Origin of the sequence: Bradyrhizobium yuanmingense (genome assembly GCF_900094575.1) — a bacterium.
Taxonomy (GTDB): Bacteria; Pseudomonadota; Alphaproteobacteria; order Rhizobiales; family Xanthobacteraceae; genus Bradyrhizobium; species Bradyrhizobium yuanmingense.
Genome location: NZ_FMAE01000001.1, coordinates 401,121 through 458,189 on the forward strand (window position 1 = coordinate 401,121; position 57,069 = coordinate 458,189).

The 57,069-nt window shown below is 64.4% G+C and carries 49 protein-coding genes (1 of these 49 cut by a window edge); 21 read left to right on the forward strand and 28 right to left on the reverse strand.

Annotation, left to right across the window (positions count from 1 at the left end):
• The 4 genes in view from GA0061099_RS01755 to GA0061099_RS01770 are tightly spaced (at most 22 nt apart) and all read left to right on the forward strand, a layout consistent with a single transcriptional unit that may run on beyond the window.
• Window positions 1-1,104, forward strand: the 3' portion of a protein-coding gene (locus tag GA0061099_RS01755) for an ABC transporter ATP-binding protein (RefSeq protein ID WP_036025789.1). It extends 3 nt beyond the left edge of the window; 1,104 of the gene's 1,107 nt are visible here — the last part of the coding sequence; its start codon lies beyond the left edge, outside the window; the stop codon is at window positions 1,102-1,104.
• A 22-nt stretch (window positions 1,105-1,126) separates the two neighbouring features.
• On the forward strand, window positions 1,127-2,635 hold the full coding sequence (locus GA0061099_RS01760; protein ID WP_036025792.1) for an ABC transporter substrate-binding protein: 1,509 nt from the start codon (window positions 1,127-1,129) through the stop codon (window positions 2,633-2,635).
• 10 nt (window positions 2,636-2,645) lie between these two features.
• Window positions 2,646-3,587 (forward strand): ABC transporter permease, encoded by a 942-nt coding sequence (locus tag GA0061099_RS01765; RefSeq protein ID WP_025034874.1) that lies wholly within the window; start codon window positions 2,646-2,648, stop codon window positions 3,585-3,587.
• A gap of 2 nt (window positions 3,588-3,589) precedes the next feature.
• Window positions 3,590-4,474, forward strand: a complete 885-nt coding sequence (locus tag GA0061099_RS01770; protein ID WP_036025794.1) for an ABC transporter permease — start codon at window positions 3,590-3,592, stop codon at window positions 4,472-4,474.
• Between the two features lie 21 nt (window positions 4,475-4,495).
• Here the strand turns inward: GA0061099_RS01770 and cnbZ are convergent, their stop codons facing one another.
• The 9 genes from cnbZ to GA0061099_RS01815 form a co-directional block, all read right to left on the reverse strand.
• Window positions 4,496-5,242, reverse strand: a complete 747-nt coding sequence (gene cnbZ / locus GA0061099_RS01775) for a 2-amino-5-chloromuconate deaminase CnbZ (RefSeq protein ID WP_036025796.1) — start codon at window positions 5,240-5,242, stop codon at window positions 4,496-4,498.
• Window positions 5,243-5,251: 9 nt separating this feature from the next.
• Window positions 5,252-6,502 (reverse strand): adenylate/guanylate cyclase domain-containing protein, encoded by a 1,251-nt coding sequence (locus GA0061099_RS01780; protein ID WP_036004735.1) that lies wholly within the window; start codon window positions 6,500-6,502, stop codon window positions 5,252-5,254.
• Window positions 6,499-6,888: a response regulator gene (locus tag GA0061099_RS01785; RefSeq protein ID WP_025034870.1), complete on the reverse strand. Its 390-nt coding sequence runs from the start codon at window positions 6,886-6,888 to the stop codon at window positions 6,499-6,501. The genes GA0061099_RS01780 and GA0061099_RS01785 overlap by 4 nt, the downstream gene beginning before the upstream one ends.
• On the reverse strand, window positions 6,885-9,479 hold the full coding sequence (locus GA0061099_RS01790; RefSeq protein WP_036025799.1) for an ATP-binding protein: 2,595 nt from the start codon (window positions 9,477-9,479) through the stop codon (window positions 6,885-6,887). The genes GA0061099_RS01785 and GA0061099_RS01790 overlap by 4 nt, the downstream gene beginning before the upstream one ends.
• Window positions 9,480-9,609: 130 nt before the next feature.
• Window positions 9,610-12,705 (reverse strand): MexW/MexI family multidrug efflux RND transporter permease subunit, encoded by a 3,096-nt coding sequence (locus GA0061099_RS01795; RefSeq protein ID WP_036025801.1) that lies wholly within the window; start codon window positions 12,703-12,705, stop codon window positions 9,610-9,612.
• Window positions 12,706-12,774: 69 nt separating this feature from the next.
• Window positions 12,775-13,968 carry an efflux RND transporter periplasmic adaptor subunit gene (locus tag GA0061099_RS01800; RefSeq protein ID WP_036004727.1) on the reverse strand — a complete coding sequence of 398 codons (1,194 nt, stop codon included), beginning with the start codon at window positions 13,966-13,968 and terminating at the stop codon, window positions 12,775-12,777.
• A gap of 1 nt (window position 13,969) precedes the next feature.
• Window positions 13,970-14,671: a TetR/AcrR family transcriptional regulator gene (locus GA0061099_RS01805; RefSeq protein WP_063822469.1), complete on the reverse strand. Its 702-nt coding sequence runs from the start codon at window positions 14,669-14,671 to the stop codon at window positions 13,970-13,972.
• Window positions 14,672-14,806: 135 nt separating this feature from the next.
• Window positions 14,807-15,397 carry a thiamine pyrophosphate-dependent enzyme gene (locus GA0061099_RS01810; RefSeq protein ID WP_036025802.1) on the reverse strand — a complete coding sequence of 197 codons (591 nt, stop codon included), beginning with the start codon at window positions 15,395-15,397 and terminating at the stop codon, window positions 14,807-14,809.
• Window positions 15,394-15,936 carry a phosphonopyruvate decarboxylase gene (locus GA0061099_RS01815; RefSeq protein ID WP_036025804.1) on the reverse strand — a complete coding sequence of 181 codons (543 nt, stop codon included), beginning with the start codon at window positions 15,934-15,936 and terminating at the stop codon, window positions 15,394-15,396. The genes GA0061099_RS01810 and GA0061099_RS01815 overlap by 4 nt, the downstream gene beginning before the upstream one ends.
• A 105-nt stretch (window positions 15,937-16,041) precedes the next feature.
• Between GA0061099_RS01815 and GA0061099_RS01820 the strand changes: the two genes are divergently transcribed.
• On the forward strand, window positions 16,042-17,262 hold the full coding sequence (locus GA0061099_RS01820; RefSeq protein WP_036025806.1) for a cytochrome P450: 1,221 nt from the start codon (window positions 16,042-16,044) through the stop codon (window positions 17,260-17,262).
• A 231-nt stretch (window positions 17,263-17,493) separates the two neighbouring features.
• On the forward strand, window positions 17,494-18,708 hold the full coding sequence (rocD, locus tag GA0061099_RS01825) for an ornithine--oxo-acid transaminase (RefSeq protein WP_036025809.1): 1,215 nt from the start codon (window positions 17,494-17,496) through the stop codon (window positions 18,706-18,708).
• A 281-nt stretch (window positions 18,709-18,989) separates the two neighbouring features.
• Here the strand turns inward: rocD and GA0061099_RS41005 are convergent, their stop codons facing one another.
• Window positions 18,990-19,163 (reverse strand): hypothetical protein, encoded by a 174-nt coding sequence (locus GA0061099_RS41005; protein ID WP_158644867.1) that lies wholly within the window; start codon window positions 19,161-19,163, stop codon window positions 18,990-18,992.
• Window positions 19,164-19,330: 167 nt separating this feature from the next.
• On the opposite strand from GA0061099_RS41005, the gene GA0061099_RS01830 reads away from it, so the two are divergent.
• The 3 genes from GA0061099_RS01830 to GA0061099_RS01840 all read left to right on the forward strand — a co-directional run bounded on the left by GA0061099_RS01830 (window position 19,331) and on the right by GA0061099_RS01840 (window position 24,755).
• The gene (locus GA0061099_RS01830; RefSeq protein ID WP_244620973.1) at window positions 19,331-20,860 is read left to right on the forward strand and encodes a Spy/CpxP family protein refolding chaperone; all 1,530 of its coding nucleotides are present in this window, start codon (window positions 19,331-19,333) and stop codon (window positions 20,858-20,860) included.
• A gap of 99 nt (window positions 20,861-20,959) precedes the next feature.
• Window positions 20,960-21,346 (forward strand): YybH family protein, encoded by a 387-nt coding sequence (locus GA0061099_RS01835; protein WP_050995959.1) that lies wholly within the window; start codon window positions 20,960-20,962, stop codon window positions 21,344-21,346.
• A gap of 37 nt (window positions 21,347-21,383) precedes the next feature.
• Entirely contained in the window at window positions 21,384-24,755 is a 3,372-nt protein-coding gene (locus GA0061099_RS01840; RefSeq protein ID WP_036025820.1) for an AAA family ATPase, read from the forward strand.
• Window positions 24,756-24,955: 200 nt separating this feature from the next.
• On the opposite strand, the gene GA0061099_RS42960 is transcribed toward GA0061099_RS01840, so the two are convergent.
• From GA0061099_RS42960 to GA0061099_RS01890, 10 genes are all read right to left on the reverse strand, one after another.
• Window positions 24,956-25,297, reverse strand: a complete 342-nt coding sequence (locus GA0061099_RS42960; protein WP_338060660.1) for a hypothetical protein — start codon at window positions 25,295-25,297, stop codon at window positions 24,956-24,958.
• Window positions 25,298-25,313: 16 nt separating this feature from the next.
• Complete coding sequence (locus GA0061099_RS01850; protein ID WP_036025822.1) at window positions 25,314-26,177, reverse strand: sugar phosphate isomerase/epimerase family protein; 864 nt, start codon at window positions 26,175-26,177, stop codon at window positions 25,314-25,316.
• A complete protein-coding gene (locus GA0061099_RS01855) occupies window positions 26,177-27,367 on the reverse strand; it encodes a dihydrodipicolinate synthase family protein (protein ID WP_036025824.1) in 1,191 nt (396 codons plus the stop codon). Before GA0061099_RS01855 ends, GA0061099_RS01850 begins: the two co-directional genes overlap by 1 nt.
• Window positions 27,368-27,487: 120 nt before the next feature.
• A complete protein-coding gene (locus tag GA0061099_RS01860) occupies window positions 27,488-28,639 on the reverse strand; it encodes a Gfo/Idh/MocA family protein (protein ID WP_036025827.1) in 1,152 nt (383 codons plus the stop codon).
• Entirely contained in the window at window positions 28,636-30,030 is a 1,395-nt protein-coding gene (locus GA0061099_RS01865) for an enolase-like domain-containing protein (protein ID WP_036025830.1), read from the reverse strand. The genes GA0061099_RS01860 and GA0061099_RS01865 overlap by 4 nt, the downstream gene beginning before the upstream one ends.
• 4 nt (window positions 30,031-30,034) lie before the next feature.
• A complete protein-coding gene (locus GA0061099_RS01870) occupies window positions 30,035-30,865 on the reverse strand; it encodes an ABC transporter ATP-binding protein (protein ID WP_162130845.1) in 831 nt (276 codons plus the stop codon).
• 14 nt (window positions 30,866-30,879) lie between these two features.
• Window positions 30,880-31,872 (reverse strand): ABC transporter substrate-binding protein, encoded by a 993-nt coding sequence (locus tag GA0061099_RS01875; protein ID WP_036025832.1) that lies wholly within the window; start codon window positions 31,870-31,872, stop codon window positions 30,880-30,882.
• Window positions 31,873-31,929: 57 nt separating this feature from the next.
• A complete protein-coding gene (locus GA0061099_RS01880; protein ID WP_036025834.1) occupies window positions 31,930-32,739 on the reverse strand; it encodes an ABC transporter permease in 810 nt (269 codons plus the stop codon).
• Between the two features lie 321 nt (window positions 32,740-33,060).
• A complete protein-coding gene (locus GA0061099_RS01885) occupies window positions 33,061-33,768 on the reverse strand; it encodes a TetR/AcrR family transcriptional regulator (RefSeq protein WP_193375190.1) in 708 nt (235 codons plus the stop codon).
• Window positions 33,769-33,942: 174 nt separating this feature from the next.
• Entirely contained in the window at window positions 33,943-34,791 is an 849-nt protein-coding gene (locus GA0061099_RS01890; protein ID WP_036025836.1) for a VOC family protein, read from the reverse strand.
• 212 nt (window positions 34,792-35,003) lie between these two features.
• Between GA0061099_RS01890 and GA0061099_RS01895 the strand changes: the two genes are divergently transcribed.
• Both GA0061099_RS01895 and GA0061099_RS01900 read left to right on the forward strand, forming a co-directional pair.
• Entirely contained in the window at window positions 35,004-35,897 is an 894-nt protein-coding gene (locus GA0061099_RS01895; protein ID WP_036025837.1) for a sugar kinase, read from the forward strand.
• A 6-nt stretch (window positions 35,898-35,903) separates the two neighbouring features.
• Window positions 35,904-36,812: a ribokinase gene (locus GA0061099_RS01900; protein ID WP_036025838.1), complete on the forward strand. Its 909-nt coding sequence runs from the start codon at window positions 35,904-35,906 to the stop codon at window positions 36,810-36,812.
• Between the two features lie 161 nt (window positions 36,813-36,973).
• Here the strand turns inward: GA0061099_RS01900 and GA0061099_RS01905 are convergent, their stop codons facing one another.
• Window positions 36,974-38,191: an NAD(P)/FAD-dependent oxidoreductase gene (locus GA0061099_RS01905; protein ID WP_036004678.1), complete on the reverse strand. Its 1,218-nt coding sequence runs from the start codon at window positions 38,189-38,191 to the stop codon at window positions 36,974-36,976.
• A gap of 226 nt (window positions 38,192-38,417) precedes the next feature.
• Here GA0061099_RS01905 and GA0061099_RS01910 point away from each other — a divergent pair, with 226 nt between their 5' ends.
• Window positions 38,418-39,212, forward strand: a complete 795-nt coding sequence (locus GA0061099_RS01910) for an enoyl-CoA hydratase/isomerase family protein (RefSeq protein WP_036025840.1) — start codon at window positions 38,418-38,420, stop codon at window positions 39,210-39,212.
• 12 nt (window positions 39,213-39,224) lie between these two features.
• Here the strand turns inward: GA0061099_RS01910 and GA0061099_RS01915 are convergent, their stop codons facing one another.
• Entirely contained in the window at window positions 39,225-40,937 is a 1,713-nt protein-coding gene (locus GA0061099_RS01915) for an IlvD/Edd family dehydratase (protein WP_036025842.1), read from the reverse strand.
• A gap of 221 nt (window positions 40,938-41,158) precedes the next feature.
• Between GA0061099_RS01915 and GA0061099_RS01920 the strand changes: the two genes are divergently transcribed.
• The gene (locus GA0061099_RS01920; RefSeq protein ID WP_036025844.1) at window positions 41,159-42,085 is read left to right on the forward strand and encodes a hypothetical protein; all 927 of its coding nucleotides are present in this window, start codon (window positions 41,159-41,161) and stop codon (window positions 42,083-42,085) included.
• A 450-nt stretch (window positions 42,086-42,535) separates the two neighbouring features.
• On the forward strand, window positions 42,536-43,432 hold the full coding sequence (locus GA0061099_RS01925; RefSeq protein ID WP_244620972.1) for a transporter: 897 nt from the start codon (window positions 42,536-42,538) through the stop codon (window positions 43,430-43,432).
• Window positions 43,433-43,447: 15 nt separating this feature from the next.
• Here the strand turns inward: GA0061099_RS01925 and GA0061099_RS01930 are convergent, their stop codons facing one another.
• Window positions 43,448-44,380: a LysR family transcriptional regulator gene (locus GA0061099_RS01930; protein ID WP_036025848.1), complete on the reverse strand. Its 933-nt coding sequence runs from the start codon at window positions 44,378-44,380 to the stop codon at window positions 43,448-43,450.
• 105 nt (window positions 44,381-44,485) lie between these two features.
• Between GA0061099_RS01930 and GA0061099_RS01935 the strand changes: the two genes are divergently transcribed.
• The 4 genes from GA0061099_RS01935 (at window position 44,486) to GA0061099_RS01950 (ending at window position 46,932) form a co-directional block, all read left to right on the forward strand.
• The gene (locus GA0061099_RS01935; protein WP_036025849.1) at window positions 44,486-45,298 is read left to right on the forward strand and encodes an SDR family NAD(P)-dependent oxidoreductase; all 813 of its coding nucleotides are present in this window, start codon (window positions 44,486-44,488) and stop codon (window positions 45,296-45,298) included.
• 30 nt (window positions 45,299-45,328) lie between these two features.
• A complete protein-coding gene (locus GA0061099_RS01940) occupies window positions 45,329-45,862 on the forward strand; it encodes a YkgB family protein (protein WP_036025850.1) in 534 nt (177 codons plus the stop codon).
• A 162-nt stretch (window positions 45,863-46,024) separates the two neighbouring features.
• A complete protein-coding gene (locus tag GA0061099_RS01945; RefSeq protein ID WP_036025851.1) occupies window positions 46,025-46,477 on the forward strand; it encodes a carboxymuconolactone decarboxylase family protein in 453 nt (150 codons plus the stop codon).
• Window positions 46,478-46,521: 44 nt separating this feature from the next.
• Window positions 46,522-46,932: a cupin domain-containing protein gene (locus GA0061099_RS01950; protein ID WP_036025852.1), complete on the forward strand. Its 411-nt coding sequence runs from the start codon at window positions 46,522-46,524 to the stop codon at window positions 46,930-46,932.
• Window positions 46,933-46,939: 7 nt separating this feature from the next.
• Here GA0061099_RS01950 and GA0061099_RS01955 read toward each other — a convergent pair whose 3' ends face one another.
• Complete coding sequence (locus GA0061099_RS01955) at window positions 46,940-47,764, reverse strand: NAD-dependent epimerase/dehydratase family protein (protein WP_036025853.1); 825 nt, start codon at window positions 47,762-47,764, stop codon at window positions 46,940-46,942.
• 90 nt (window positions 47,765-47,854) lie between these two features.
• On the opposite strand from GA0061099_RS01955, the gene GA0061099_RS01960 reads away from it, so the two are divergent.
• The gene (locus GA0061099_RS01960) at window positions 47,855-48,832 is read left to right on the forward strand and encodes an SMP-30/gluconolactonase/LRE family protein (protein WP_036025854.1); all 978 of its coding nucleotides are present in this window, start codon (window positions 47,855-47,857) and stop codon (window positions 48,830-48,832) included.
• Between the two features lie 320 nt (window positions 48,833-49,152).
• On the opposite strand, the gene GA0061099_RS01965 is transcribed toward GA0061099_RS01960, so the two are convergent.
• Together GA0061099_RS01965 and GA0061099_RS01970 are read right to left on the reverse strand one after the other, a co-directional pair.
• Window positions 49,153-50,583, reverse strand: coding sequence for an aldehyde dehydrogenase family protein (locus GA0061099_RS01965; RefSeq protein WP_036025855.1), 1,431 nt, complete (start codon window positions 50,581-50,583; stop codon window positions 49,153-49,155).
• A gap of 249 nt (window positions 50,584-50,832) precedes the next feature.
• A complete protein-coding gene (locus tag GA0061099_RS01970; protein ID WP_036025856.1) occupies window positions 50,833-53,196 on the reverse strand; it encodes a transketolase in 2,364 nt (787 codons plus the stop codon).
• A gap of 131 nt (window positions 53,197-53,327) precedes the next feature.
• On the opposite strand from GA0061099_RS01970, the gene GA0061099_RS01975 reads away from it, so the two are divergent.
• A complete protein-coding gene (locus tag GA0061099_RS01975; RefSeq protein WP_027571162.1) occupies window positions 53,328-53,789 on the forward strand; it encodes an Lrp/AsnC family transcriptional regulator in 462 nt (153 codons plus the stop codon).
• A gap of 91 nt (window positions 53,790-53,880) precedes the next feature.
• Window positions 53,881-54,801 (forward strand): polyphosphate kinase 2, encoded by a 921-nt coding sequence (gene ppk2, locus GA0061099_RS01980; protein ID WP_036025906.1) that lies wholly within the window; start codon window positions 53,881-53,883, stop codon window positions 54,799-54,801.
• Window positions 54,802-54,806: 5 nt separating this feature from the next.
• Here the strand turns inward: ppk2 and GA0061099_RS01985 are convergent, their stop codons facing one another.
• Together GA0061099_RS01985 and GA0061099_RS01990 are read right to left on the reverse strand one after the other, a co-directional pair.
• Window positions 54,807-55,886, reverse strand: coding sequence for a zinc-binding dehydrogenase (locus GA0061099_RS01985; protein WP_036025860.1), 1,080 nt, complete (start codon window positions 55,884-55,886; stop codon window positions 54,807-54,809).
• A gap of 56 nt (window positions 55,887-55,942) precedes the next feature.
• On the reverse strand, window positions 55,943-56,884 hold the full coding sequence (locus tag GA0061099_RS01990; RefSeq protein ID WP_057027221.1) for a DMT family transporter: 942 nt from the start codon (window positions 56,882-56,884) through the stop codon (window positions 55,943-55,945).
• Window positions 56,885-57,069 lie beyond the last annotated feature (185 nt).

The following is a 57,069-nucleotide window of genomic DNA, read 5'->3' on the forward strand; positions in this document are numbered from 1 at the left end:
GCGCTGCTCGAGGTTGAAGGCCTGGTCAAGCATTTTGTCGCCCAGCGCTCGCTGCTCGGCCGCGCGCTGGCGCACGTCAAGGCGGTCGATGGCGTGTCCTTCTCGCTGGAGGCCGGCAAGACGCTGGCCTTGGTCGGCGAATCCGGTTGCGGCAAGTCCACCGTCAGCCGCCTGGTGCTGCGGCTGATCGAGCCGGACGCTGGTATGATCCGCTTCGACGGCCGCAACCTGCTCGCGCTCGACGCCGGGACCTTGCGCGCCTTCCGCCGCGAGGCGCAAATCATCTTCCAGGATCCCTACGCCTCGCTCAATCCGCGCATGACGGTCGGCCAGATTCTGACCGAGCCGCTGGCGTTGCACGATCTGGTGCCGCCGGTGCGGCGGGCCGAGCGCGTTGCCGAACTGCTGCGGCTGGTCGGGCTGGAGCCGCGCCTCGCCCGCCGCTATCCGCATGAATTCTCCGGCGGCCAGCGCCAACGCATCGCGATCGCCCGCGCGCTCGCGGTCGAGCCGAAGCTCATCATCTGCGACGAGCCGGTCTCGGCGCTCGACGTCTCGATCCGCTCCCAGATCCTGAACCTGCTGCGCGAGCTCCAGGACCGGCTCGGCCTCGCCTACATCTTCGTCTCGCACGACCTCGCCGTGGTCAAGCACATCGCCGACCACGTCGCGGTGATGAATCTCGGCCAGATCGTCGAGACGGCGGAAGCCGACGCGCTGTTCGCCGCGCCGCGCCACCCCTACAGCCGCGCACTGCTGTCGGCGATCCCGCTGCCACAGCCGAAGGCGAAACGGACGACGGTGCTGCTGGAGGGCGAAATCCCGAGCGCCCTCAATCCGCCCGCCGGCTGCCGCTTTCACACCCGCTGCCCGTTCGTGATCGAGCGCTGCCGCAATGAGGCGCCTGCGCTTCTGGCCGACCACACGGGCCATGCCACCGCCTGTCACCGCACCGCGGAGCTGCCGTCTGCCGACGCCATTCTGCCCGCGGCCGGTGGGTTTTCGCCGGTGCTTGCAAAACTGGTCGCGGCCTTCAGCCAAAAGACGGAAGGCAGCAGCCCCGCCGGGGTTGGTATACAGTACGCCGCGTCCGCAACGAAATAGCCGAAGCAATGGGGATTGACCGATGAAGATGTTTCGCTTGGCCGCAACAGCCGCCGCTGTGCTGGTGTCGATCGGGGCCGCGCAGGCCCAGACCACGTTGCGCATCGGCCTCGCGGAAGACCCCGATATCCTCGACCCCACGATGGCGCGCACCTATGTCGGCCGCATCGTGTTCTCCTCCTTCTGCGACAAGCTGTTCGACATCGACGAGAAGCTCAACATCGTGCCGCAGCTGGCGCTCTCGAGCGAAACCGCCGACGACGGCAAGGCGCTGGTCATCAAGCTGCGGCCCGGCGTGAAATTCCACGACGGTGAGCCGTTCGATGCCGAGGCCGCAAAATTCTCGCTGGAGCGGCATCTGACGTTCCCCGGCTCGTTCCGCAAGCCGGAGCTCGCCTCGGTCGATCACGTCGAAATCGTCGATCCCCTCACGGTCAAGCTGGTGTTGAAGTCGCCGTTCTCGCCCCTGCTCGCTCAGCTCACCGACCGCGCCGGAATGATGATGTCGCCGAAGGCCGCCAAGGAGGCCGGCGACAAGTTCGGCCTTCGCCCGGTCTGCGCCGGCCCCTACAAGTTCGTCGAGCGCGTGCAGCAGGACCGCATCGTGTTCGAGAAATTCGCCGACTACTGGAACAAGGACAACGTCTTCATCGACAAGATCGTGTTCCAGCCGATCGTCGATGCGACCGTGCGGCTCGCAAACCTGAAATCCGGCGGCCTCGACCTGATCGAGCGCGTGCTCGCCACCGATCTCAAGGAGGTGCGCGCCGACTCGCGGCTGAAGGTCGCGACCGCCATCGAACTCGGCTATCAGGGCATCACGCTGAACATCGGCAAGGACAAGGCCAAGGGCCCGCTCAGCCAATCCGCCAAGGTGCGGCAGGCACTCGATCTTGCCATCGACCGCGAGGCGATCAACCAGGTCGTGTTCAACGGCGAGTTTCAGGTCGGCAATCAATGGGTCAATCCGAATCATCCCTATTATCAGAAATCGCTTCCGATCCGTCCCCGCAACGTCGAGAAGGCCAAGGCGCTGCTGAAGGAGGCCGGCGTGACGCCGCCGGTCAGCGTCGACTTCCTGGTGCCCAAGGGCGCGGAAACCGAAACACCGGCGCAGGTGATCCAGTCGATGGCAGCGGAAGCTGGGTTCGACATGAAGATACGCCTCACCGAATTCGCAACCGGGTTGAAGCAGGCGGAGACGGGCGACTATCAGGCCTACATGCTCGCCTGGAGCGGCCGCGTCGATCCCGACGGCAACACTTTCGTGTTCCTGCACAACGGCGCACCCCAGAACTATGGCGGGTGGAACAATCCACAGGCCGACAAGGCGCTGGAGGAGGCGCGGCTCGTCACCGATCCCGCCAAGCGCAAGGCGAGCTACGAGGTCCTGGCCAAGCTGGTCCAGGAGGAAGAGCCGCTGCTCTACCTCTATCACCGCCGCATCATCATCGCGCACACGACCAAGCTCGAAGGCTATAGGCAAATGCCGGACGGCCTCGTCCGCGTTGTCGGCCTCAAGCTGAAGTGACGCTGCGAGGATGCTGAACTTCCTCGCCCGCCGACTTGTGCAGATCGTGCCGACGCTGTTCTTCGTCTCGGTGCTGATCTTCTCGCTGCAGCAATTGCTGCCGGGTGACCCCGCGCTGGTGATGGCGGGCGAGGAGCGCGATCCCGCCGTGATCGAGCAGATCCGCCGCCAGTACCGGCTCGATCAGCCCGTCCCGGTGCAGTACGCCTACTGGATCAAGGGCGTGCTCTCTGGCGATTTCGGCGAGTCGCTGCGCAACAAGATGCCGGTGCGCGAGTTGATCGCGCAGAAGCTGCCGGTGACGCTGCAGCTCGGCTCGATGGCGATCCTGATCGCGCTGCTGATCGGCATTCCCGCCGGCATCGTCGCGGCCGTGAAGAAGGGTTCCGCGTGGGACTACGGCGCGAACCTGTTTGCGCTGTGGGGCATCTCGACGCCGAACTTCTGGCTCGGGATCATGCTGATCTTCCTGTTTTCGATCGAGCTTGGATGGCTGCCGGCTTCCGGCTACGTGCCGCTCACCGAGAACTGGCGCGCGAGCCTGGCCGTCACCATCATGCCGGCCTTCGTGCTCGGCAATGCGATCGCCGCGATCCTGATGCGGCATACGCGAAGCGCCATGCTTCAGGTGCTGGAAAGCGACTACGTGCGCACCGCGCGCGCCAAAGGGCTGTTGGAGCGCACGGTGATCCTCAAGCATGCCATGCGCAATGCGCTGACCCCCGTCATCACGCTCGGCGCGCTCGAGCTCGGTACGCTGCTCTCAGGCGCGGTCCTGACCGAGCAGATCTTCTCCATTCCCGGCTTCGGCAAGCTGATCGTGGATGCCGTATTCAACCGCGATTATGCCGTGGTTCAGGGCGTCGTCCTGGTCACGGCCACGGTCTACATCACGCTGAATCTGGTGGCCGACATCGCCTACATCCTCGTCAATCCGCGGCTTCGGGGCTGATCATGACCGACGCCGCACTGCCGAGTCCTCTCACGCGAGCCGACGAGCTGGATAGCCCGGCTCGCCGCGCGCGTCGGCGGCTGTTCAAGCGCAAGGCAGCGGTGTTCGGGCTCGTCGTGCTCACGATATTCATCACCCTTGCCGTGCTCGCTCCGCTCATCGTGCCCTATGATCCCATCGCGACGAGCTGGAGCCTTGTGCGCAAACCGCCGACCTCGGCCCACTGGTTCGGCACCGACGAGCTCGGCCGCGACATCCTCAGCCGCGTCGTCTACGGCGCGCGCGCCTCGCTGCTCGCAGGCCTAATCTCGGTCGCGATCGCGCTCGGCATCGGCGTGCCGCTCGGTCTCCTCGCCGGCTACCGCGGCGGCTTCACCGACGCGCTGATCAGCCGCATCACCGATGCGATGCTGGCCTGCCCGTTCCTGATCCTGGCGATCGCGCTCGCCGCGTTCCTCGGCCCGAGCCTCGGCAATGCCATGATTGCGATCGGCATCTCGGCGACGCCGATCTTCATCCGCCTGACCCGCGGCCAGGTGCTCGTCGTCAAAGCCGAAGACTATGTCGAGGCCGCACGCGCACTCGGCAGTCCGCCGTGGCGGATCGCGCTCTCGCACATCCTGCCGAACATCCTCCCCTCGCTTCTGGTGCAGGCGACGCTCTCGATCGCTGCGGCCATCATCGCCGAGGCCGCCCTCTCCTTCCTCGGCCTCGGCCAGCAGCCGCCGGCGCCGTCCTGGGGCAGCATGCTCAACGCGGCACAACGCTTCCTGACCCAGGCGCCCTGGATGGCAATCTGGCCAGGCCTTGCGATCTTCCTCGTCGTGCTGTCGCTGAACCTGCTCGGCGACGGGCTGCGCGACGCACTCGACCCAAGGCAGCGCTGATTATTCCTCTTGGTGAGGACCTCAAATCACCACTTCCCGCAGCACGCGGCGGCAATCCATCTCGAATTCCAGATCGACCACCGGCGGACGGGCGAAATGCCAGGTCAGCCCGGAGCGGAGCGCGCCACGGCGGACCAACTCGTCCACCAGCGCATGGTGAAAGTCGTGCACGGAATAGGCCTGCACCCCGGTTGTATCCTTCCAGCCGAAGCCGAAGGCTGCCATCCGGTTTTCCATCTGCGACGTGGTGGTGAAGCGCACCTTCTCGCGCAGCCCCTCCGGGCTGAGGTCGCGGTAGCGCACCGTGCGCTCGACATAGGTGCCGCTGCCCTCGCGCGCCTCGGCGCCGCCGGCGATGACGAAGCTCGGCAAATTTGACCGCGTCGGACGCGTGAAGGAGAACGCATAGAACGAGGGTTCGGACGGCGGATCGATCTCGGGGCAGACATTGCTGCGCGCCACCGGATTGGTGCTGCCGTCGAAGATGCCCCATTCGGACAGCGTCTTCACATAGTGCAGATTGAACGCGCGAAAGCCTTCTTCGCTGAAGGCCGCTGGCGAGCGCAGCTCGCAGGCGCAGAACGCCGTCAGCGGGCGGCCCGCCTCCTGGATGAACTTTGCCGCCAGCGCAAATCCTTCGGCGAGCGGCACCAGGCGGTCGAACCGGACCCGCTCGATCTCGTAGCCCTCATCCGCGGCAGCACCGGCGGAATATTGGAAGACGGACGGGATGAAACGATAGTTGCCGGCCGAGAATTCGCGCGTCATGACGGACTCCTATTCCAGTTGCATGCGAGTGCCCTTGGCGCCGTTGAGCAGGCGCTTCAGGTGAAATCCGGCCAGCGGATCGTCGGCGTGCATGCCGACCAGCGCGGCGAAGGACGGCATGGCCGCGGCATCGCCGGCCTCCATTTTGGCAAACGCTTCGGCATATTGCGCCGTCGCTGGCGCCTCGAACCTCGCCTGCGGCAGCGGCTCGAATGCGCGCAGCGGCTCGCTGCGTCCGCGCAGCATCAGGTCGCCCACGGGACGGCCACGAAAGTTTTCGGCCCCATTCGCAACGCTGGCACTAACGCAAATGCGCGTTCCCAGGTGCTTGTTCGCCGCCTCAAGCCGGGCCGCAATATTGATGGTGTCGCCATAGGCCGTGTAGTCGAAGAAGCGGTTGCCGCCGAAATTGCCAACCAGCGCCGGACCGGCATGAGCGCCGATGCGGGTAGCTCCGAAATTCACGCCTCTTGCCTTCCAGCGCGCCGAAAAGTCCTCCGCCCAGGCGTCGAGAGCATGGGCACAGGCGACCGCGCGCGTTGCATAGTCCGGCTGGTCGCCGGGGGCGTTGAACAGCACCTGGATCGCATCGCCGATGATCTTGGCGACCGTCCCCTCATGGGCGAAGACGATCTCGGTCATGCCGCCGACATATTCGTTGAGGAGCTCGCCCAGGGTCTGCGGAGGCGCGGTCTCGACCAGCGAGGTGAAGCCTGTAATATCGGTGAACAGGGTGGCGACATCGCGCCACTGCACCTCAATGCCGTCGCCATCGACGTTCGCGGCCAGCCGCCTTGCAATCTCCGGCGAGAAGAAGCGCGACAGCGAGGCATGGGCGCGCTCGGCTTCCATCTGGCGCCGCCGCACCTCGCGCAGCATCTCCACATGGCGGACGGTCTTCTCGATCGTAGCTTCGAGGTCGGCGAAGTCGATCGGCTTGGTCAGGAAGTCGAACGCACCGCGGTTCATGGCGGTGCGGATGTTGCTCATGTCGCCGTAGGCCGAGACGATGATGGTCGACTTCTTCTCCTGGGCCTCCTGGAGCTTCGCGAGTAGCGACAGGCCGTCCATTCGCGGCATGTTGATATCGGAGACCACCATGTCGACATGCGGATTCTGCTCCAGCGCTTCCAGCGCCTCCAGGCCGTCGCGCGCGAAGATCAGCGCGAGCTGCCCATCGCGGATCTGCCTGCGGAATTTCTGCAGGATCAGCGCCTCGAGATCCGGCTCGTCGTCGACGAAGAGGATGGTCGCAGTCATGCGGCTTGCTCGAGCCTCGTGTCGATCTCCTGCCGCAGCAGCGCAAAGTCGATCGGCTTGGTGAGGAGCCCGACGGCGCCCCGTTCGATCGCCTTGCGGCGCGTCTCCGCATCGCCATAGGCCGTGATCATGATGACGGGAACATCGGGATGCGCGGCACGCACCTTCGGCAGCATGTCGAGCCCGCTCATGCCGGGCATGTTGATGTCCGACAGGATCAGGATCAGCGAGGGATCACGGACTTCGGCGGCGCGCTCGAGCGCCTCGGGGGCCGAGAGGGCAAACTCCATCTGAAACCGGCCGGCGCGCAGGTCGCGCCGGAACTGCTGCCGAAACAGTGCCTCGACGTCGGGCTCGTCATCGACGACCAGGATGTAAACGTTCAAGACTTTCCTCCGGAAGTGTCGCCCGCTGCCATCGTCCGCGGCAGCGTGATGATGAACTCGGTGAATACACCTTGTGTGGTGTCCACGTCGATCGTGCCGCCGTGTTGTTTCACCACGATGTCGTGGCTCATTGAAAGGCCGAGTCCCGTGCCCTCGCCGGCCGGCTTGGTGGTGAAGAAGGGATTGAACATCTTTTCCTTCACCTCGGCTGGAATCCCGGTGCCGTTGTCGCGAATCCGGATCTGGACCCTGTCGCCGAGATTCTTCGTTGCCGCGCGCAAAGTGGGCTCGAATGCATCGCCCTCGCTCTCCTTGCGCTTGGCCGCGGCATAGAAGCCGTTCGAGATCAGGTTCAGCAAGACGCGCGTGATCTCCTGCGGATACACCTCGATCATGCCGGCATCCGGGTCGAAATCGCGCTGGAGCGTGACGTTGAAGGCGGGCCTTTCGGCGCGCGCGCCGTGATAGGCGAGATTGAGGCTCTCCTCGACCACCGCATTGATGTCGACGGCGCGATGCTCGCCGGAACCCTGACGCGAATGCAGCAGCATGTTCCTGACGATGGAATCGGCGCGCTTGCCGTGCTGCACCACCTTCTCGAGATTGGCCCTGAGCATGCCGGTCAGCTCGTCGACCTCCTTCTTCGTCTTGCCGTCGAGCGCGGCCGATTGCAGGATCTCGTTGAGCTCGTCGATCAGCTCGGTCGAGACCGCGGAGAAGTTGTTGACGAAGTTGAGCGGATTCTTGATCTCGTGGGCGATGCCGGCGGTGAGCTGGCCGAGGGAAGCGAGCTTTTCGGTCTGGATCAGGCGGTCCTGCGCGGTGCGCAACTCATCGAGCGACTGCGACAGCTCAGTGGTGCGCTCCCGAAGCTGCTTCAGCAGACGCGTATTCTCAATTGCGATGACGGCCTGCTTGGTAAAGTTCTGGACGAGAGCGACCTGCTTATCCGTGAAGCTGCGAATCTCTTGTCGGAAAATGGTGATCGCGCCAATCAGATCGTCCTCTTTCAGCATTGGAACGACGAGGAGCGTCCGGGCCCCGGCAATATCTGCCATTCCAACGACATTGGGAACGCCGGCCTTGTAGGTCGGACTCTCTCTCAAATCACGGATCTGCGCCGGCTGATGCGTCGAAACGACTGCAGCCAGAATCGATCCTGGGTGTGGAAGGATCGGCGTCCGCTTGCGGTAGGCGGAGAATTCGGGCGGAATGTTGTAGTCCGTGGCGATATTGAATTTACTGCCGTCCCACAGATTCATCGTACCGAATTGAGCCCCGCAAACCCGCGTAGCATTCTCCAGCATCTTGCGGAACACCGGCTCCAATTCGCCGGGGGAGGAGCTGATGACTTCCAGCACTTCCGACGTCGCGGTCTGCTGTTCGAGCGCCTCCCGCAACTCGGCCGTGCGCTGCTCCACCTTCTTTTCGAGGTCGGCATAGGATTCCTGCAGGCGCGCGCCCATGTCGTTGAACTGGTCGGCGAGTCCTTCGAGCTCGTCGCCGGTCTTGATCGAGATGCGCTGGGAGAAATCACCACCGCCCATTCGTTCCGCGCCGCTCCGCAGCGCCTGGATCGGCCCGACCATGCGGCGCGCCAGGAAGATCCCGGCCAGCACCGCGAAGATGGATGCCGCGAGCAGCACGATTGCAAGGCGCTGCAGCGAAGCATAAAGCGCGGCATAGGCTTCCTCGACCGGCAGCTCGACGAACATGGTCCAGCGCAGCGGCTCGATCGGGGCCGATGCGGTCAGCACCTTCTGCCCCTGGATGTTGTGGGCCTCGGAAAGCACGTCTGGCATGGCGCCGCCGGCTTGCACGGCGCGTACCTGCGCAAGGCCGGACATGTCGGTGTTGCGCAGCACGAGACTGATGTCGGGATGCGCGATCAAGCGGCCCTCCGGGCCGACCACGTAGGCGTTGCCGTGCTCGCCGACCTTGATCTGGGACACGACGTCCCAGATCAGCTTGAGATTGACCTCGGCGATGCTGACGCCGGCATCCTTGCGTGCGCCCGCCAGCGCCAGCGTCATGTAGGGCTCGGACTCCCGGCGAAAATAGACCGGCCCGTAATAGACCTTGCGCGCGACCGCTTCGGTGAACTTCGGATCGCTCGACAGGTCGATCCCGCTGTCGAGCACGTCCATCGCCAGCCGCGAGACCCGCAGCCGCTCCTTGCCAGTCGAATCCACCTGGGCCAGCTCGGTGATCGCAGGGACCTGGCGCAACAGGCGCAGCGCGTCGAACCGGCGCTGCTCGATCGAGCCGCCCGACCAGGGCAGCTGCGTGGTCCAGCCGAGCTGGCTCTCGATCTCCTTGACGAACCGGCCGATCTTGGCAGCGGCCGCCTCGGCCTGCTCGTGCTGGACCCGGATCAGAGAGGCCTTGTGCTCGCGATAGTAGAAGTAGACCTCGAACAGGCCATTGGCGAGCAGCGCAATGGCGACGACCGCCACGAAAAGCGCGACGTATTTGGCGAAGAGCCGGGTCCGGATTCCGCGCCCCGCAGTGTCGCCGGAGGCGACCTCGCCTGGGGCCGCGCTCGGCAATGTCCCGGCTCGAGGTGTATCGGGGTGGAGGGACAGGCTCATTCCACGGAACCTAGCAAGAAGACCGGACCTTGTCTCTCGCAAGCGCGGCAAGGAGCTCGCCCGAGACCCAACGAAAAGGGCGGCAGCGGATCACCGCTGCCGCCCTTTCGGGACTAGCCTGCCGGCGGCCTCAGGTCGGCCGTAGCGCCTTTGAATCGAGGTCCAGCTCGCCGATCTGCTTGTTCCGCTCCGAATCGGCCGCCGCGCGATGGTCGGTCGCCAGCACCACATAGACTGCCGGCAGCACGAACAGCGTGAACAGCGTGCCGATCGACATGCCGGCGACGACAACGAGACCGATCGAGAAGCGGCTGGCCGCGCCCGCGCCGGTCGCGGTCAGGAGCGGGATCAGGCCGGTCACCATCGCGGCCGTGGTCATCAGGATCGGCCGCAGACGGATGCGGGCCGACATCTCGATGGCCGAGCGGCGGTCGAGCCGCTCGTTAACCTGGAGCTCGTTGGCGAACTCCACCATCAGGATGCCGTGCTTGGTGATCAGGCCGACCAGGGTGAGCAGACCGACCTGGGTGTAGATGTTTATGGTCGCCATGCCGAAGAACAGCGGGATCAGCGCACCGACGATTGCCATCGGCACCGAGATCATGATGACCAGCGGGTCGCGCAAGCTCTCGAACTGGGCCGCCAGCACCAGGAAGATGATGATCAGCGCGAAGCCGAAGGTGATGGCAAGCTGATTGCCTTCCTGCACGTATTGCCGGGAGTCAGCCAGATAGTCGTGGCTGAAGCCTTGCGGCAGCTTCTTGGCCTCGCCTTCGAGGAAGTCGACCGCAGCGCCGACGGTCACGCCGGGCATCGGCACGGCGGAGAACGTCGCCGAATTGAGCTGGTTGTAGTGCGTCAGCGAATTCGGATCGGTCTTGGTCCTGATCGAGACCACGGTCGACAACGGAAGCTGCTGCCCGGTGTTGGTCGTCACATAGTAGCCACCGAGCGATTCCGGGGACAGCCGCTTGCCGCGCGGCACCTGCGGAATCACCTGATAGGAGCGGCCCTCGAGGTTGAACCGGTTGATGTAATTGCCGCCGAGCAGCACCGCGAGCGTCGAGCCGAGGTTCTGCATGTTGACGCCGAGGTCCTGAGCCTTGGTGCGGTCGATCGTCACCTCGACGTTCGGCTGGTTGTAGGCGAGGTCGCTATCGGAGACGATGAACATGCCGCTCTTGCGTGCAGCCTCCTTCAGCTTCTCCATCTGCTCATAGACGGTCTGGAAGCTGGCCGTGGAATTGATCACCATCTGGATCGGCAGACCGCCGGGTCCGCCCGGCAATGGCGGCAGGTTGAACGCGAACGCCTGCACGCCCTCGATCTTGGAGAGCTCGGCCTGCACCAGCGGCTTCAAGGCGATCGACGAGCGTGTGCGCTCGTCCCAGGGCTTCAAGAGCATGCCGGCAATGCCGCCTTGCGGGCCGTTGATGCCGTTCAGCACGAAACGCAGATCGGTCTCGGGGAATTTCTGGAATTCCTTGTCGAGCTTCTCGCCGTAGAAATCGACATAGTCGATGTTGGCGTATTTCGGCGCCTTGGTCACCGCGAACACGATGCCCTGATCTTCCTCGGGCGCCAGCTCCTTCGAAGTGTTCATGTAGAGGAAGCCGACGAGTCCCAGGATCGTCACGGCGAACAGGCCGGTGATGGCCTTGTAGTCGAGCGAGCGGTCGAGCTTGCGGCCATACCACCGCGTCATGGCGCCGAACACCCGGTTCACCAACTTGGCGAAGCGGCCCTCTTCGGTGTTCTTCAGCAGCACCGAGCACATCATGGGCGACAGCGTCAGCGCGATCACGCCTGATACAATGACCGAGCCTGCGAGGGTAAACGCAAATTCGCGGAACAGCGACCCGGTGAGGCCACCGAGGAACCCGATCGGCGCGTACACGGCGGCGAGCGTGATGGTCATGGAGATGACCGGCCCGACGATTTCGCGCGCGCCTTGTAGCGAGGCCTGGACCGGCGTCTTGCCCTCCTCCAGATGGCGATGGATGTTCTCCACCACGACGATGGCATCGTCGACGACGAGGCCGATCGCCAGGACCATCGCGAGCAGGGTCAGCAGGTTGAAGCTGAAGCCCAGCGCCAGCATCATCGTGCAGACGCCGATCATCGACAACGGAATGGTGACGACGGGAATGATGACGGAGCGCAGCGAGGCCAGGAACAGGAAAATGACCACGATCACGATGATGACGGCTTCGCCCAATGTATTCCGCACCTCGTCGATCGAAGATTGGATGAACTTGGTCGAGTCGTAGGCGACCTTCATCTTCATCGAGGGCGGGAGGTTGCGTTCGAGCTCGGGGAACAGCGCGCGCACACCCTTGACCAGCGTCAGCGGATTACCCTGTGGCGTCGCCTGCACGCCAATGAAGATCGCGCGCTCGCCGTTAAAGGCGACGCTGGCATCCGTGCTCTGGGCTGCAAGCTCGACGGTGGCGATGTCCTCCATCCGCACGAAGCCGCCGTCCTTGGCCTTGACGATCATCTTCTTGAACTGATCGACGTTGGTCAGGCCCGTGTTGGTCGAGACGTTCGAGACGATCAGATAGCCCTTGGTCTGGCCGGCCGCGGACTGGAAGTTGTTGGCCTGGATCGCCGCCGCAACGTCAGCCGGCGATACGTTGCGGCCCGCCATCTTCACGGGATCGAGCCACAGCCGCATCGCAAAGGTCTGGCCGCCCAAAATGTCGGCCGAGGCGACGCCGTCGACGGTCGACAGCACCGGCTGGACCACACGCGTCAGATAGTCGGAGATGGCCGAGCCGGACAGCTCGTCCGAGGAGAAGCCGAGATACATCACGGCCGTGGTTTGGCCCGTGGTCTTGGTGACGATCGGGTCGTTGGATTCCTTCGGAATCAGGTACTTCACTGAATTGGTCTTCGCCAACACCTCGGTGAGCGCCTGGTTCGGATCGAAATTCAGCTTGATGTAGACCTGGATCGTCGAGGTGCCGAGCACCGAGGACGAGGTGATGTAGTCGACGCCTTCGGCGGACGCGACCGCCTGCTCGATCGGCGTGGTGATGAAGCCCTGGATCAGGTCTGCGGACGCGCCGGGATAGACGGTCGTGATGTTGATGACCGTGTTCGACAGCTTCGGATATTGCCGGATCGGCAGCACCATTGCCGCGCGCAGGCCGATCAGCAGGATCAGCAGGCTGACGACGACCGACAGGACCGGTCGTTTGATGAAAATGTCGGTAAAGGCCATCGCGGGCGATCTCGATTTCTTTTTTTCAAGACGCGTGATCCGGCCGGGCCGGATCACGCGAGGATATTGTCAGTAGCGCGGCGGCTGCGCCGGGATCTGCGGGGCCGGATCGGTCGAGATCGATACCGGCGCGCCTGATTGCAGCTTGAGCTGGCCGAGAGCGACGACCTTGTCGCCTACCTTCAGGCCCTTGACGATTTCGACGCGACCCTCGACCCGGTTGCCGGTCTGCACGAAGGTGCGCACCGCCGACAGGCTGGTCTTGCCGTCTTCTTCCTTCTTCTCGGTGATCACGAACACCGAGTCGCCGTACAGCGTGTAATCGACTGCCGTTTCAGGCACCGTGATCACGGCCGGCTTTTCCGGCAGCACCACGGTCGTGGTGACAAACATGCCGGGCTTCAGGATCTTCTCCGGATTGGCAATCGTGGCCTGCACGCGGATGTTGCGAGTATCGGTCGAGATCTGGGGCTCGATCGTGGTGATCTTGCCCTCGAAGGTGCGGCCCGGATAGGCGTCGACCTTCAACCGCACGACCTGGCCGACCTTGAGGCTGCCGGAATCCTTTTCCGTCACCGTGAAGTTGGCCCACAGCTCGGACAGATCGGTCAGCGACACGATCGCCGTGCCGGCGGTCAGATACTGGCCGACCTCGACCTTGCGCATGCCGAGATCGCCGGCGAACGGCGCGCGCACCAGCTTCTGCGAGATCAACGCCTCGGTCTTGGCGATGCCCGCCTGGGCCTGGTCATAGGCAGCCTGCGCGGTATCGACGGTCGCCTGCGGACCGAACTGGCGCGAGGCCAGCTGCTTGGCGCGTTCAAGCGACAGCTGCGCGACGGTCGCTTGCGCCTTGTAATTGGCGAGATCGCCCTGCTCGGGCGCGTCGAACAGTTGCACCAGCGGCGTGCCGGCCTCGACGCGCGTGCCCGGCTCGAACTTGATCGCGGTGACACGGCCGTTGACGTCGGCGCTGACGTCGACCTGATGCACGGCGACGAGGCTGCCGACCGCGGTGAGCAGGTTCGGCACCACCTCGGACTTCGCCTCGGCCGCGCTGACAGCGGTCGGCGGCGGCTTGTTGTTGGCGAAGAATTGCTTGATCATCTGGCCGCGGAAGTAATTGAACCAGACGAGCCCTCCGACGAGCACGGCCAGAAGCGTGCCAACGATGATGAACCAGCGCACTGGCCGGACCGGACGCTTGGGAGCCTTGTTGTCGATCGGTTGCCCCGAAATCTTGTTTTCGGCCACGATGTTCATGTCATGCACTTTCTGCAATCGCCGCCCGGTTCGCATCCGCGGCCTGATTGCGGCCCAGATGCGAAGCAATTGCGGCGTCGTTAAGTCCGATACCCCTCAGGAGAAACTCACAGAGCTGCCGCTCCAGGTCGGTCGCCCTGCCGTAAGCAAGACAGGGCGTGGCCGGCAGCCTGGTCAGCGCCGCGGTCATCACCGCATGATGCGCGAACCAGAACAGGTTGAGCGGATCGCCAGCGCAGGGCCGCGCGTCACCGCTCGCAACCGCACGCTCGAGCGAGGCGACGAAGACAGCGCCGATCAGCGTCTCGATCTTGGCATACAGCAATCGGGCGAATTCGCCGTCATCCAAATGGCTCGTGGCCATTAGCCGCAGGCGCTGGGCCTCTTCCTGATCGGGACCGTCGGCGATCTGGAGGAAGTGTTCGACCATGCCGCGGATCACCTCGACCAGCGTAGCCGTCGACGGCTCGCGCTCGAGCAGCTCCATCAGAGCGGGATCCGCCTCGCATTCGTCGCTGAGGATCTCGGCGTAGAGCGCCGCCTTGGACGGGAAATGCTTGAACAGCAGCGCTTCAGAAATGGCAGCGGCGGCCGCCACGCTCTTGGTCGTGGTGCCGTTATAGCCGTGTCGGGCAAAGCAGCGCTTTGCGGCGCCGAGGATCAATTGACGCCTCAGGTCGCTCGTCATACGCAATGAGCTCATGCTGGGTGAGTAAGCACTCACCCACGCAGGAGTCAAGCACTATGTTGCATCGCAACCTGCGTGCGACCTGGAATCAATGGAAATTGGTCGAGCCTGCACGGCCCGCGTGCAGGCGTTCGGGGATGGACGGACCGCCTAGATCGGCTGGAAGCCGAGGTCAGCACGGATCCGGTTGACGATGTAGGTCCCGTCCCGCGTCGGCAGAATCCGCTCAAGGCCGGCGCTGTCGATCTTCACATTGGCAAAGCGCGGACCCGCGGAGAGGTCGTGGACGGCTTTGGCGAAGGCTTCGACTTCGGCCATGGTCGTGGCGGCCCGGCTGTCGATAATGCCGCAAGCCCTGGCGATGCCGACGAGGTCGGCGGCGGCGGAGGTGTGGCTGGTCTGGCCGCCGGTCTCGCCATAGGCCTCGTTGTCGAGCACTGCGATCGAGAGGTTGGCCGGCTTCTGCAGGCCGATGGTGGCAAGGCTGCCCATGCCCATCAGCATCTCGCCGTCGCCGGTGATGACCAATACCGGCAGCTTCGGCTGCGCCAGCGCCAGACCCAGCCCGATCATCGCGGCGCCGCCCATGCCGCCCCAGAGGTAGAAGTTGCGGGCGTGGTCGCCGGCGGCGCACATGTCGTTGGTGGAAGCGCCAAGGCCGCCGATCGCGACGACGTTCTTGCGGTTCGCCAGCAACGTGGACACCACCTGCCGGCGGTCGAGGAGATTGGCCTTGCTCATTTGGTGAAAACCTTGGCGCCGATCAGGCGCTGCGACAGAAGGACGGCGGTTGGCGTCAGCGCGTTGTAGGCCTGCGCCGCGGCCGCTTCCAAGACGGCAGGCACCTCGGCAGCGTGCGAGGCGCGCAGCACCTTGACGCCGGAGAGCTCGAACACGCCTTGCGTGGTCGAGCCCATCGGCACCTGCCACGGATTGAACTCGCCCCACTCGCCGCGCATCGTCACGAGCGTGAGGAACGGAAAGCGCAGGATCGGGATCAGCGACAGCATGTTGATGCAATTGCCGACGCCGCTCGACTGCATCAGCAGCACGCCGCGCTGTCCGCCGGCCCAGGCGCCGGCGAGCAGCGCCACGCCCTCCTCCTCCGTCGTCAGCGCAATGCCGCGCATGGTGGAGGAGTCCAGCACGCGCTGGATCAGCTTGGAGTGACCGGCGTCCGGAACATAAGGCACCTGCCGAACGTCGAAGCGCTGCAAGGTCGCGAAAATATCGTCGGGCCAGTTCGGCGCCGTGTCGGCAGCGTCAGCGCGTGCGTGCATTTTCCTGTCCGGTCGGCTAGCAGTGTGCGAAGACTGTAGACGCATGCATGCGCCGACCAGAACAACAAAAACGGCATATCGGCTTTAACCGGCGAGTATAACGGGATGACCGCAGATGCGAAGGCGCTGGCGGCAAGCTTCGACCTCGAGAAGCTGACGCCGGAGTTCTACGACAACCCCTATCCGACCTATCGTGCACTGCGGGAGAACGAGCCGGTCAAGCGCCTGCGGAGCGGCACCGTGTTCCTGACCCGCTACGATGATCTCGTCACCACCTACAAGAACACCAAGTCGTTCAGCTCGGACAAGAAGCGCGAGTTCGCGCCGAAATACGGCGACACCCTGCTCTACGAGCACCACACCACGAGCCTCGTGTTCAACGATCCGCCGTCCCATACCCGCGTCCGCCGCCTGATCATGGGCGCGCTGTCGCCGCGCGCGATCGCCAGCATGGAGGGGGACCTGATCAAGCTGGTCGACGGCCTGCTCAATGCCATCGAAACCAAGGGCGCTTGCGAACTGATCGAGGATTTTGCCGCTTCGATTCCCATCGAGGTGATCGGCAACCTGCTCGACGTGCCTCACGAGGAGCGCGGGCCGCTGCGCGACCGGTCGCTGGCGATCCTGGGTGCTCTCGAACCCGTAGTGTCGCCCGAAGTAGCTGCGCGCGGCAACAAGGCGGTGGCGGACTTCCTCGCTTATCTGCAGACGCTGGTGTCGCGGCGGCGCGCGAAGCCGGGCAATCCCGAGCGCGACGTGCTGACGCGTTTGATCCAGGGGGAAGAGAACGGCGAGCGGCTGACCGAGAAGGAGCTGCTGCACAATTGCATCTTCCTGCTCAATGCCGGCCACGAGACCACCACCAACCTGATCGGCAACGGCCTCGTGGCGCTCGACCGCCATCCCGACCAGAAGCAGCGCCTGATCGAGAACCCGGACATGATCAAGACTGCGGTCGAGGAGATGTTGCGCTACGAGAGCTCCAACCAGCTCGGCAACCGCATGACCACCGAGAAGGTCGAGCTCGGCGGCGTCATGCTCGATGCCGGCACGTCGGTGACGCTGTGCATCGGGGCTGCCAATCGCGACCCCGCGCAGTTTCCCGACCCCGAACGTTTCGATATCGCGCGCACGCCGAACCGGCACCTCGCCTTCGCCACAGGCGCGCATCAATGCGCAGGCATGGCCCTGGCGCGGCTGGAGGGGGCGATTGCGATCTCGCGCTTCCTGGCGCGCTTTCCGAACTATGCCGTCAGCGGTCAGCCGGTGCGCGGCGGACGGGTGCGGTTCCGCGGCTTTTTGAGCGTGCCCTGCGCGCTTGGCTGAGGGGCCGGCAACCAAACTGCGAAAACAACCCCATGCACAGTAGAGCCTGGGTCGCGGAACGGTGCCCTGTGGCCCGGCAGAACCACCTGACATTTCGGGACTATCAGGCCGCGCCGCGCCATCGGCGCATCAAGGCTTCCGAGCTGACAAACCGATACCCACATTCATTTGGGCGCGACCCGCTGGTGCAGTCGATTGACGCCCCCGCGCGCAGCAATGGAGTGACGGCAGATGAGCTCGTCGGTCATTGATTTCATCGCAACAGAAGCGCGCTTCGGGGCCCGTAATTACGAGCCGATCGGGGTCGTCCTGTCGCGCGGCGAAGGTGTCTGGGTCTGGGACACCGAAGGCAACCGGTACCTTGATTGTCTGTCCGCCTATTCGGCGGTCAGCCAGGGCCACTGCCACCCCAAGATCCTGGCGGCGATGGTCGAACAGGCGCACAGGCTGACGCTCACCTCGAGGGCCTTCCACAACGACCAGCTCGCCTTGTTCTACGAGGAGATCGCCGCGCTCACCGGTTCCCACAAGGTACTGCCGATGAACAGCGGCGCCGAGGCGGTCGAAAGCGCGATCAAGTCGGTCCGCAAATGGGGCTACGAGGTGAAAGGCGTGCCGGACGGCCAGGCCGAGATCATCGTCTGTGCCAACAATTTCCACGGACGCACGCTGGGCGTCGTCGGCTTTTCAACCGACCCCGAGACACGCGGACACTTCGGGCCGTTCGCGCCGGGCTTCAAGGTCATCCCGTTCGGCGACGCCCCGGCGCTTGCGGAAGCAATCACCCCAAACACGGTCGCCTTTCTGGTCGAGCCGATCCAGGGCGAAGCCGGTGTCGTCATTCCTCCGGCCGGCTATTTCACTGAGGTCCGGGAGCTCTGCACCGCCAACAACGTGATGCTGGTGCTCGACGAGATCCAGACCGGGCTCGGTCGCACCGGCAAGCTGCTCGCCGAACAGCACGAGGGAATTGAGGCGGACGTGACGCTGCTCGGCAAGGCCCTGTCCGGCGGCTTCTATCCGGTCTCGGCCGTGCTCTCGAACAACGACGTGCTCGGGACATTGCGACCCGGGCAGCATGGCTCCACCTTCGGCGGCAACCCGCTTGCCTGCGCCGTGGCCCGCGCGGCGATGCGCGTGCTGGTCGAGGAAGGCATGATCGAGAACGCGGCGAGGCAAGGCGCGCGCTTTCTGGAGGGCTTGAAGGACATTCGCGCCAATACGATCCGCGAGGTGCGCGGGCGCGGCCTGATGCTGGCGGTCGAGCTGCATCCCGAGGCCGGGCGCGCACGCCGCTATTGCGAGGCGCTCCAGGCCAAGGGCATCCTCGCCAAGGATACCCATGAGCATACGATCCGCATCGCCCCGCCGCTGGTGATCACAAGCGACCAGGTCGACTGGGCGCTGGAGCGGTTCGCCGCGATCCTGACGCAGGATTTCTCTTGAGACTGGCTGCGTCGGAAGATCGCAATTCCGGCTGTGACCAAGGACGAACGATTCCACAGTCTGTGCGTTGAAAGTCGTGGGCGATTACGAGTTGAGAGCTAGGATCATGCTTCCGCGTGGCGTTTGCCTGACGGCTGTTTTGGTTAGCGTCTCGATGCTGACGACGAGCGCGTCGGCTCAGGGACCTCACGGACACGGACGGGGTGGAGGACCACCAGGACCAGCCGCAGCGCCGCCATCAGCACCACCGGCCATGGCACGCCCGGCAGCACCACCACCGGCTATGGCTCGTCCAGCCGCACCGCCAGCAGCACCGCCAGCCATGGCACGTCCGGCCGCTCCGCCAGCCATGGCACGTCCGGCGGCTCCGCCAGCCATGGGGCGTCCCGCCGCGCCGCCAGCCATGCCGCAGCGACCGGCGATGGCGCCACGTCCGGCGCCCCACATCGCCTCACCGCCACCGCGTCCGACCCCACAAATCAGTGCCCCCCGAGCCGCCCCGCAGGTGGCAGCGCCCCGGCGCGAAATCCATCGCCCGCCGGCAGCGCCGCAACGTCCGGCCATGGCGCCGCGGCCGACGCCGCAGATCGCCGCCCCTTCGCGCCCAAGTGCACCCCCGGCCGTGAGCGAGCGTTCGGGACCGCCGCGTGAGATGCTTTCGCGCCAATCCGCGGAACGCCAAGACCGCATCGACCGCTTGCAGCAGCGCGTGCAGCAATTGCAATCGCAGAAGCCGGAAGGCGCAAGGGCGCAGCAACAGCAGCAACGGTTGCTGCAGTCGCAGAGCCGACTTCTGGAGCGCGAGCAACGCGTGCAACAGCGTTCGCAGCAGGTGGAGCAACGGCAGCGCGACATGCTGTCGCGCCAAACAACGGAGCGCCAGGCCCGTATCGAACGTCTGCAGCAGCGGGTGCAGCAATTGCAGTCGCAAAAGCCGGAAGGCGTGCAAGCGCAACGGGCGCAGCAGCGAATGCTCCAGGCGCAAAGCCGCTTGCTTGGCCGAGAGCAGCGCGCGCAGCAAATTGACCTGGCGCGCCAGCAGCGGCTTGGGCTGCAGGCTCCGGCGGAGCGCGCTCCGGCACTTGCAGCCGCTGCGCAGGCCGCCGAGCGCGGACGGTTTGCGGAACGCTTCCGCGAGCAGTCCACTGCGCTGACCCAAGCGGCTCTCGTCACGCGCCAAAGCGGCTGGGCACCCCGGCAGGCCTGGCGTCACCGTCATCCCGCGGTGTTCGTGGCTTGGCTTGGGCCCGTGTTCTGGCCTTACGCCTATTCCGACATCTTCAACTACACATTCTGGTCGTATGGCTACGAGCCCGGATATTGGGCGTACGCCTATGACGACTTCGTCGACACCGTGTTCTGGGGCGGTGACGGCCCCTACTCCGCTTATGCCAGCACCAACTCGTATGACTACCCTCAAGCCGGCGGCGGCTACCGCGCGCGCCAGCGTGCCAGCGTGAGCCCGCAGACGCTTCAGCAATTGTGTGCCACGCCGGACAAGGGCGTGACCGCCTGGCCGCTTGCCGATATCGCACAGGCGGTGCGGCCGACGCCGGAGCAACGCGCATTGCTGGACGAGCTCAAGACCGCGGCGGCCAACGCTGCCGGTGTGTTCAAGGATTCCTGCGCGGAGACTTATGCACTGACTCCCCCTGGCCGCTTGCGCGCGATGATGAACCGCATCAGCGCGACGCTTGAAGCCGTCAAGATCGTTCGACCGGCACTGGAGAATTTCTACAACTCGCTCAGTGACGAGCAGCAGGCCCGCTTCAACGCGCTTGGCCCCAATGTCGGCGAGCGCTCGCCGCAGCAGCAGGAGGCGAGTAGCGAGGGCTGTGGCGATCCGAAGTCCGGGCTGACGCAGTTGCCGATCCAGAGGATCGAGGCTGTGCTCCACCCAGCCGGCAAGCAGAAGGAGGCGCTCGACCGCCTCAGCGAAGCGACGGCGAAGGGCGTTGAGGGCCTACAGGCGGCCTGTCCGAACGATGCGCCGCTGACACCTGTCGGACGGCTGGAGACGATGCAGCATCGGCTCGAGGCCATGCTGACGGCCGCCAAGCTGGTCGAACCCGCCCTGGACGAGTTCTATGCCACGCTGAGCAGCGAGCAGAAGGCGCGCTTCAACAGGCTGCAACAGTTCGCAGCCCAATGAGGGCGTCGCGTTCCCTCGTTGCAATTTGCAGCGGTCGAACGACGTCAGGTGACGTAATCGTTCTCCAACGAAAGCAAGCCCGCGATTGAGGGAGGGATCATGACAGCATTAGCTTCCTCCATAAAACACGACATTGCTGCGGCGTACGCCGCGTGGGATTCAGCATTCAACAAAGCAGATGCCAGGGCGATCGCGGCGACTTACGTGCCAGACGCCAAATTGTTGCCGCCGACGCATCAAGTGATATCCGGTCCGACAGAGATCGAGAGCTTCTTTGCTGGGCTGTTTTCAAGCGGATTCACCGATCACAGGTTGGTCGTCATTGACACCGGTGGAGATGAGAAGATCGTCTACGGCACGGCCCATTGGAGCGCCAACGGTAAGACACCGGATGGCACCCGCCAACCTGCAGGCGGCATCGCAACCCACGTGTTTGAGCGACAGGAAGATGGTTCGCTGAAGCTGAAGTTGCATACTTTCAATTGAGCTGACCGTCGCCTGATCCGGCACGAGGAGGCTTCTCGTGGATATCGCGCAATGGCTTCGCGGTCTCGGGCTGGAGCGCTACATAAAGACCTTTTGTGACGCTGAAATCACGTCCGAAATTTTGCCAGAACTGACCGAAGCCGACCTGCGGGAGCTTGGCTTGCCACTCGGCCCACGCAAGGCTGTGCTAAAGGCAATCCATGCACTCGCTGCGCCGATCACCCCGGTGGCTGTCAACGCCAATGGACCTGCCGACTACGCGAAGCCATCGATCCCTTCGGACGCGGAGCGTCGACAGCTCACGGTCATGTTCGTCGACCTGGTCGGCTCGACGGCACTTGCTTCAGGGCGGGATCCCGAGGAGTTGCGTGACCTCTTGCAGGCCTACCATAACACCGTGGTGGGCGAGATCGACCGATTCGAAGGCCACATAGCCAAATTCCTCGGCGATGGCGTTCTCGCTTATTTTGGCTGGCCGCGGGCGCACGAAGATGAGGCGGAGCGCGCCGTTCGCGCCGGGCTTCGAGTGACCAAGGCGGTCGCATCCCTTACCGAACCGGGTGGTGCAGCGCTCGCCGCTCGCGTCGGCATCGCAACCGGTCTGGTCGTGGTCGGCGAGCTGATTGGCGAGGGAGAGGCTCGCGAGCGCGCAGTCATCGGCGAAACACCAAACCTAGCCGCCCGACTGCAAGATCTGGCCAAGCCAAGTGATGTGGTGATTGCGGAATCGACCCGCCGCCTACTCGGCGAAGCTTTCACGTACCGCGACCTCGGCACGGTGCCTCTCAAAGGTTTCCCGGAACTGGTGCAGGCGTGGCTTGTCATTGGTGAAGGCGCGGCAGAGAGCAGGTTCGAGGCTCGGCATGGCTTGGCAACGACCGCACTGGTCGGACGGAATGAAGAACTTGCATTGCTCCTGGATCGCTGGGAGCGGGCGAAAGAGCGGGAAGGACAGATCGTCCTGCTCGGCGGCGAAGCCGGCATTGGCAAGTCGCGGCTCGTGCGAGCCTTACGCGACCAGGTCGCCCGTGTGCCGCACACGCCGCTGAGTCATTTCTGTTCACCATTTCATACCAACACCGCTCTATATCCCGTCGTTGGCCTCCTTGAACGGGCAGCGGCAATACGGCGGGAGGACGCTTCCGACGAACAGCTCGATAAACTCGAGGCCATGCTCGCGCTTGGTGCGGACGATGTGCATGAGAGCGCGCCGGTTCTCGCGGATCTCTTGGCAATCCCGACCGGGGAGAGATACCCGCCTCTTGCACTCAGTCCGCACCAGAAGAAGGAGCGAACCTTCCAGGCCCTTCTGGAACAGATACAAGGCTTAGCGGCAAGACAGCCAGTGCTTGCCGTCTACGAGGACGTCCATTGGGCGGACCCTACCATGCTCGAATTTCTCGATCGGCTCGTCGACGAGGTGCAGCGACTTCCAATTTTGATGATCGTTACCTTCCGGCCCGAGTTCATTCCGCGCTGGACGGGTCATGGACATGTGACAGCGCTCTTTCTAAGCCGGCTGGGACGTAGGCAAGGGGCGGCAGTCGTTGACCGGATCACGGGCGGCAAAACACTCCCTCAGGAGGTGCTTGAGCAGATTCTGGCCAAGACCGACGGCGTGCCGTTGTTCGTCGAGGAGCTCACCAAAGCCGTCGTCGAATCCGGGCTGCTCAAAGACCACGGCAGCCGTTATGAGCTGATCGGCCCATTACCGCCGCTGGCGATCCCGACGACGCTGCAGGACTCCTTGATGGCCCGGCTTGATCGATTGGCGCCGGTCAAGGAAGTTGCCCAGATTGCAGCTTGCATCGGACGCGAATTCGGACACGATCTTCTGCGCCTTGTAACGGCGCTCGACGAGCACGCGCTCCAGCATGCTCTCAATGACCTATTGGCCGCGGAACTGATATTCCGTCGTGGCGTACCTCCGAATGTTGGCTACAGCTTCAAACATGCGCTGGTGCAGGACATCGCGCACGAGAGTCTTCTAAAGAGCAAGCGGCAGCAGATCCATGCCCGCATAGCTGCAGCTCTCGAACAACATTACCCTGCCCGTGCGGAGGCGGAGCCGGAGACGATCGCTCTGCATCTCACCGAGGGTGGACTGGCAGGAAAGGCGGTGGATTATTGGCTGCGGGCCGGCCGCATTGCGGCTGGGCGTTCCGCAAATCTCGAAGCGATCACTCATCTCACAAGGGGGCTGGAGGCACTCAGGTCCAATCCACAAGGGCCGGAGCGCGATCGCCAGGAGCTCGCTCTGCAAACAGCAATCGGAGGTCCACTGATTGCCATTCACGGATACACGGCTCCGCAGCTTGGCACAGCCTTCAGCAGGGCTCATGCGCTCTGCTATGAACTCGACGACACGGGCGCCTTGTTTTCCACCCTTAGCGGCAAATTCATTTTCCACTTCGTGCGCGGCGACTTTGCTGCCATGCAGAGCCTCGTTGCCGAGGCGCAGCGCGCCGCCGAGCGCACCAGTGACACAGCGCTGGAACTAGCTGTGCATCGTCTGGCCGCGCTCACCGCAATGCATGCCGGTGAGTTTCTGACCGCACGCTCGGAGTTCGAAACGATCTTGAGTCGCTATCAGCCGGAGGCGCATCGGCCGCCACCTGTGCACTACGTACATGACCCAAAGGCCTCGGCGCTACCCTACTTGGCGATTGTGCTTTGGGTTCTGGGTTACCCCGAACAGGCTCAGCGGACTAGCCGTGCCGCATCCCAATACGCCATGGAGTTGAATCAGACGAACCTTACCGCGCATGTGCAGGTCTATGGCGGGGCGGCTCTTGCGGAGCTCATGGGAAACGTGGCGGCCGTCAAAGCGCACGCCGAGTCCATCATCGATCTCGCCGATCAGAACAGCTTGAACTATTGGCGCGAGAGCGGCCTCATCCTGCGGGGCTGGGCCATGGCCCAAGAGGGCAACGTGGAGGGCGGCCTGGCGCTCATGCGCCTCAGTCTGAACGAGCGGAACAGGCTCGGAGCCAGTTGGTACCAGGTTCGGTACTTATGGATGCTCGCGGCCACCTACCTCCACTCAGGTGACCACGACAACGGCGTCGCTGCCCTTGCCGAAGCAAAGGTCCTTTCCGCGCGCAGCGACGAGCATATGTGGGAGGCAGAACTTGCATGCATCGATGGCGAGCTGCACCGGATTCGTGGTGCTCCAGCTGACGAGGTCGAGGGGTATTTGCAAACTGCACTCAAGGTCGCCCAAAGCCAGAGCGCAAAGTCCTTTGAATTACGTGCCGCAATGAGTTTGGCTCGGCTTTGGCGCGACCAGGGTAGGATAGCCGACGCGCGGTGCCTTCTTGGCTCGGTTTACGGCTGGTTTACGGAAGGCTTCGAAACGCCGGACCTTCGTTCCGCCAAGGCGCTCATGGTGGAGCTTTCCCGCTCATGATCGCGCGCTTTTCAAGCTTCAGACGTTGCCGTACAGCGAGCGCACGGGTGATACGGCAACCCTCTACTTGCGTTATTGGATCTGAACACGAGGCAATTCCGCTGTGGGTCACAAGCAGTGCTGCTCTGGACGATCAGCCCGACCCTTCCTTTTATGAGTACAGGCCTTTCTGTCCTCACGCGGCGGAAATCGTCTTCCGCTCAGCACTTCGCATCTGCGATCGCTTGAGGCTGCTCTACCTCATTCAAGACGATGGCGTTGCATTGTTGAAAATGGGAAGATAGCTCGAGGTCAGCCAGATGATCCCAGTATTCTGCTTCTGCGAGCAGCTTCCATTTGTTCATGCTGTTGTACGCGGCCTGTTGACGGCACAGTGAGCTCATCGCACGCAAGCGTCGCACTTTCTCCACCGCGAACCTCCCTCCGCGCCTGCTTGGTCGCAAGCGCATTTGTGTCGGCAGAGCTTCGCAGATCGAATTGACGAGTGATAGTCCGGGATTCGACGGTAAAATCGATGATAGCGCAATCGTCTGACTTTTCACGAGACACTCGAGGCAACTACACCACCGTCCGATGTCGCTGGATGCAGGTCTTCAGCACCTCGTCCATCGGCTTGCCCCACCATTCGTTGGAGAAGATCTCGATCTCGGAATAGCCGGCAAAGCCCTGCGCTTCGACCGCTGCACGCACCGATTTGATGTCGATGACGCCGTCGCCCATCATGCCGCGGTCGTTGAGGATGTCCCTGGTCGGCACCAGCCAGTCGCAGACATGGAACGCCAGCAGGCGGTCCCGGCCGGCGCGTGCGATCTGGTCCATCAGCTCCGGGTCCCACCAGATGTGATAGACGTCGAGCGCGACGCCGAGCATGCCGGTGCGGCCGGGGTCGAGCCGGTCGCAGATGTCGAGCGCCTGTTTGGTCGTGTTCACGCAGGCGCGGTCGGCCGCATAGGCCGGATGCAGCGGCTCGATCGCCAGCGGCAGCTTTGCCTGTTTGGCGTAGTCGAGCATCTCGGCAAGCGCTTCCTCGACCTGTCCACGGGCCGCCGCGATGTCCTTCGAGGCCTCGCTTCCCGGCCGCGAATATTGCGGCAGGCCCCCGACGACGAGGACGATGCAGGGCGCGCCCAGCGCCTTGGCTTCGTCGACGCAGCGGCGGTTGTCGTCGCGCACCTCGCCCCGGCGCGAGGCGTCCGAGGTGAACATGCCGCCGCGGCAATAGCCTGAGAGATCAAGGCCAGCCTCGCGCACCGCGCGCGCGACGCGGTCGAGACCGACGTTCGCGACCTGGTCGCGCCAGGGATCGATGGCTCGGATGCCGTGCTTCGCGCAGGCCTCGATGATGGCGACGAGGTCACCCTGCTTGCGGACGGTCGCCGTGTTCAGCGACAGCCAGCGGTGGTCGGACGAAAAATCGCGCATCAGGATTCGATACCGTGGGTGGCGAGCACGGTTTTCATCCGTTGCGTCGCGAGTTCAGGGTTGGCGAGCAGGCCGGCCTTGTCAGCGAGACGGAACAGTTCGGCCAAATGCAGCGTGGACCGCGTGCTCTCCTGTCCGCCGACCATGGTGAAGTGATCCTGGTGTCCGTTGAGATAGGCCATGAACACGACGCCGGTCTTGTAGAACCGCGTCGGCGCCTTGAAGATGTGACGCGACAGCGGGACCGTCGGGCCAAGCACGTCGTGGAAGCCGGCCTCGTCGCCTGCCGCCAGCCGCGACAGCGCGTAGGACGCCGCCGGCGCGATGGCATCGAAGATGCCGAGCAACGCGTGTGAAAAACCTTCGCTATCGCCGGCGATCAGCTCCGCGTAGTTGAAATCGTCGCCGGTATACATCTTGATCCGCTTGTCCAGACGCCGGCGCATGTCGATCTCGCGCTGCTTGTCGAGCAGCGAGACCTTGACGCCGTCGACCTTGGCGGCATTGCCGTTGATGATGGCGACGGCAATGTCCATGGCCTTGTCGAGATCCCTCGTGCCCCAATAGCCCGCCAGCGCCGGATCGAACATGTCGCCGAGCCAGTGGATGATAACGGGCTCGCGGACTTGCGAGAGCACGCGGTCATAGACTTTGGCGTAATCGTCGGCATTGCGACCGAGTTTTGTCAGGGCCCGCGAGGCCATCAGGATGATGCGGCCGCCGACTTTCTCCACCGCCGAGATCTGCTCTTCATAGGCGCGGATCACGTCGTCGAGGCTCCCAGCGTCCTCGACCGCGAGATGATCGGTGCCTGCACCGGAGAACACCAGCGCATTGCGCCGCTTGGCGGCGGCGACCGAGCGCGTGATCAGCTCCAGCGAGGTCGGCCAGTCCAGCCCCATGCCGCGCTGCGCGGTGTCCATGGCTTCGGCAACGCCGAGGCCGAGGTCCCAGACGTGCTCGCGGAAGGCGATGGTCTTGTCCCAGTCGACGGCGGCCGACAGCCAGGGATCGTTGTCGGCAAAGGGATCGGCGACCGTGTGCACGGCCGAGAAGGCGATGCGGTTCAGCGGCCCCTCGAGCTTTGCGGGGAACGTGCGCGAGGCCGCGAGCCGATAGGTCTCGATCGAGCGATCGGCTTTGGGCAGCTTCAGCGACAGGGATGACATTGGTTGGACGGGCTTGTTCATTTTGGTCCTCTCTCCGTCATTGCGAGGAGCGAAGCGACGAAGCAATCCAGGGTCTTTCCGCGGAGGCAGTCTGGATTGCTTCGCTTCGCTCCCAATGACGAAATCATGAGCATCGGAATGTCACACTTTGATGGGCGCGACGTCGATCCAGCGGCGCTCCTTCCAGCTCTTCAGCGCGCATTCGGCGAGCTGAACGCCCTTGGCGCCTTCGAGCAGCGTGAACTTGTAGGGCGCATCCTCGTAGACGTGGCGGATGAACATTTCCCACTGCTCTTTGAAGCCGTTGTCGTAGGTGACGTTATCCGGGAGCTTCTGCCAGTCGCCGTAGAAGTCGTGCAGCCGCTTCTCGTCGGGATTCCACACCGGGCGCGGTGTCGCCTGCCGCGCCTGGATCATGCAATCGGTGAGGCCCGCGACCGCCGAGCCGAGCGTGCCGTCGACCTGGAAGGTGACGAGGTCGTCGCGATAGACCCGCGTCACCCAGGACATGTTGATGTGGGCGATGATGCCGCCTTCGAGCTGGAACGTGGCGTAGGCGGAATCGTCAGCAGTCGCCTTGTACTTCTTGCCCTGCTCGTCGAAACGCTCGGGGATGTCGGTGTTGCCGATGCAGCTCACGCTCTGGACGTTGCCGAAGAGGTTGTCGAGCACGTAGCGCCAGTGGCAGACCATGTCGAGGATGATGCCGCCGCCATCCTCGTCGCGATAGTTCCAGGAGGGCCGCTGCGCCTCCTGCCAGCCGCCTTCGAACACCCAATAGCCGAACTCGCCGCGCACCGAGAGGATGCGGCCGAAGAAGCCGGAATCGCGCAGGAAAGCGATCTTCTTCAGCCCCGGCAGAAACAGCTTATCCTGCACCGTGCCGTGCTTGACGCCCTTGGCATTGGCGAGCTTCACGACCTCGATCGCTTCCTCGAAATTCGTCGCAATCGGCTTCTCGCAATAGACGTGCTTGCCGGCGTTGATGGCCTGGGTCAGCAGGCCGGGACGGGCCTGCGTCGTCGCGGCGTCGAAGAACATGGTGTCGTTCTTGTCGGCGAGCGCGGCATCGAGATCGGTGGTCCAGCGCGTGATGTTGTAGCGTTTGGCCAGCGCCTCGACCTTGTCGGCGCTGCGGCCGACCAGGATCGGGTCGGGCATGACACGGTCACCGTTCTTCAGGCGCACGCCGCCCTGGTCGCGGATCGCGACGATCGAGCGGATCAGATGCTGGTTGAGCCCCATCCGGCCGGTGACGCCGTTCATGATGAGGCCGAGGCGTTGGGTGGTCATGCCAATTGCTCCTGAGATCTTGGCTGGGCGAGCGGGCGCAATGCCGACCAGTCCGGATGGACCGACGAGGCGAAGCCCACGCAATGAAGCGATCCCGTCAGGAGATCGCCGTCGTGAATGGAGAGGCGGATACCCCGCCCGGCATCGGCATAGAGATCGGGATGCGCGGCGGCGAAGGCCTGAGCTTCTGCTATGGGCGTTTCACCAAAGCCATCGACGTAGTGGTGGCCGTTGCGCTCGGCGTGGGTGACGCCGATGAAGGCACCGAGCGCAAGATCCTGCTGCACGGCAAGGCCGGCCTGGCAGGTGAGGTCCTCACCAGTGATGAAGAAGGCTTCGCCTTGCGCGCTCCATTTCGCCGCACGCGTGGCGTTGATGATGGACTTGTAAAGTCCCTTGCAAGATTTCGAGGAGATGCCGCGATAGCCGAGCGCCCGTGCTGCCGGGAACGCGTCGTAGGAATCGTCGGCTTCGTCGATGATGAAGCCGCGCGCGGCGAGCGAGCCGAGCGGCGATTGCCGCGTGATGTCGCGCGGCATCGGCTGTTCGACATAGAGCAGGCGCGTTGAGATCGGGCGCAGCGTGGCGTCATGATCGAGCCGGTCCATCAGGGCCTGTAACGCGGCGAGATCCGCGTATTGCTCGTTGGCATCGAGCGTCACCTTGTAGTCGCGCCCGAGCGCGTCGAGCTCCTTGCCGATCCGGGTGAGCCGCGCCGCATCGGCAGCCGGATCGCCGGACAGCTTGAGCTTGAAGTAGCGTGCTCCGGTATTCTCGCGTGGATCGGCAACGCCGCCCTCGCCTTCCACGACATCATCAAGGCCGACGGTATGCCTGATCGCAACACGCTCGAGCGGCACCCGGCCGGCGAGGAACGTCCTGATGTCTTTCTCGCTCACGTCAGGAGAAAGCCGCGCATCGATGCCGGCGATGTTGCCGGCTATTCCGTCGAAGAAGCTGGTCTCGACGGCGCGGAGCAGCGCATCGAGAATGGCCTTGTCGATCTCCGCGGGGCCGTAGGCAGCAGCCAGCGCCGGAATATTCTTCTTCGCGCAGGTCGTGATCTGGGCACCGATGCAGGAGGCATGCAGATCGAACGCCGTCTGGAAGCCGGTCCGTGCCAGATAGAGTCCGCGCGCGATCTCCAGCGAGCGACGCAACTCGTCCACCGTCTGCGCTGGCGACAGCTCCGGCCGCTTGTCGAACCACTTTGGCACCAGCAGCTCGGCGCTGGCACCGACGGCGGTGCCCCGGCCCTCGACCTCGATCTCGGCCCGCACGAACAGCTGCGGCGTCGCGTTGATCGTGATCGCACCGAAGCGGAACGGCCGCGCGAACTGCACGGGACGTTCGAAGAAGGCGATGTCTCGCAGCTTCAGGCGGGGGGACATGGTTTCAGTCCAACGCCCCTTGCGAGAAGAAATGCGTGCGGATGCGCTGCACCAGCTCCGTAAACACCGGGTCGGCCATCGCGTCGAGCGAGCGCGGGCGCGGCAGCGGCACGTCGTAGATCGCGGCGATCGCGCCGGGGCGCTCGGTCATGACCAGCACGCGGTCGGCGAGGAACACGGCCTCCGGAATCGAATGCGTGATCAGGAGCACGGTCTTCTTCGTCTCGCGCTGGATCCGCATCAATTCGACATTCATGCGCTCGCGTGTCAGCGCGTCGAGCGCGCCGAACGGCTCGTCCATCAGCATGATCTTCGGATCGTGCACCAGCGCGCGGCAGATCGAGGCGCGCTGCTGCATGCCGCCGGAGAGCTGCCAGGGCAGCTTCTTCTCGAAGCCTTCGAGGCCGACCAGCTTCAGCAGCGACTTGGCGCGGTCGAGATATTCCTGGCGCGGCAGGCGCTTCATGTCTATCGGCAGCATCACGTTGGAGAGGATGTTGCGCCAGGGCAAGAGCAGCGCGTTCTGGAACACGATGCCGACATTGCCGTGCGGCGTCGTCACCTTCTGGCCCTCGACCAGGATCTCGCCCGTGGTCGGCGCCAGCAGGCCCGAGATCAATTTGAGCAACGTGGACTTGCCGCAGCCGGAAGGGCCGACCACGACGAAGAACTCGCCGTCATTGATGTGGAAGTCGAGCGGCCGCAGCGACGGCACATCGCCGTCGCGCGTCCGGTAGGTCTTCGACACGCCCGACAGCTTGATGCCCGACGCATCGCCGGCAGCCCGGTCGCTCACCAGTCTCAGATGAGCGGCCGACTGCGCGGTTTCACTCATGACAGTCGCAGGTTTCACGAGCCGCTCTTCGGCAGGTAATCGCTGGTGTAGAAAGCCTTCGGGTTCTCCTTGGCCTTGGCGTCGAGGCCGCCATATTCGACCAGCAGGTTGACGGTCTCGGTCATGTTCTGGTCGGTGACCTGGAACGGCCGCTTGCCCTTGGTCTCCGCGGTCCGGTAGAGCGGGATGGTCAGCTCAAAACCCTGCGTCAGCGTGTCGATCTTGCCGCCCTTGGGGTTGGCATCGAGGATCGATTGCGCCGCCGCCTTCGGCTCCTTCTCGGCAGCTTCGACCGCCTTGGTCGTCGCCGACATGAAGCGGCGGACGAGGTCCGCATTGGCCTTCACGTAGTCGGTGTTGGCGATGACGCCCGAGGAGACCATGTTGATGCCGTAGTCGGCGAACTTGATCGGATAGACATCCTTGCCGGTGGCGTCCTTGATCTTCATCGACTGGTCCATGACGTAGCCGAGCAACAGATCCGCCTGGCCGTTGATGACGGCGTTGAGCTTGGTCTGGCCGTCGCCGGCGACGGTCTTGAAGTCGCTTTCCTTCAGGCCGGTCTTCTTCAGGAACAGCGGCCAGATCTGCGTCATGGAATCGGCCGGCGTGATCGCCACCGTCTTGCCCTTGATGTCTTCAGGCTTCCTGATGTTCTTGTCGGCGAAGCCCATGGCGGACATCGGGCTCGTTTGCAGCAGCACGCCGGTTGCGACCACGGGCGCGCCCTTGATCGCGGCGCGCATCATGGTGGGGACGTCGACATAGCCGAAGTCCGCGGTCTTGGCGGCAACCGCCTGCGTGGTCGCAGCCGAGCCGCGGCCTTCCTGGATCTCGAGCTCGATGCCTTCGGCGGCGTAGATGCCCTTGGCCTTGCCGTAATAGAACGGCGCGTGCTCGCCATAGACGTACCAGTTCAGCATCAGCACGACCTTGTCGGCTGCCTGCGCCGGCATGGCTGCGAACGCCATCAGTGCTACGGATGCAGCTCCAATCAACCGCTTCATCGTTTCTCTCCCTTGCCGTTGGTTGCGTCGGCCGTTGGTGGCCGCTCGTTGCTTTAGTCAGGATGCAAAGATCACGTCCTCGCGCTGGCTGACATGCCAGGGAATGACCAGCTTCTCGATCCGGTCGACGATCCAGAACAGGACCACGCCGAGCAGCGCCAGGATCACCAGCGCCGCGAACATCGTCGGCAGGTCGAAAGTTCCGATCGAGCGCTGCATCACGTAGCCGATGCCGGAATTGGAGCCGACGAACTCGCCGACCACCGCGCCGACCACGGCTAGCGTCACCGACACTTTGAGGCCGGAGAAGATCGCCGGCAGCGCATGCGGCAGGTTCACCGCGCGGAACACCTGCAGGCGGCTGCCCTGCATGGCACGGGCGAGATCGACCATATCGGGATCGACCGATTTGAAGCCTTGCACCGCGGAGACCACGACCGGGAAGAAGCCGAGCAGGAACGCCGAGATCACCTTGGGAATGATGCCGAAGCCGAACCACACCACAAACAGCGGGGCGATCGCGATCTTCGGCACCGATTGCGAGAACACCAGCAGTGGATAGACGTAGCTCTCCACCGTCTTCGAGCCCGCGATCAACATCGCGACGGGAATGCCGAACAGCGCCGACAGCAGGAAGCCGCAGACGGTCGCATAGGTGGTCGGCCAGGACTGGCGCAGCAGCTCCGGCCATTCGGTGCGCAGCACGGCGACGACGTCGAGCGGCGCCGGTATCTGGTAGGCCGGGATTCTGAACAGCCGGATCGCGAGATCCCAGGCGACGACGATGAAGACCAGGAACAAGAACGGCCGAACCCAGGCTGCATTCAGCAGCTTGGAAACAGCGTTTTGCGGCTTCGGCTCGGCCAATTTTCACTCCCGGCAGTCTTCTTCATTATGGGGAGAAATTAACCCGTTGGATAAATACTGTCCAGAGCTTTCCCTGTGACGTTTTGTGCTCGGGGTTCCGGGAGCTTTTGGGGACGGGACTATCGCCTTCCGTGTCCCGGACGCGCTGCAATGTAAGCGTTGCTGCGCTGCGTCGGGGCACGGGGGCGGAGTGAGGTGCACGCGCCTCCACGTGGTCATTGCGAGCGCAGCGAAGCAATCCAGAATCTTTCCGCGGAGACAGTCTGGATTGCTTCGCTGCGCTCGCAATAACGGAGCAAGGCGCCCCATCATGGCTACGGGCTACACCGCCTGCACGACCGCGGCGCGCGACTTCGGCGTCTTCGCGATCTCGAACAGCGCCGCGGATTGCCCCGTCAGCGCGGCCAGCACCAGGCCCACCATATGCGCCAACCGCTCCTCCTTGGCCTTCTTGTCCAGGAGATCGCGGCCGAAGATCACGCTCAGCGTTGCCGAATTGGAGAGATAGAAGAAGCTGAGCGCTGCGATCGAGATGTAGAGCTGCACGGGGTCGACCGCGACCTGGAAGTCGCCGCTGTCGACGCCGCGGCGCACCACGGTGCGGATCATCTCGACGAAGGGCGAGTGCATCGACTTGACCTTGGTCGATTTCTTCAGGTGCTTGGCGCGCGCGAGGTTCTCGGTCTGCAGCAGCGAGAGGAATTCGGGATTGCGCAGGAAGTAGTTCCAGGTGAACTCGATCAGGCGGCGGATCGCCTCGGGCGGATCGAGATGTTCGAGGTCCAGCCCGCGCTCCTCGCTGCGGATCTTGTCATAGGCGCCTTCGAGCACGGCGAGATAGAGCTCGTCCTTGTTGCCGACGTGATAGTACAGCATGCGCTTGTTGGCGCCGGCCTTGGCGGCGATGCGGTCGACGCGCGCGCCGGCAAGGCCATGGGCGGAAAACTCCTGCTTGGCGGCTTCGAGAATGCGCAGCCGCATCCCCTCGGGGTCGCGCTGCCATTTCAGAGTTCGCTTTGCCTTCGCCAAACCGGGTGCTCGCTGGGTGCCGACAAGACGCGTGTAGCACGCGAGCGTGAGTTTGAGAATGTTCGTCATTCCGGGGCGCGCCTCTTGGCGCGAGCCTGGAATCCATTGGGCGGCAGAGTCAGCCGCGAAATGGATTCCGGGTTCGATGCTACGCATCGCCCCGGAATGACAGAATCACTCCACCGGCTTCGGCGAACGCTCCAGCAGCACGGTCTGGATTCCGCAGGTGCCGTTGCGCACGGTCATGATGCGCGTCCCCGGCTTGCGGCCGGTGCGCACCTCGCTGACGTCGAGTCCGCTCGCGATCAGGCGGGCGCGGGTGGCGTCGATGTCGCCGACCCGCCAGCTCAGGCCCCAGAGCCGGTCATGCGCGGCATCGCCACCCGCGACCGGGCGGCGCACCACCTCGACGATGAGATCGCCGCAGCGGAAGAACATCAGCTGGCCCCAGTCCTGGTGCGAGCGGTCGAGCGCGAGATCAAGGCCAAGCCGGGCGCCGTAGAGCGCCGCGGCGCGCTCGGAATCCTCCGTGGTGACGACGACGTGGTCGAGCCCCTCGATCGGCGCGATGTCGGTCGCGGCCGACTTCGGACGCTCGTCGGCCAGCTCCAGGAAGAACATGCGCACGCCGCGCGTCAGCTCCGTCGCGGCCCGCGTGCGCTTCCAGTGCAGCACGGCACCCGTGACGGCGTCGTTGCTTTCGACGTCCGCGACCGGATCGGGCCTCAGGGCCACCCGCTCCAGCCGGCGGTGCATCTTGCCGATGTCGGCGACACGAAAGCACAGGCTGGCGAGGATGCCTTCCTGGTCGCCGAGCAGTGCGCGCATACGGTCGGCGGTGACGCTGAAGCCGTGAGGGGCCATCAGCTCGACGGTCACGTTGTCGAGGGTGAACAGCACCCGGTCGGCGCCCTCGCCCGAGTTCTGCCAGGCCGGCGCGTGGGCGAGCAGCGTCTGATAGGCCGCCTTGGCCGCGCCGATATCGCCTACGAGAACGACGATGTGATCGAGGCCGGTGATCATTCTGCACCCTTTTTGTGGACCGGGAACCCCGGGAGCGAAAGACGGCGTTTGTCCGGGCTTGGCATGGGCCAGTGATGGTCGTATTCCCGGACCATGCTGACCTCAAGCGCTTCGGGCGGCAGTTTTGCGAATAATTTCAGCGTCCCTCCGGAGCGGAACCGGTGCTAGAGTAATCTCGCCGGCCGGGACCACAAGCGCATCACGGACAAGCAATGCAGGCTCTCTTCATCGGACAGACCTATATCGACGTCGTCTTCATCACCGACCACATGCCGACCGGCGACGAGAAGCACGTGGCGCGTGACTACGCGGTCTCCTTCGGCGGCAATGCGGTGACGGCGGCGTTCTGCTGCGCCAAGCTCGGCATCGTGCCGGACCTGATCGCGACCGCAGCCAATGACTGGCTGGGGCGCATGTTCCAGGACATGTGCGCGAAGTACGGCATCTCGCTGCATGGGCGCAAGGTCAACCAGTCCTCGCTCTCCTTCATCATGCCCAAGGACGGCAAGCGCGCCATCGTCCGCTGCCGCGACGACGAGCACATCCACCCCTTTCCGATGCTCAATCTCGGCGGCTGCCGCGCGCTGCATATCGACGGCCACCAGCCGGATGCCGCCATCCACTACGCCAAGGTGTGCCGCGAGGCCGGCATCCTGACCTCGCTCGACGGCGGCGGCCTGCGCACCAACACCCATGAGCTGCTGGAATTCATCGACGTCGCCATCGTCGCCGAGCGCCTGTGCGAGCAGATGGATCTGACGCCGGAGAAGATGCTCGACTATCTCAAGAGCCGCGGCTGCAAGATCGGCGGCGTCACCATGGGCGAGAAGGGCCTGTTCTGGTACGACGAAACCGGGACGGTGCAAGTGATGCCGGCGATGCCGATCCCGCGCGAGCGCGTGATCGACACCAACGGCGCTGGCGACGTCTTCCACGGCGCCTATGTCTATTCCTACCTCGCCCATCCCGGCAAAAGCTGGCGCGAGCATTTCGACTTTGCCCGCGCCGCCTCGACCTACAAGATCCAGCGCCTCGGCAACGAGGCCGGCTTGCCGACGCTGGTCGATATCGCCAAGGTCAGGCACGAGTTCGAGGTCAGGGTCTAGAAAGAGATGGGGCGGGTCTTCGTTGCCGGCAGCATCAACATGGATGTGGTGGCCACGGCCGATCGCCATCCGCGCGTCGGCGAGACCGTCGCCGGCCGCCAGGTCCTGTATTTCCCAGGCGGCAAGGGCGCGAACCAGGCGGTCGCGGCCTCGCGGTTAGGGGCGCGGACCACGCTGATCGGGCGGCTGGGCAGGGATTCGTTGGGCGCTGAGCTGAAGGCCTTTCTCGGCGACCAGGGCATCGACCTCGGCTATGTCGTGGAGACGGCCGAGGCGCACACCGGGACGGCCATCATCACGGTGGCCGAGGCCGACAACACCATCGTCGTCGTTCCCGGAGCGAACGGGCTGGTCGGCGCTGATGACGTCAAGGTCGTGCCGCTGCTGAAGGGCGACGTCGCCGTCAGCCAGTTCGAGATTCCGCTGCCGACGATCGCTGCCTTCTTCCACCGCGCCCGCGCGGCGGGGGCAGTGACCGTGCTGAACCCGGCGCCGGCGCAGAAGATGCCGGGCGAGCTGCTGGCGCTGGTCGACATCCTCGTGCTGAACGAAACCGAGCTCGGCTTCCTCGCCGGCGTTGAGCTCTCCGAGAGCGACGCGGCCGACCGCATCATCGATGTCGCGCGAAAACTTCAGGCGCGCGAGGACCAGACCATCTGCGTCACGCTCGGCAAGCGCGGCGTGCTCGCGTTCGCCGGGCACGAGGAGATCTCGGTGGCCGGCCGTGTGGTGAAGGCACTCGACACCACCGGCGCCGGCGACTGCTTCGTCGGCACGCTCGCCGCGCAACTGGCCGAGGGCGCAGCCTTGCGCACGGCCCTCGTCTTCGCTAACGCCGCGGCCTCGATCAGCGTGCAGCGCATGGGCGCCGGCCCGTCGATGCCGACGGGGGCGGAAGTGGCGGCGATACTGTAGAGGCCTCTTCGCCTCTCCCCGCTTGCGGGGAGAGGTCGGAATTTGCGAGAGCAAATTCCGGGTGAGGGGGACTCTCCGCGAGTCCGACTGCCATCCTATGCGCGGAGAAAGCCCCTCACCCCAGCCCTCTCCCCGTAAGAACGGGGAGAGGGAGAAGAACTTCATGCCAGCGCGCTCTTGAGGTCGAAGCTCTCGTCCGCGGCCTGCTCCGGCGTGATGGAGCGGTCCATAGCCTGCAATCTCCGGCCGAACATGTGATCGCCGGCGCGGTTGATGGATTCGATTCCGAGCAGCTTGTCGCCGTGATAGCAGAACGCCGAGAATGCCTTCTTGGCGGGATCGCCGCGCAGCACGACGCGGTCGTAGCCGGTCGTCAGTCCCGCGATCTGAAGCTTGTCGTCGCCTTGGTCGCTCCAGAACCAGGGATGGCTGTCGTACGGTTTCTTATCGCCGGTCAGCTTTGCCGCGAGGCAGCGGGCCTGGTCGGTGGCGTTCTGCACCGATTCCAGCCGCAGCGAGCCGCCGAAGCGCGGGCTTGCGAACAGCGCGCAATCGCCGATCGCCGAAATGTTGGGATCAGCCGTCGACAGATATTCATCGACGATGATGCCGGCGGCGACCGGCAGCCCTGCCTCGGCCGCGAGTTCGATGTTCGGCAGCACGCCGACGCCGACCACGACGAGGTCGGCCGGCAGATGCCGCCCGTCGCTCAAGGACACGCCGGTGACCTTGCCGGCCTCGGCTTCGATCGAGGTCGCCTGCACACCGAGATGGATACGGATGCCGGCCTCGCGGTGGCGCGCCTGAAAATATTCGGAGACCTCCGCCGTCACCGCCCGCGCCATCACACGCGGGGCGAGCTCGAGCACGTCGACCTCGAGGCCCTTGATGCGGGCGGTCGCGGCAAATTCGAGGCCGATGAAGCCGGCGCCGATGATCACGGCGCGCGTCTTCGACGGCATGATCGCGCGCAGCGCCTCGCTGTCATCGAGAATGCGCAGATATTTCACGTCGGGCAGATTGGCATTGGGCAGATCGAGCAGGCGATTGCGCGCGCCGGTCGCCAGCACGAGGTGCCAATAGTCCAGCGTCTCGCCGGATGCGAGATGCACCTTACGCGCGGCGCGGTCGATCGAGGCGGCGCGGCCGGCGATCAGCTCGATGCTCTGGTCCTGGTAAAACTTCTCAGGCCTGAACATCAGGCTCTCCGGGCCCGCGGAGCCCTTGATGTAGGCCTTGGACAGCGGCGGCCGCTGATAGGGCAGATGCGGCTCGTCATTGATCAGGCAGATGCGCTCGGCAAAGCCGGCCTGGCGCAGCGATGCCGCGATCTGGTAGCCGCCATGGCCGGCACCGACGATGATCACCGGGCCAGTCATCGGACAGCCCATTTCCGGAAGACACGAGCGTGACCCATGCCGCCTCCTCTCTCGCTGATTTTGCTTGCTGGCCTTGCGAGGAGCCGGCGCTCGTGTCCGTCCCTTGGCGAAAGCGGCTCCATTTGAGCCTATCGTTCCGCCCGGCGCAAGAGCGGTGGTTCGGGGATTGTCACCCCTGCCCTTCTGCGATTTAGTTCGAGCCTCGACCTCCTGCCGGAGAATCCAGATGACCGCTCCCGTCTCAAAGCCCGACGATCCCGCCCTGCTCAAGGTCGACGGCCCGATCGCGACCATCACGCTGAACCGCCCTGCCGCATTCAACGCAATCGACTTTGCGATTGCGCAGAAGCTCGAGCAGCTCGCGGCCTATCTCGAAGGCGCCGACGACATCCGCGTCGTGGTGCTCGAAGGCGAAGGCCGCGCGTTCTGCGCCGGCGGCGACCTGCAGACGATCGGGGCCGCCGCCGAAGCCGGCACGGTGACTTCAGTCGTCGGCGAGCTATTGAAGCACTATCACGCCTTCATCGAGATCATCAGGCGCATGCCGAAGATCTCGCTGTCGAGCGTGCACGGCTCGGCCGCCGGCGCCGGCATGGGCCTCGCCTTCGTCACCGATCTCTGCATCGCCGCTGACGATGCCAAGTTCACGCCGGCCTATGCCAAGATCGGGGTGTCGCCGGACGGCGGCTCGACGGTCGGCATCGTCGGCACGGTCGGCTCCCGCCGGGCGCTGCAGATCTTTCTCGCCGAGGATAATTTTACCGCGCAGCAGGCCTATGAATGGGGCTTGGTTGCCAAGACCGTCCCCGCGGCCGAGTTGAAGACCGCGACGCGAAAACTTGCCGAGCGTCTCGCGCAGAACCCGCCGGCTTCGATCGCCGGCACCAAGCAGCTGGTCTATCAGGCGGCGACCACGCCGGTGAAGCAGCAGCTCGATGCCGAGGAGCACAAGATCATCATGGCGATGAACACGGAAGCGTTCCGCACCGCCGTGAAGAAGTTCACGAGCAAGGGGAAGTAGCGAGGCGGTGGCTCAGCCCTTCGCGGGGCCCGTTCTCTGCATGAAGTCGAAATCGCAGCCCTCGTCGGCCTGCAGGATGGTCTCGTTGAACAGCCAGGCGTAGCCGCGCCGCGCCTCTTCCGGCGCGGCCACCGGCTTCAACGCAGCGCGGCGCCGCTCCAGCTCGGCGGCGTCAACCAAGAGTTCGATGCTGCGCTTGGCCACATCAAGGCGGATCATGTCGCCGTTCTCAACCAGCGCCAGCGGCCCGCCGACGGCGGATTCCGGGGTGATGTGCAGCACGATGGTGCCGAACGCGGTGCCGCTCATGCGCGCATCCGAGATGCGCACCATGTCCTTGATGCCGCCGCGCGCGAGCTTCTTCGGGATCGGCAGATAACCGGCTTCCGGCATGCCCGGCGCGCCCTTCGGGCCGGCGTTGCGCAGCACCAGCACGTCGTCGGCGTTGACGTCGAGATCGGGATCGTCGACCCGCAAGGTCATGTCCTCGACGGATTCGAACACGACGGCGCGCCCGGTGTGCTGCAGCAGCTTCGGGCTGGCGGCGGATTGCTTGATGACCGCGCCGCGCGGGGCGAGATTGCCGTGCAGGATGGCGAGGCCGCCCTCCTTCTTGATCGGATTATCACGCGGACGAATCGCATCCTGGCCCGGCACGTCCTCCGCATTCGCCGCGATCTCCCGCAACGTCTGGCCGCTGATGGTCTTGGCATCGAGGTCGACGAGATCGCCGAGCTGCGCCAGCAGCTTCGGCACGCCACCAGCGTGGTGGAAGTGCTCCATATAATGCTCGCCGGACGGCTTGAGATCGACCAGCACCGGCACCTCGCGACCGATCTGGTCGAACGCTGCGAGATCGAGCCGGTGCGGCGAGCGATGCGCCATCGCGGTCAGATGGATCAAGCCGTTGGTCGAGCCGCCGATCGCCTGCAGCACGACTTGCGCGTTCCTGAACGAGGCCGGCGTCAACACGTCGCTCGGCTTCGGACCCTTGGTCTTGGCCATCTCCGCGGCAACCTTGCCGCTGGCCTCGGCGAGACGGAAACGCTCGGCATGCGGCGCGGGAATCGTCGCGCTCATCGGCAGCGACAGGCCCATCGCCTCGATCATGCAGGCCATGGTCGAGGCCGTGCCCATCACCATGCAGGTGCCGACCGATGGCGCCAGCCGGCCGTTCACCGCCTCGATCTCGGCATCGTCCATGTCGCCGGCGCGATATTTCGCCCAGAGGCGGCGGCAATCGGTGCAGGCCCCCAGCACCTCGCCCTTGTGATGACCGACCACCATCGGCCCGACGGGGATGACCACGGTCGGCAGGTCGGCGCTGATCGCGGCCATCACCTGCGCCGGCAGCGTCTTGTCGCAGCCGCCGATCACGATCACCGCATCCATCGGCTGGGCGCGGATCATCTCCTCGGTGTCCATCGCCATCAGATTGCGCAGGTACATCGAGGTCGGATGCGCAAAGCTCTCCGCGATCGAGATGGTCGGGAACACGAAGGGCATCGCGCCCGACAGCATCACGCCGCGCTTGGCGGCTTCGATGATGTCAGGGACGTTGCCGTGGCAGGGATTGTAGTCGCTATAGGTGTTGGTGATGCCGACGATCGGGCGCTCCAGCGCGTCGTCAGAATAGCCCATGGCCTTGATGAACGCCTTGCGCAGGAACAGCGAGAAACCGGCATCGCCATAGCTCGTCAGACCCTTGCGCAAGCCACTCGTCATCAGGCGCTCCCTTCAGCTTTTGTCGTGGTGGTACCGCCTCGCCCCGTATTGTCAACAAGGCGCGCAAATGAACCCGGCGAGGCTCATCCGTCCCCGAGGACCATCGTCTGGTAGATCCCCCTCGATCGCACAACCGATTAACGACTTATTAGAAGTCTCTAGCGCAAATGGTTCTCGAAAAAAATAACAACCATGCCGGGTCCGTTGCCCGGAGAAATAGCATGAACGTACCCGGTGTCTTGATCGCAGCGGCTTTCGGCGCAGCTTTTTTTGCCGCCGAGTATGTGTGGTACTACCAGCCTGATTTCATCAACCCTGACGCCCTGATCAGCGCGCTCTCCACTGAACACATGAAAGCTCGCGCAGCCGTTCGACATGCGCTGATCGATCCAGGCACGGCCACATTCGGCGCCTTGCGTTCAGTCGAGGCCGGCGCTGCGAGGTATGTTTGCGGCGGCGTCAAGGCAAGGGACAAGTCCGGACAGTTCATCGACGCCCCCTTCGTCTACAGCGTGGCCATCGATTTTGCCCGCATCGATGACGACGGACGCATGACGCATCTGCGTTCGGGATACCGGCCCTGCCCCACTGAGGACGACAAGGTCGCGCAACGGCGGCCGGGTCTGTCGCCCGGCGCGTCGGCGGTCGTCAAGACCGTCCAGAAGATTGCTCCCGACGTGCAGACGTCGATTGCGCCGGTCCTGACAGCGCCTGCGGCCTCGGCGGGGGGATCGTCGTCCGGCGGGACAATGGAGCAGCAGATCCGCGAGCTGGCCGGCCGGACCGTTCCGCCTGATGCCGCACCTGGACAGGCAAATGCGCCCGCGAGGCGAGAGGCCGCCAAGGAAGGCGACTGGCGCGCCGATCGGCCTCCCACCGCCTGGCCCGCATTCCCGCCGGACCACGCACTGGCGAAGCCAACCCGGAAGCGAACCGCCTCGGAAGCACTGGCCCTGGCGAAACAGGTCGAGGATCGCTGGAAGCGGGCGGAATCATCGGGCGACATCTCCCTGCGTCCTTCAGCGGACGACATCGACGAGGCCTGCCGCGCGCTGCTCACGATCGATTCAAAAGACGCCCAATATCCAAACGCGTGGGCTGCCTTTGCACGATTGCAGAAAATGAGCCGGGACATCGCCAGAGGTTGATTCGACGGCTTGACCGGCCCGGCGGTCGTCCTTTTCGCAGCCTCTTGCAGCCAGCGCGGTCGACAGCTCTGGCGGGTACGTGCGGTCGCCAAGCGCGAGCACCGCTCCATCGTCAACCGCACGCGATCCCGACTGGTCTCGCATGGTCGGTGCCGCCAGCTGGTCTGGTATCAATTGGGTCCTGGCCCCCTCGAATGCCGGCCAGGCCCGCCTCCCACCCAGCAACAGCCTTGGAGCTCAGTCCAGCTGCGACATTTGAACGCAACTAAGAATGAGTCGCAAGAATTGCATCGACGGCGATTGCGTGAAATCTTTTGCGAATGACTTGCATTTGCAGGGGTCGGCGTATGTGCCCGAGACCTTCCGCCAATCAGCGGGTCTCGGCTTAGAGGTGACTTGTTCGTGTCTGGAATATTGAGCTTCCCGCGCGCCCTAGCGGCGGCAACGATCGTGGCCAGTCAGCTGGCGAGCTGCACCTTGGCCATCGCCGACGACAAGCGGGGACGCACATCTGGTACGCCTCCCGCCCCCGCGCAGAACCTGTCGTCGGCTCATTCGGACATCGACACCGAGCACATCTTCGGTTTCAGCATGGGCTCCGACATCGGCAAGCCCGGCGAAATGGAGATCGAGTTCGAGAATGTCGGCGCATTCGGCAAGCGCTCCGGCACTTACGCAGCCTGGGCCAATCTCAATCAGGTCAAATACACGGTCTCGGACAACTTCCGGATAGCACCCGGATTCGCACTGACCGGACATCACATCAATGGCGTTCCGGGACTTGCCGATCATCGCGACCTCGCTTTCGGCGGGGTGGCGCTCGAACTGCGCTACAAGCTGCTCGATCGTGCCGTCGCGCCCTTTGGGCTGACTCTCCATGCGCAGCCCGGCTGGAGCCGGATCGACGACGGCAGCGGCATGCACATCGCGCAATATGGCGCAGAATTTGCCGCCCTGTTCGATCGCGAGCTGGTCAAGGACAGGCTGTTCGCCGCCTTCAACGTCTGGTACGGGACCGGCGGAACCCGCGAGACCCTAACCAATCTTTGGCGACACGATTCCGAGATGCAGCTCCAGGCCGCGATCTCGTACGCAGTGCATCCCGACCTCGTGCTCGGCCTCGGCGTACGCTACGCGCGGGCCTATGACGGCGGCGGCCTCGACCGCTTTTTGGGAGACGCAGTCTTTGCTGGCCCAACCTTCTCCTACAACATCTCGAAGGAGGTCGGCATCTCCGGCACCTGGCAGATGCAGGTTGCCGGCCAGGCGATCGGCGACGTTCGCAGCCTCAACCTCGATCAGTTCGAGCGGCACCAAGCGCTGTTGCGGCTCAACCTGCATTTCTGATGTGCGGGCCCGCAGTTACGCCCGCGGCCTCCGCGGCGCAACCTTTCCGGGACTGTCGGCCAAGCGCGCCCTCAGGCGCGGCCCTGCGAAGTCGAGAAACGCTCGCAGCTTCGCCGGCATGAAGCGGTTGGGCGAGTAGACGAAGCTGACCGGCTGCGGCGGCGGTTGAAAGTCCTGCAGGACCGCAACGAGCTCTCCAGACCTCAGCGCATCCGACGCCAGATAGGAGAACACGACGGTGATCCCGATGCCTGCGCGCGCGGCATCGATGGCCGATTCCAGATTGCTTGCAATGAAGCGCGACCGCACCGGCACTGCATACTCGGTCTGCCCTCGTTTGAATCTCCACGTGCCCGGCGATTGAAGCGGAGGATAGCTGATGCAGTCGTGGGCGGAGACATCATCGGGAGCCTTCGGCGTTCCCCGCAGCTTCAGATAGGACGGGCTGGCGCAGGCGACGCGGTGAATTTCCCCCACGCGCACGGCGATCAGGCCGCTGTCGGCGAGATCGCCGACACGAAGCGCGACGTCAATGTTCTCGTCCAGAAGGTTAAGCGTCCGGTCCTGCAAGATGAGCTGAACATCCACCTCCGGAAATGCCGCAAGAAACTCGGCAAGGATCGGCTGCAAGCATAGCCGACCGAGCGCGACCAGCGTCGTGATGCTGAGATCGCCACGCGGCGTGGTGTATTCGCCGGAGGCAACGCGCTCGGCTTCGGTGAGGTCGGCGAGAATTCGCTTGGCCGCGGCGATGTAGGAGCGACCGGCGTCCGTTGGGACGAGCGCGCGGCTCGAGCGATGAAACAGCTTGGTCTGGAGGTGCTCCTCGAGCTCCGAAACCTTCCGGCTCACCGTTGCCAACGGCATTTTTTGACGGCGCGCGGCGGCAGACAGGCTGCCCGCCTCCGCCACCGCCAGGACCACCGACATGCTTTCGAGACGATCCATGGGACACTTCCATATTCTGGAAGGAAAGATCCCGATTTTGCCAGATACCCACCATTTCCGGAAGTGCCTATTCCTCTCCGCACCCAATCCGAAGGAGAGACGAAAATGACCCAGACCAGAACAGGCACTGCCCTCATCACCGGAGCTTCGACCGGAATCGGCGCGATCTACGCCGATCGCCTGGCGAAGCGCGGCCACGACCTCATCCTCGTTGCGCGCAACAGGCAGCGGCTCGCATCGCTCGCGCGCAGGCTCGGCAACGAAACTGGCCGCAAGGTGGAAACGGTGGAAGCCGATCTCACATCCCCTGCCGACCTCCGCCGCGTCGAGCAACTCATCAGAACCAACGGCGACATTTCGGTGCTGGTCAACAACGCCGGCGTCGGCGCCTCGGCCCCGCTGATCGATTCCGACATCGACAAGATGGAAGACATGATCCGTCTCAACGTCGGTGCACTGACGCGCCTGACCTACGCAGCGGTGCCCGGATTCATCGCCCGCGGCCACGGCACGATCATCAACATCGCTTCCATCGTCGCGATCGCGCCGGAGCTGCTCAACGGCGTCTACGGCGGCTCGAAAGCTTTCGTGCTCGCATTCACCCAGTCACTCGTTCACGAGCTCGCCGGGAAGGGCATCCGCATTCAGGCCGTGCTGCCGGGCGCCACTGCGACGGAGTTTTGGGACATCGCGGGCACGCCGGTTCACCAGCTTCCGGCAGAGATCGTCATGTCGGCCGACGACCTGGTCGACGCCGCTCTCGCCGGTCTCGATCTCGGCGAAATCGTGACGATCCCGGCGCTGGCCGACAAGTCGGAGTGGGATCGCCACGAGAGCGCGCGGCTTGCCATGACGAACAAGCTCTCGAGCACCATTCCCGCCCCCCGCTACAACCTGCACACGCACGTGAATGCGTGAGCGAACAACCGGCATCAAACGGAGATCACCATGTCACGCATCATCAGCCAATCGTCCACCTTATCCGTCGCCCTGCGCCGCACGATCAGTTGGCGCGAACAGTCTGAACGCCTGCTCGCTTACGCCGAACCGATCAGCCGGATCGGTCTCTACGCCTCGCTCGCAATCATTTACGCCTGGTTCGGCGGGATGAAATTCACCGACTACGAAGCACAGGGACTGGTGCCCCTGGTCGAGAACAGCCCGCTGCTGCGGTGGTTCTACACGCTGTTCTCGGTGCGCGGCTTCTCGAACTTTCTCGGCTTCGTCGAACTCAGCATCGGGGTTCTGATCGCGCTCCGCCTGTCCAGTCCGATCTACTCCGCGGCCGGCGGCCTGTTGTCGGCCGGGCTGTTCGTCACCACGCTGAGCTTCATGATCTCGACGCCCGGCGTCGTCGTGCCGGAGCTCGGGGCCCCCGCGATCACGGTCGCTCCGGGACAGTTCCTGCTGAAGGACGTCGGCCTGCTCGCCGCTTCCTTCTGGGTGTTCACGGACTCGCTGAAGGCCGTCATCCGCAGGTGAGAGCTCACACCACAGCGCAATAACCGAAATCGAAAAAGAGTCCCGCCCTGAAAATACGATTCAACCTCGCGGGGCTCGCGCTGCTCGCAGTGTTCGTCGTCGACAGCAGCGAGAAGGATCTGACCACTGCCGTCCGGCAGAATCACCGTCAAGGAGAGAAACATGAGTAAGCGTCTCGACTACAACCAGATCGCGCCGGCAGGCATCAAGGCGCTCGGCGGCGTCTACGGGTACGTCCTGCAGAGCCGGCTTTCCGCCACGCTGATCGAGCTGGTTTATCTGCGGATCTCTCAGATCAACAATTGCGCCTACTGCCTGGACATGCACACCCGCGACCTGCTCAACAAGGGAGAAAAGGTCGAGAAGATCGCGCTGCTGCAGGCATGGCGCGAGGCCGGAAATCTCTTCGACGAACGCGAACGGGCTGCCCTGGCCTGGGCGGAAACGGTGACGCGGGTCGCCGAGACCGGCGTGCCCGACGAGGCATACCAGGCCGCACGCGCTGTGTTCGAAGAACGTGAGCTCGTGGACCTCACGATCGCGATCAGCCTGATGAACGCCTACAACCGCATGGCCATCAGCTTTCGCGCAATGCCGGCGGCTGCCGCCGGCTGATGCGCTCACCGACAACATCCTGCACAATCCGAAAGGACATTCACATGACGAAACGTGGAACCGTGGTTGCGGCGGCGCTGATCGCCGCAATCAGCCTGGCTTCACTCTCGGCACGATCCGAAGAGCCACGACTGGGCGACATCAAGCGCACACATCTCATGAAGGAAGCGCTGAGTGCGCCCGGGCGCGAGGTCATCCAGGTTCGCGTCGACTTTCCTCCGGGCGTCGTTGCCGTCAGGCACAGTCACCCGGGCGAAGAGCTCGTCTATCTGATCGAAGGCGAGCTGGAATATCGGCTCGACGGCAGGCCGCCCGTCATCCTGAAAGCCGGGGACGTGCTGCTCATTCCTCACGGAGTGCATCACGCCGTGAAGAATGTCGGCAGCGGCAACGCCGCGGAGCTTGCGACCTACATTGTCGAGACCGGCAAGCCGCTGTTGACGCTCGGCCGGTGAACGATCTCTACCGCTTATTCCAGTCGATCACACGATCCGGATCAGCGTCGAACTCCATGCTGCAGAACGTGCCGCCCTGGAAATAATCGCCGACCGGATCCGGCTTCAGCTTGGCCTGCTCGGCCATGGCGTGGTCGCGGAACTCTTCGGCGCGGCCGGTGGGGCGATAGCCGAATTCGTAGGCGCGGTGGTTGTCCCACCAGGCGCGCTCGTTGAAGGAGGCGCCGTAGAAGATCTCGAAATGGATGTCGGGATGCTCGAGCCCGATGCGGCAGAGCTGCACGAGATCGTCCGGCTTGAGCCAGATCGAGAGCCGGCGCTTGTCGAGCGGCATGTCGCCGAAATTGCCGATGCGAAGGCAAGTCACCTTCATCCCGTGCTTGTCGGCGTAGAGCGCGCCGACGGCCTCGCCGAACACCTTGCTGACGCCATAGCGGCCGTCGGGGCGCGGGGTGACGTCGGTGCCGATCTTGTGATGGCGCGGATAGAAGCCGACGGCGTGGTTCGACGAGGCGAACACCACGCGCTTGACGCCCTTGCGGTAGGCGGCCTCGAACAGATTGTAGCCGCCGATGATGTTGGCCTGGAGGATCTGATCCCAGGTGCCTTCGACCGAATAGCCGCCGAAATGCAGGATGCCGTCGACGCCCTCACAGATCGCCTCGCATTGCGCGAGATCGGCAAGGTCCGCGGCCTTAAATTTTTCATCGGGGCCGAGATCAGCCGGTGGCTTGATATCGGACAGTAGGAGATCCGGGTAGATCGGCGGCAACAGCTTCCGCAGGCTCGTGCCGATTCCGCCCGAAGCTCCCGTCATCAAAATACGCGGCATGTCGTCCCTCGCCGTTGGTGACCGAATTTGCGATCACGTGTCTCTAATGATAGCAGGATTGTCCAGAGGGAACGAAACGAGAGAACCGGCATGAATGAGGCATCGTCCCACACGGAGGAACGGCCTGGTTGGCGGCCGGCGACCTATTATCCCGATCCCGCGATCAAAGCGCTCGATCCCCGCTTCGAAAAATACTGGCTGAAACTGTCGGCGGTGGAGCGGCTGGCGACCGGCCTGCGCTGGGCCGAGGGGCCGGTGTGGTTCGGCGACGGACGTTATCTGCTGTGCAGCGACATCCCGAACCAGCGCATCCTCAAGTGGGAGGAAGAGACCGGTGCGGTCAGCGTGTTCCGCAAGCCCTCGAATTTTGCCAACGGCAACACGCGAGACCGGCAGGGCCGGCTGATCACCTGCGAGCACGGCGGCCGGCGCGTGGTGCGCACCGAGTATGACGGCAGCATCACCGTGCTGATCGATCAATTCAACGGCAAGCGGTTGAACTCGCCGAACGATGTCGTCGTTAAATCGGACGGCTCGATCTGGTTCACCGATCCGACCTTCGGCCTGCTCGGCAATTACGAGGGCTACAAGGCCGAGCCCGAGATCGATCCGAACGTCTATCGACTCGATCCCGCGACCGGCAAGGCGACGATCGTCGCCGAGGGTGTGCTCGGGCCGAACGGGCTGTGCTTCTCGCCGGACGAGAAGATCCTCTATGTCGTGGAATCGCGGGGCGTTCCGAACCGAAAGATCCTCGCCTATGACGTCTCGCCCGAGGGCACCACGATCTCGAACAAGCGTATCCATATCGATGCCGGGCCGGGCACGCCCGACGGCATGCGCTGCGACATCGACGGCAATCTCTGGTGCGGCTGGGGCATGGGCGATCCCGAGCTCGACGGCGTCGTGGTGTTTGCGCCCGACGGCGTCCTGATCGGCCGCATCGCCCTGCCCGAGCGCTGCGCCAACGTCTGCTTCGGCGGCGTCAAGCGCAACCGCCTGTTCATGGCCGCGAGCCAGTCGATCTACGCGCTTTACGTGAACACGCAAGGTGCTGTGGGGGGATAGACGCGCCGCGAGCACGGTCTCGTAGGGTGGGCAAAGCGAAGCGTGCTCACCATCTCTCGTTCGTCGCGCGATGGTGGGCACGTCGCGCAAAGAGCGCGCCTTTGCCCACCCTACGAGATCTTTCCTCGGAATGCGAAACTCTCTGGCGCATTCCGGGGCGCGCCTGTTCGGCGCGAACCCGGAATCCATTGTGCGACGGAGTTTGTGGAGGAATGGATTCCGGGCTCGTCGCTTCGCGACGCCCCGGAATGACAGGACAGCGCTAAAAAACGCCGGAGGGGTTGCCCGCTCCGGCGCTTCGTTTGTTCAGACGGAAGAACTTACGCCGCGTTGAAGCCGGCGACCGCCTTCACTTCGAGGAAGTCCTCGAGGCCGAACTTGCCCCACTCGCGGCCGTTACCGGACTGCTTGTAGCCGCCGAACGGCGCGGTGCGGTCGTTGGGCACGCCCTGCAGGTTGACGTTGCCGGCGCGGATCTGGCGGCCGACGCGCTTGGCGTCCTCGACCGTCGCACCCGTGACGTAGCCGGCGAGGCCATACGGCGTATCGTTGGCGATCTTGACCGCGTCGGCCTCGTCCTTGGCGCCGATGATGGTCAGCACCGGCCCGAAGATCTCTTCGCGCGCGATCGTCATGTCAGGCGTGACGTCGGCGAAGATGGTCGGACGGACATAGAAGCCCTTGTTGACGCCTTCGGGCAGGCCAGGACCGCCGGCGACGAGCGTTGCGCCCTCGTCGATGCCCTTCTTGATCAGGCCCTGGATCTTGTCCCACTGGCCGCGATTGACGACCGGGCCGATGGTGGTGCCTTCGGCGCGGGGATCGCCCGCCTTGGTCTTGTCGGCGACGGCCTTCGCGATCGCGGCGACTTCCTTCATCTTCGACAGCGGCACGATCATGCGCGAGGGCGCGTTGCAGGACTGGCCGGAATTGTTGAACATGTGCATCACGCCGCCGGTCACCGCCTTCGTGAGGTCGGCGCCTTCGAGGATGACGTTCGGCGACTTGCCGCCGAGTTCCTGGCTGACGCGCTTCACCGTGGGCGCGGCGCGCTTCGCGACGTCGATGCCGGCGCGGGTCGAGCCGGTGAAGGAGATCATGTCGATGTCGGGGTGCTCGCTCATGGCGGCGCCGACCTCGGGGCCGAGGCCGTTGACGAGGTTGAACACGCCCTTGGGCACGCCGGCTTCATGGAGGATTTCCGCGAAGATCAGCGCCGAGGTCGGCGTGAACTCGCTGGGCTTCAGGATCATGGTGCAGCCGGCGGCGAGCGCGGGCGCGACTTTGCAGGCGATCTGGTTCAGCGGCCAGTTCCAGGGCGTGATCATGCCGACCACGCCGATCGGCTCGCGCAGCACCATGGCGGTGCCGACCGGCTCCTCGAAATGATAGTTCTTGAGCACGTCGAGCGTGGTCATGAGATGGCCGAGGCCGGCGCCGGCCTGCAGCTTCTCCGCCATCGGCAGCGGTGCGCCCATCTCGTCGGAGACGGCGGCGCCGATCTCCTTGAGGCGGCCCTTATAGACCTCGATGACCTTGCTGAGCAGCGCGACGCGCTCCTCGCGGCTGGTCTGGGAGAAGGTCGCGAAAGCGCGCTTGGCGGCGGCAACCGCCTTGTCGACGTCGGCCTTGGAGCCGAGCGCAACCTCGTACATCGCCTCTTCCGTCGCCGGATTGATCACGGCGGTGGACTTCTTGACGGCGGGGTCGACCCAGGCGCCGTCGATGTAGAATTGCATGCGATTGACCATCGTTAACCTCTTCTTGGGGGCTTGGAGGGGGCGTTTCGGCAGGCATCCTTGCACGAAAGCGCCGGCAATTGAACCCGCCATATGCGGGGCCAGCGTTGCGGCGAGCGGAGGTTATATGAGCCGATGGCGGGAACGAGGCAAGGTGGACGACGGCGTCATTCCGGGGCGCGCATTAGCGCGAACCCGGAATCTCCAGATTCTGGGTTCGATGCTTCGCGTCGCCCCGGAATGACGAGGCAGTTACCTCCGCTACACCGCCATCTTCCGATGCAGCACCGGCGCGCCGGTGGTGAGGCTTTCGGCCGCATCGATGATGGCGTTGGCGTCGATGCCATAGTGCCGATAAAGGTCCGCGATGCTGCCGGTCTGGCCGAACTGCTCGACACCGAGCGCCTCGGCGCGATGGCCACGGACGCTGCCGAGCCAGCCGAGCGCAGACGGATGGCCGTCAATCACGGTCACGATGCCGCAGTCGCGCGGCAGCGGCGCGAGCAGCTTTTCGATGTGGCTGAGATGCTGCACGCCGCGGCGGTCGCGCCGCAATTTCCGCGCGGCGGTCCACCCCGAATGCAGACGGTCGGCCGAAGTGATCGCGAGCAGGCCGACGTCACGGCGGCTCTCGCCGATGAAGCCGGTCGCCTCGATCGCTTCGGGCGCGACCGCGCCGGTATAGGCGATCACGACCTCGGCATTCGGGCCCGGCTTGCGCAGCCAATAGGCGCCGTCGGTGATGCCCTGTCGCAGCTCCGGTGTCATGATCCGCTGCGCCTGCTCGATGGCGCGTGTGGAGAGGCGCAAATAGACCGAACCGCCCTCGCCCGGTTCGCGCTGCATGTGCTCGAAGCCGAAAGCCATGATCACGGCGAGCTCGTCGACGAAGGCCGGCTCGAACGAGGCCAGGCCGTCCTGCGCCATGCCGATCAAGGGCGTTGCGATCGACTGATGCGCGCCGCCTTCGGGCGCGAGCGTGATGCCGGACGGCGTCGCCGCCACCATGAAGCGCGCGTCCTGGTAGCAGGCGTAGTTCAGCGCATCGAGGCCGCGCTCGATGAAAGGATCGTAGAGCGTGCCGACCGGCAAGAGCCGCTCGCCGTTGATCTGGTGCGACAGGCCGAGCGCCGAGAGCATGATGAACAGGTTCATCTCGGCGATGCCGAGCTCCAGATGCTGGCCCTTTGGCGAAGCGTCCCAATTGTAGGTCGAGGGAATTTTCTCGCTGCGGAACAAGTCCGCCTTCTCGGCCCGCGCGAACAGGCCGCGGCGGTTGACCCAGGGGCCGAGATTGGTGGAGACGGTGACGTCCGGCGAGGTCGTGACGATGCGCCTGGCGAGCTCGCTGTCGCTGCGCGCGATCTCGTTCAGCACGAGGCCAAAGCCCTGCTGGGTCGACATCTGCGGCGACGGCTTGAAGGCGAGCTGTTGCGGCACCTCGACGACGGGCGCCGTGAGCCGGCGGCCATCCTGATTGAACGGCACCCGCGCGAGGAAGGCCTCGAGCTCGGCCGCATCCTGCGGCAGCCCTTCGAACTTGTCCCATTCGTGGCCCGGCCGGATGTTCTGGCTGTCGCGATATTTCTCCATCTGCGCGACCGTCATCAGGCCGGCGTGATTGTCCTTGTGGCCCTGGAAAGGCAAGCCGACGCCCTTGATCGTGTAGGCGATGAAGCAGACGGGGCGGTCGTGGTCGATGGAATCGAACGCCTCCAGCACGCTCGCCATGTCGAGGCCGCCAAGGTTCGACATCAGCGCCAGCAGCTCCTCGTCGCTGCGCTTGTCGATCAGCTTTGTAATCGGGCCCTGGTCGCCGATCTCGTCATGGAGGTGTTTTCGGAAGGCCGCGCCGCCCTGGAAGCACAGCGCCGCGTAGAGCGCATTCGGGCAATTGTCGATCCACGTCTTCAGCGCCTCGCCGCCGGGCTCGGCGAAGGCCTCGCGCATCAGGCGGCCGTATTTCACGATGACGACGTCCCAGCCGAAATTGCGGAACATGGTCTCGAACTTTTCCCAAAGACCTTCGCGCACAACGGCATCGAGCGACTGCCTGTTATAGTCGACCACCCACCAGGTGTTGCGCAGGCCGTGCTTCCAGCCCTCCGCGAGCGCCTCGAAGATGTTGCCTTCGTCCATCTCGGCGTCGCCGACGAGCGCGATCATCCGCCCCTCGCGGCGATCCTTCATCCAGCCATGCGCCTTGACGTAATCCTGCACCAGCGAAGAGAACAGCGTCTGCGCGACGCCGAGGCCGACCGAGCCGGTGGAGAAGTCGACGTCGTCGACGTCCTTGGTGCGCGAGGGATAGGACTGCGCGCCCTTGAAGCCGCGAAAGTTCTCCAGCTTCTCGCGGCTCTGCCGGCCAAACAAATACTGGATGGCGTGGAACACCGGGCTCGCATGCGGCTTCACCGCGACGCGATCTTCCGGCCTCAGCACGTGGAAGTACAGCGCCGACATGATGGTGGCGAGCGAGGCGGACGAGGCCTGGTGGCCGCCGACCTTGAGGCCATCCGCATTGGAGCGGATGTGATTGGCGTGGTGGATGGTCCAGGACGACAGCCACAGCGCCTTGCGGCTGAGGGCGGTCAGGATGTCAAGACGGGCGGGGTCAACGGGCATGGCGATGCTCCGGGAAATATGCACCGATCATACGCCTGCGCGGTGCGTCAAACTTCTCAATTTTTCGCGCCATCCCCGCCGATATTGGGATACTTTACCAACGTAGCGGACAAAATGCAGGTTTCATCCCAATGCCCGAGCTCGACGCCATCGACCGCAAGATCCTCAGCCACCTTCAGAACGACAGCCGCCTGACCATGCAGGAGCTCGCCGACAAGGTCGGGCTCTCGGTCTCTCCCTGCCATCGCCGGGTCAAGCTCCTGGAGGAGCGCGGCGTCATCTCGCGCTATGTCGCGACCGTCGACCAGAAGGCGCTGGGACTGCATGTCAGCGTGTTCATCTCGATCAAGCTGGCACGGCAGAAGGAGGAGGATCTCAACCGCTTTGCCCGCGCCATCTCGAAATGGGACGAGGTGCTGGAATGCTATCTGATGACCGGGAACCGCGATTATCTGCTCCGCGTCGTCGCCGCCGACCTCGCCTCCTACGAGACGTTCCTGAAGACCAAGCTGACCCGGCTCGACGGCATTGCCTCGATCGAATCGAGCTTTGCGCTGAGCCAAGTGAAATATTCGATCGCGCTGCCGGTGTAACCAAGCGTCCGCCGGATTGCATGTTGTCACATGGGCGCAACAAACCCCGCCGATGGTCGTTGTGCTGGTATCCGAGCCGAGAGAAGAGCCCATGACCGCAGCCGATCGCAAATCCGAGATCTCCAAGCGCGAGCGCATCATCCAGGAAATGGCCGACGATCTCGACGAGGAACTCGAGATGGAGATGGATGATACCCGTCTCGACGAGCTCCTCGACGAGACCGGAACCCTGAGGCCGATGGTCGATCGCAGGCTCTATTTCCGGGAACTGCTTCGCCTCCAGGGCGAGTTGATCAAGCTCCAGGACTGGGTGCAGAGCGAGAGGAAGAAGGTCGTGGTGCTGTTCGAGGGCCGCGACGCCGCCGGCAAGGGCGGCGTGATCAAGCGCATCACGCAACGGCTCAATCCGCGTATCTGCCGCGTCGCGGCGCTCCCCGCGCCGAACGAGCGCGAGCGTACGCAATGGTATTTCCAGCGCTACGTCGCGCACCTGCCGGCCGGCGGCGAGATCGTGCTATTCGACCGAAGCTGGTACAACCGCGCCGGCGTCGAGCGCGTGATGGGCTTCTGCTCGGAGGCGGAGTACCAGGAGTTCTTCAAGACCGTGCCGGAATTCGAGCGCATGCTGATCCGATCCGGCATCATCCTGGTCAAGTACTGGTTTTCGATTACCGACGACGAGCAGCAATTCCGCTTCACCATGCGCATCAAGGATCCCCTGAAGCAGTGGAAGCTGAGCCCGATGGACGTCGAGTCCCGCAGTCGCTGGGAGGCGTACACCAAGGCCAAGGAGACGATGCTGGAGCACACGCATCTGCCGGATAGCCCGTGGTGGATCGTCGATGCCGTGGACAAGAAGCGCGCCCGGCTCAACTGCATCGCACACCTATTGACTCAGATCCCGTACCAGGAGGTCGTGCGGGCTCCGGTAACGCTGCCGCCGCGCGTGCGACATCCCGACTATCAGCGAGGCCCGGTCCCGCCAGAGATGTACGTGCCGGCGAAATACTGACACTCCTACCGCCACGGCTGCACGATGATCTTGGTGTGGGCTTCGGGGTTGGCGAGATCGGCAAAGGCCTTGGCGACGCCGTCGAGGCCGACTTCGGCGGTGACCATCGCGGCCGCGTCCACCTGCCCTTCGGCGATCAGGCGCAGCGACGCAGCAAACTCCTCCGGGGTGTAGCCGAGCACGTATTGGACGTTGAGCTCCTTCATGATGCCGAGCATGGGCTCGCTTCTGTCGCTCTCCATGCAGACGCCGACCACGACGATGCGCGCATCGCGCGGGGCACCCTCGAACACCTGTTGCAACAGGCCGGGCACGCCGACGCATTCGAAGATGATCGCGGGCTTTAGCGCGGGCAGCATGGCCTGGAACGGCGGCCGCGCCGCCTTCTCGGCCTCCGACATCTGCGCGTGCTCGGCCCAGGTCGCGTAAGGCTGCGACGTGCGGGGATCGACGACGATGTCGGCACCGAGTTTTGCGGCGAGCGCACGCCGCGCCGGCGAATAGTCGGCCGCGACGATCGGATGCAGCCGTTTGAGCTTCAGCGCGGCGATCACCGCGAGTCCGACCGGGCCGCAGCCGATCACGAGCGGCACCTCGCCGCCACGGATATTGGCTTTGGCGACCGCATGAACCCCGACGGCGAGCGGCTCGGTGAGCGCGGCATGCTCCGGCGCGAGGCCATTGGGTACTTCGAGCAGCAGCGCTTCGCTCAGCAGCATCGCCTCGGCATAGCCGCCGACATTGTCGTTGGAGTAGCCGATCCCTTCGATGCCCTGCGGCGTCACCAGCGCGGGAAGCGAGCAGACCTGGGTTCCCGGCTTCAGCTTGCGCGATGTGCCGGGGCCGTAATCGACGATCTCGCAGCAGAATTCGTGGCCGAACACGACGTCGCGGCTGAGGTCCATCGGCTTGCGCCCGGTCTTCCGCGCCATCTCCACCATGCGATGGGCGTGCTGGCGCGCGTGCAGGTCGGAGCCGCAGATGCCGCAGGCGAGCGTCTTGACCAGAACCTGGCCGGGGCCCGGCGTCGGCTCGGCCATCCGGCCAACGACAATCTCACCGTTCCTGAAAATCGCGGCGCGCATCCGGCTCCTCCCCTTTGGAGCGAGTGATAGCACGAAGCAGGACGTGCAAACTTGCGTCAGGGGTTCGGGGACCGCTCTTCCAGCACCAGCAGCTGGGCGCGGCGCACCCGCTCGCGATGGGCGATATAAAGACCGCTGGCGACGATGAAGGCAGCGCCGACGACCGTCCAGATATCCGGGACCTCGCCGAAGATGAAGAAGCCCAGAATGCTGACCCAGAGCAACTGCGTATAGGAGAACGGCGCCAGCACCGAGGCATCGCCGTAGCGATAGGCCAGCACGATGATCCACTGGCCCACGGTCGAGGCGACGCCGATCACGATGCCCAGCCCGATCGCGGTCCAGCTCGGCGTGACCCAGACGAACGGCACCATGACGCTGAGGATCGCAACGCCGGTCAGCGCGGAATAGGCCATGGTGGTGAGCACCGCTTCGCGACCGCTCATCATCCGCGTCAGGATCAGCGCGGCGGCCCAGCAGAACGCCGAGATGATCGGGAAGAATGCGGCGGCATGGAACGCGCTCGTGCCGGGCCTCAGGATGATCAGAACGCCCGTCAAGCCGATCGCGGTCGCGATCCAGCGCCGCATGCCGACCTTCTCGCTCAGGAAGATGATCGACAGTGCGGTGACGAATAGCGGCGAGACGAAGCCGGTGGCGGAGGCTTCGGCGATGGGCAGAAATGCAAGGCCGGTGATGAAGAACAGCGACGAGCCGAGCAGTGCGGCGCCGCGCATCAATTGCAGACCGAGCCGCTCGGTGCGCATCGCATGCAGTGGCGAGCCCGGCAGCATCACGGGCGTGAATAGCAGCGCGAACGTGACGAAGCGGATCCAGGTGATCTCGATCGAAGGCAGGCTGGTCGACAGATATTTCGCGGTGACGTCGGAGCAGCCGAGGAAGATCGTCGAGAGCAACACCAGCGCAATGCCCTTGAAGGGATGATCGACGCGCGCAGGCGCGCGGCGAGCCTGCTGCTTCTTCTCCGGAACGGGCATGGGAATACTGTCGAGCCTTGCGGCTGCGGCGGGCGGCGGTGTCACGGCTGGAACCCGGGCAAAATGCGAATCGAGAACAGCCGTAAAAAACGACATCTGCTCCGCATTCACAACTTCCGAAAACAGGATGCCGATATGCGCGAGCCGCCGCGCGCGTCAATGCTCCGTTAATCTTGCCCGTTGTG

What these genes read in the sequence shown, in the direction of transcription:
- GA0061099_RS01760 (WP_036025792.1), top strand. Translation starts at nt 1,127, where the DNA reads ATGAAGATGTTTCGCTTGGCCGCAACAGCCGCCGCTGTGCTGGTGTCG.
- GA0061099_RS01765 (WP_025034874.1), top strand. Translation starts at nt 2,646, where the DNA reads ATGCTGAACTTCCTCGCCCGCCGACTTGTGCAGATCGTGCCGACGCTG.
- GA0061099_RS01770 (WP_036025794.1), top strand. Translation starts at nt 3,590, where the DNA reads ATGACCGACGCCGCACTGCCGAGTCCTCTCACGCGAGCCGACGAGCTG.
- cnbZ (WP_036025796.1), bottom strand. Translation starts at nt 5,242, where the DNA reads ATGACGCGCGAATTCTCGGCCGGCAACTATCGTTTCATCCCGTCCGTC.
- GA0061099_RS01780 (WP_036004735.1), bottom strand. Translation starts at nt 6,502, where the DNA reads ATGACTGCGACCATCCTCTTCGTCGACGACGAGCCGGATCTCGAGGCG.
- GA0061099_RS01790 (WP_036025799.1), bottom strand. Translation starts at nt 9,479, where the DNA reads ATGAGCCTGTCCCTCCACCCCGATACACCTCGAGCCGGGACATTGCCG.
- GA0061099_RS01795 (WP_036025801.1), bottom strand. Translation starts at nt 12,705, where the DNA reads ATGGCCTTTACCGACATTTTCATCAAACGACCGGTCCTGTCGGTCGTC.
- GA0061099_RS01800 (WP_036004727.1), bottom strand. Translation starts at nt 13,968, where the DNA reads ATGAACATCGTGGCCGAAAACAAGATTTCGGGGCAACCGATCGACAAC.
- GA0061099_RS01805 (WP_063822469.1), bottom strand. Translation starts at nt 14,671, where the DNA reads ATGAGCTCATTGCGTATGACGAGCGACCTGAGGCGTCAATTGATCCTC.
- GA0061099_RS01810 (WP_036025802.1), bottom strand. Translation starts at nt 15,397, where the DNA reads ATGAGCAAGGCCAATCTCCTCGACCGCCGGCAGGTGGTGTCCACGTTG.
- GA0061099_RS01815 (WP_036025804.1), bottom strand. Translation starts at nt 15,936, where the DNA reads ATGCACGCACGCGCTGACGCTGCCGACACGGCGCCGAACTGGCCCGAC.
- GA0061099_RS01820 (WP_036025806.1), top strand. Translation starts at nt 16,042, where the DNA reads ATGACCGCAGATGCGAAGGCGCTGGCGGCAAGCTTCGACCTCGAGAAG.
- rocD (WP_036025809.1), top strand. Translation starts at nt 17,494, where the DNA reads ATGAGCTCGTCGGTCATTGATTTCATCGCAACAGAAGCGCGCTTCGGG.
- GA0061099_RS01835 (WP_050995959.1), top strand. Translation starts at nt 20,960, where the DNA reads ATGACAGCATTAGCTTCCTCCATAAAACACGACATTGCTGCGGCGTAC.
- GA0061099_RS01850 (WP_036025822.1), bottom strand. Translation starts at nt 26,177, where the DNA reads ATGCGCGATTTTTCGTCCGACCACCGCTGGCTGTCGCTGAACACGGCG.
- GA0061099_RS01855 (WP_036025824.1), bottom strand. Translation starts at nt 27,367, where the DNA reads ATGAACAAGCCCGTCCAACCAATGTCATCCCTGTCGCTGAAGCTGCCC.
- GA0061099_RS01860 (WP_036025827.1), bottom strand. Translation starts at nt 28,639, where the DNA reads ATGACCACCCAACGCCTCGGCCTCATCATGAACGGCGTCACCGGCCGG.
- GA0061099_RS01865 (WP_036025830.1), bottom strand. Translation starts at nt 30,030, where the DNA reads ATGTCCCCCCGCCTGAAGCTGCGAGACATCGCCTTCTTCGAACGTCCC.
- GA0061099_RS01870 (WP_162130845.1), bottom strand. Translation starts at nt 30,865, where the DNA reads ATGAGTGAAACCGCGCAGTCGGCCGCTCATCTGAGACTGGTGAGCGAC.
- GA0061099_RS01875 (WP_036025832.1), bottom strand. Translation starts at nt 31,872, where the DNA reads ATGAAGCGGTTGATTGGAGCTGCATCCGTAGCACTGATGGCGTTCGCA.
- GA0061099_RS01890 (WP_036025836.1), bottom strand. Translation starts at nt 34,791, where the DNA reads ATGATCACCGGCCTCGATCACATCGTCGTTCTCGTAGGCGATATCGGC.
- GA0061099_RS01895 (WP_036025837.1), top strand. Translation starts at nt 35,004, where the DNA reads ATGCAGGCTCTCTTCATCGGACAGACCTATATCGACGTCGTCTTCATC.
- GA0061099_RS01900 (WP_036025838.1), top strand. Translation starts at nt 35,904, where the DNA reads ATGGGGCGGGTCTTCGTTGCCGGCAGCATCAACATGGATGTGGTGGCC.
- GA0061099_RS01905 (WP_036004678.1), bottom strand. Translation starts at nt 38,191, where the DNA reads ATGACTGGCCCGGTGATCATCGTCGGTGCCGGCCATGGCGGCTACCAG.
- GA0061099_RS01910 (WP_036025840.1), top strand. Translation starts at nt 38,418, where the DNA reads ATGACCGCTCCCGTCTCAAAGCCCGACGATCCCGCCCTGCTCAAGGTC.
- GA0061099_RS01915 (WP_036025842.1), bottom strand. Translation starts at nt 40,937, where the DNA reads ATGACGAGTGGCTTGCGCAAGGGTCTGACGAGCTATGGCGATGCCGGT.
- GA0061099_RS01920 (WP_036025844.1), top strand. Translation starts at nt 41,159, where the DNA reads ATGAACGTACCCGGTGTCTTGATCGCAGCGGCTTTCGGCGCAGCTTTT.
- GA0061099_RS01930 (WP_036025848.1), bottom strand. Translation starts at nt 44,380, where the DNA reads ATGGATCGTCTCGAAAGCATGTCGGTGGTCCTGGCGGTGGCGGAGGCG.
- GA0061099_RS01935 (WP_036025849.1), top strand. Translation starts at nt 44,486, where the DNA reads ATGACCCAGACCAGAACAGGCACTGCCCTCATCACCGGAGCTTCGACC.
- GA0061099_RS01940 (WP_036025850.1), top strand. Translation starts at nt 45,329, where the DNA reads ATGTCACGCATCATCAGCCAATCGTCCACCTTATCCGTCGCCCTGCGC.
- GA0061099_RS01945 (WP_036025851.1), top strand. Translation starts at nt 46,025, where the DNA reads ATGAGTAAGCGTCTCGACTACAACCAGATCGCGCCGGCAGGCATCAAG.
- GA0061099_RS01950 (WP_036025852.1), top strand. Translation starts at nt 46,522, where the DNA reads ATGACGAAACGTGGAACCGTGGTTGCGGCGGCGCTGATCGCCGCAATC.
- GA0061099_RS01955 (WP_036025853.1), bottom strand. Translation starts at nt 47,764, where the DNA reads ATGCCGCGTATTTTGATGACGGGAGCTTCGGGCGGAATCGGCACGAGC.
- GA0061099_RS01960 (WP_036025854.1), top strand. Translation starts at nt 47,855, where the DNA reads ATGAATGAGGCATCGTCCCACACGGAGGAACGGCCTGGTTGGCGGCCG.
- GA0061099_RS01965 (WP_036025855.1), bottom strand. Translation starts at nt 50,583, where the DNA reads ATGGTCAATCGCATGCAATTCTACATCGACGGCGCCTGGGTCGACCCC.
- GA0061099_RS01970 (WP_036025856.1), bottom strand. Translation starts at nt 53,196, where the DNA reads ATGCCCGTTGACCCCGCCCGTCTTGACATCCTGACCGCCCTCAGCCGC.
- GA0061099_RS01975 (WP_027571162.1), top strand. Translation starts at nt 53,328, where the DNA reads ATGCCCGAGCTCGACGCCATCGACCGCAAGATCCTCAGCCACCTTCAG.
- ppk2 (WP_036025906.1), top strand. Translation starts at nt 53,881, where the DNA reads ATGACCGCAGCCGATCGCAAATCCGAGATCTCCAAGCGCGAGCGCATC.
- GA0061099_RS01985 (WP_036025860.1), bottom strand. Translation starts at nt 55,886, where the DNA reads ATGCGCGCCGCGATTTTCAGGAACGGTGAGATTGTCGTTGGCCGGATG.
- GA0061099_RS01990 (WP_057027221.1), bottom strand. Translation starts at nt 56,884, where the DNA reads ATGCCCGTTCCGGAGAAGAAGCAGCAGGCTCGCCGCGCGCCTGCGCGC.